The sequence below is a fragment of the Algibacter sp. AS12 genome (assembly GCF_046736315.1).
GTDB lineage: Bacteria > Bacteroidota > Bacteroidia > Flavobacteriales > Flavobacteriaceae > Algibacter_B > Algibacter_B amylolyticus.
Genome location: NZ_CP151841.1, coordinates 1,513,601 through 1,571,271, shown reverse-complemented (window position 1 = coordinate 1,571,271; position 57,671 = coordinate 1,513,601). Strand labels below are relative to the sequence as shown.

Here is a 57,671-nt window from a genome sequence, read left to right as displayed (position 1 = left end):
ACTCTTTATTCAAAATAATCAATTAACAAGTGTTGATGTTAGCTCGAATACTAATTTACAGATTTTATGGTGTTTTAATAACCAACTATCTAATCTTAATGTTTCGCAAAACCCTAAATTAATTTCTTTACGCTGCGAAGATAATCTACTAACAAGTTTAGATACTTTAAACAATATTAACTTAAATGTATTGATTTGCGAACGTAATAATTTATCGACCTTAAATGTTTCAAATAATACGGGTTTAAGCAGGTTGCAATATGGTAGTAATAACTTAACTAATTTAGATGTTAGAAACAATACAAATTTATCGTATTTATCGTGCCAGCAGAATAATATAACTACTTTAAACGTTGAAAATAACAGTAAATTAACGACATTACTATGTTTTGAAAATATAATTTCGGCTCTAAATCTTTCAAATAATTTTAATTTAACCGAAATAGATTGCAGTAATAATACGCTGTGCAGTTTAAATTTAAATAACGGGAATAACACTAACATTACATCAATTAATTTTGAATTTAATCCAGATTTAAATTGTGTTGTGGTAGATAATCCTGATACCGACCATACAACTTGGCAACCCTCAAATTTTGCTAATTATGTAAATTCTAATGAAGCCTGCAGCGATTTTATTCCTGTTGATAATTTAGATACGGTTTTTGTAACAAGTTATACCTTACCAACACTAAATAATGGAAATTACTTTACCGGGCCTAATGGCATGGGAACAGCCTTAAATGCAGGAAGTATTATTAACGGTACCCAAACTATTTTTATATACAACCAAACGTCTTGTTATAGCAATCAAACTAGTTTTTCTGTAATTATAAATAATGAAGATTACTTTATTCCTAAATACTTTACACCCAATAATGATGGTATAAACGATGTTTGGCAAGTTTACGATCGTTTAAACCTAGTTAATAACATTTCAATTTATAACCGATACGGAAAATTATTAAAATTTTTACCTAATACCACAATAGGATGGGATGGTACCTATAATGGTCAAATTTTAAACAGTGATAGCTATTGGTACGAGATTATTTTAAACTCTAAAGAAGTGTTACGCGGCTATTTTACTTTAAAACGCTAGAAAATCAACTTTTTATCATAGCAATATGAGGTATATTGTCTTCCAAATACTCCTCGCCTGTTTCTTTAAATCCTAAATTATTATAGAATTTTAATAAATATACTTGTGCCGATATTTTAATAGTAGTCTCATTAAAATAAGTTTTTATCGCTTCCGCGGAAGCGTTCATAATATCGTAACCATATTTATACTGTCTTTCATTTTTAGCAACCACTACCCTACCAATGCTTGCTAATTCAAAATAATCTCCAGGTTTAAAAATTCTTGTATAAGCCACAATTTTATCATTTTTAACACCTAATACATGAAGGGATTTTTGATCTTTTCCATCAATATCTTGGTAAACGCAATCTTGCTCTACTACAAATACTTCACTACGTAATTGCAATAAGTAATACAATTCGGGTGTGGTAAGTTCTTTAAAAGATTTTACTTTAATATCTAGCATGATAATCGGTTATTAAGGACTTTAGTAACAAGTAGTAGAATTCATTATAATTGAGGGTTAATCTATAATTTTTAAAAAATATGAAGCAGATTACAGTCTAGTCAAAAATTTAATCTTGCACAATTATATCCTTGGCATCATTTTTACCAAATTCTGGTTGAATATTTACATGATTAATATCGTATTTATCGAATACCAAATCTTCAATTTGATGTAAAATGGTATCAAATTGAGATAAGGTAATATCTTGATTAAAATCGATATGAGCTTCTAAATGAACTTCGTCTTCATTAAGTTGCCAAACATGCACATGATGAATACTTTTAACAGTTTCAAAAGCATTTATTTCATCAACAATTTGTTTTATAGGAATGGTATCTGGTGTGAACAACATAAGTACCTTGGTTGAATCTTTTAATAAATCGAACCCCATCCAAACTAAATAAATTGCTATTGCAAAGGTTAAAACACTATCTACCCACAACAGTTGATAATACTTCATTAAAAGGCCGCCAATTAAAACGGCTACACTAGCCATCATATCTGTTAATAAATGCAGGTAGGCACTTTTCATGTTCATATTAGAATCAGCATCTTTTTTAAGTAAAAGCACACTAAAACCGTTTCCTAAAATAGCCACTAAAGACAGCCATATTACTAAACCAGAATCAATTTTTTGAGGATCTTGAAATCGTTTTACAGCTTCAATAATTAATAAAATAGCTACTACAATTAAAGTGGCTGCATTAATAAAAGCGGCTAAAATTTCGGCGCGTTTATAACCGAAAGTTTTTTGAAAAGACGCCTTCTTTTTAGTTAAATTATTTGCTACGTAACTAATAATTAAAGAAATAACATCGCTAAAATTATGCAATGCGTCACTTAGTAAAGCTAAACTCCCAGAAATTAAACCACCAACAACCTGAGCTGCAGTAATAATAATATTTAAAAAAATAGATATGAGAAGGTTACGACCTTTTAAGTCGCTATGAACATGCGCGTGATTATGAGCATGATGGTGCTCCATTTAGCAAGACAATGGAATTTTATCTATTCTGTTTTGGTGTCTGCCGCCTTCAAATTCAGTACTTAAAAAAGTTTCTACCATTTTTAATACTTGAGGAATAGCAGTAAACCTAGCAGGAATACACAATACATTAGCGTTGTTATGCTGTCTAATTAATTCTACTATTTCGTTAGTCCAACAAATACCAGCGCGAATTTTTTGGTGTTTATTAGCCGTCATAGCAACACCATTAGCACTACCACAAATTAAAATACCAAAATCTGCTTTATTAGTTTCAACATCATTAGCAACTGGGTGTACAAAATCTGCGTAATCTACACTATCAAAAACATCGGTGCCATGGTTAATTACATTATAACCTTTAGTTTTTAAAAGTTCTATTATTGCAAATTTATAATCGGTACCTGCGTGATCGTTTCCTATAGAAATAGTCATTATTATGTATATTGATTTTTATAATTACAAAGGTAGTAAATTATGGATTTAGATTGCCTTTTTACTTAACCTGTGTTATATAAACAATTTACTTTTTAGTATAATTATAAAAGTGTAAAACCTAATGTATAAAATTAAAGCGTACTAATTAGAGTTATAAACAATGTGTAGTATTATGTGCATGACATGTTAATAACTGTTGATTAGTTTTTAAAAGAAAAACATTGAATATCCAATAAATTTTACAATCCATAACCTTTAGTTAACATGCAAATAAGTTAATGTAAATTTATAGTTAAGTTATAAGTCTTATTTATGTAGTTGTGAGTCAAAAAGTTTATAATACTTATTAAAAATTGTTGTTAATAGTTGTTATTAACAATTGTTAATAGTAATTATAAATCACTTTAAATTAAACGAGTTAAGTGTTTTAAAATTGTTCATTTAGTATCAACAAGATTCTATAAGATATATATCAAAGAAAATATTAAAAAAGTTATACCGCTATTAACAGACTATAATAAGCACCATTTATTTTTTTAAATTTTAAAAGAAAAATGATTATATATATATATATGTGGATAACTATCATTTTAAACTAAAATTGAAAAAAAATAGTATTAAAAATTAATATTATTTTGTCTATAATTCTTTTATTTGCAAATAGTTAATTAATTAATATAAGAATTTAAAATGAAAAAAAATTTACTTTATTTATTATTCGTTCCCTTATTCTCTTTCTCTCAAGAACAAATAGGCTCGGATATTAATGGAGAAGCAGGTAATGATAAATCTGGCACTTCAGTTAGTTTATCTGCAGATGGTAGCATCGTAGCTATTGGTGCACCTGATAACCAAAGTGGTTTAAATGCCCATTCAGGTCATGTAAGGGTATTTAAAAATGTATCTTATAGTTGGAAGCAGCTGGGTAAAGATATTGATGGTATAGGTAATACTGATTTTTTTGGGAAATCTGTTAGTTTATCTGCAAATGGAAATATAGTTGCTATTGGTGCAAACGGAAATAGAGATAATGGATGGGCTTCTGGCCACGTGCGTGTTTTTGCAAATAAAGATAATGTTTGGACTCAAATAGGTAATAATATTATAGGAGAGAATGATAATGATCAGTCTGGAATTTCTATTAGTTTATCCGCAGATGGAAATATAGTAGCTATAGGAGCTCATTTAAATGATGGAAATGGAACAGATTCTGGACATGTAAGAGTTTATCAAAATATCTCGGATAAATGGATACAAATAGGAAATGATATTGATGGTGAATCTGAAGGTGATCAATCAGGTTCTGCTATATCTTTGTCTTCAAATGGAAAAGTATTAGCTATTGGTTCTATTTTAAATAACGGTAACGGTCCAGAATCTGGTCATGTTCGTATTTTTAAATATGATTCAGGAAGTTGGAAACAGATAGGTAGCGATATAGATGGTGAGGCTGCTTATGATAGTTTTGGTAGTGCAATTAGTTTATCTGCAGAAGGGAATATAGTTGCCATTGGAGCTATTAATAATTATGGCAGCGGCGAAAAGTCTGGACATGTACGGGTTTTTGAAAATAATTCAGGAAGTTGGAAACAAATTGGAAGCGATATCAATGGAGAAAAAGCATTTAATAGATTTGGTTCTTCGGTTAGTCTTTCTGAAACGGGTAATATAGTTGCTATTGGTGCAATAAAAAATGGAGAAAATGGTACTAATTCAGGACATGTTCGTATTTATAAAAATATTTCTGGTAGTTGGATTCAATTTGGAAACGATATGGATGGTGAAAATTCTCAAGATAGCTCTGGTAGATCTATAAGTTTATCATCCGATGGAAACATTGTAGCTATTGGAGCGCCTTTAAACGATGCCAGAGGAGAAAATTCAGGTCATGTTCGGGTCTATGATGTAAATTTAGATACTTTATCATCTACAAGCTTAAATCAGGATTATTTTTCATATTATCCAAATCCTGTAAAAAATGAGTTAAACCTTCATTTAAATAGTGGGTTAGAATTAAAACAAGTTAATATTTACAACATACAAAGTCAGTATTTATTTTCTGTAAAGGCATCTAAAATAGATGTTACAAATTTAGCAACTGGAATGTATTTTTTCGAAGTTGAAACCAATCAAGGTAAATCGGCTAAAAAAATAGTTATTGAGTAAATAAAATATACATTGAAAATACTTTAGGCTCACATTAATTTGTGAGCCTTTTTTTATAAACTAATATTAAAAAAATGATTTACAAAAGGCAAAACCGTAGTAAAATGAGCATATAATTACAGGTTTTAATCAGTAAGTTATATTTAATTCCTTTTCAAGGATCTAAATTAGATTACTTTTTAAAATGATATATAATGAATCAAAAAATTACTAAACTATCTTTATTTCTATTTATCAGTTTGATGTTTGCACAATATATAAGTGCACAAAATTTTGTACATCCTGGTTTACCATTTACAATAAATGACTTAGAAAGGATGAAGGCAAATCGAACAGATGTAGAACCTTGGAAAGAGTCATGGGACATGATTTTAGGTTTTCAGCAATCGTCTCTTGATTATCAAATGCAAGGTCCCGCAATAGAGGTTGTAAACAAAGGGAATGATGATCTTTTCATAAATGATGTGAATGCTGCACTTTATCATGCACTACAATGGTATTTTACAAAAGATTCGTCTCATGCTGAATTAGCGATGTCTATTATTGAACCCTGGGCTACCACTCATAAATCATGGGGTGGAACCTCAGCACATCTTGGTGCTGCGTGGAGAGGTGGTACTCTTGTACAAGCTTGTGAAATTTTAAGATATACGTATCCAGGATGGACAGATGAACTTACGGCAAAAACAGAAGATTATTTTCTAGATGTTTATTGGCCACTATTTAGGCTGCCAAATCCTTTACGTGCTGCTAATCAAGGTGCAAATAATCTTATGGGAGCTATGTATGTTGCTGTATATATTAACGATCAAGAAAAGTTTGATATGTGTATTGATGCTTATTTAAATGATCAATGTGGAGGTATTTCTAATACATTACCGAATGGAGAAAATGGAGATACAGGTAGAGATCAAGGACATGCTATGGGTATGATTGGAAACCTTGCTACTTGTGCAGAGATTGGATGGGCTCAAGGCATTGATTTATATGGTGTATTAGATAATAGATTACTTGCAGTGCATGAGTATTGGACTAAGTATAATTTAGGAAATGATGTACCTTGGATTGATTTTGGTACATGTTATAATTATTTTACATCTATTGGTGCTGATGGTAGAAATGCAGCTTCTTCAGATGCTATTCCTGTAACGGAATTAACTTACGGAGCATATGTAGTTCGTAAAGGTCTTTCAGCACCCTATATAACACAATATCGTGAAGCAATGGGAGTTGATGAAAACACGTTTATTTTTGCTAAGGACGAAACATTTATGACTACTGCACCTTTTACTTCTGCATCGGATCCAGAATTTACTTTAAGTGAAGTCACTAATTTATCAGGTGCAAATATTGGTTCTGTTGGAGTTAACGGTAGTAGAACTTATAATAATGGAACTTGGACTATAGAAGGAGCAGGATTAGATGTTTATCGTTTTGGTAGTGATTCTTTTCATTATGCATATAAACAAATAACAGGTGATGCAGTATTAATAGCAAAGGTAAATTCAATTGAAAATACAAATAGTAATGCTAAAGCGGCAGTAGTAATTAGAGAAAGTCTAGCTGCAAATGCAAAAACAGCAACTATGTCTTTAACGTATTCATCAGGTTGTGTTTATAATTCACGTGGTTTTTATGCTGCGGATGGTTCGGGTTCTCTTTCTGATCCAGAGCCGGTTGCTCCATTTTGGATAAAGATTGAACGTAGAGGAGATAATATTGTTGGTTTTGTAAGTCCTGATGGCGTAAGTTGGTCTGCTCAACAAAATACGATGTTTAGCATGGCTGAAGATTATTATATAGGTTTAGGAGTTTCATCTACAAATAGTAATGTGCTTTGTACTTCTATTTTTACAGATGTTAAAATTGGTTTTGTAGACGGAGATACCGAAGATTTAGGAGTTTATGCACAAATTGAAGCCGAAGATTATTCAGCAATGTCAGGTATCTCTACTGAAAACACTACGGATGTTTCAGGAAATGAGCAAGTGACTTCAGTAGATACTGGTGATTGGACGGAATATGAAATTACTGTGCCATTTTCGGGTACTTATTTAATGGATTATCGTGTAGCAAGTGCTGTTAGTGGTGATTTAACACTATTTTCTGGAGCCACTTCTTTGGAACAAGTTACATTTACAGAAACTGGTGGGGATAGTAATTGGACTACCATACAATCTGCTTCACAGTTTTATTTAACAAAAGGCACACAAACTATAAAAGTATTATCTAATTCTAATGGTTTTAAATTAAACTGGATGAGGTTATTACTGCAATGTAAAGATGTACCTGTTATACCTTATGTAGAATCCTTTAATACTTCGGGTTTGTCTTTAGGTAAACGTCAAACTTCAGAAATTACAATCTTACCTGGAAACAAAGCGATTTTACAACCATTAGAACAAGAAGGTGGTTCATGGATTTGGGCAGATGAAAATAATAATATTATTGCTACCCAAAGAGTGTTGGTTTTTGATAATATACAGAAAAGTCAATCTGGTAATTATCAAGTTACCTATATAGCTGATTGTGGAAGACCAAATAAATTAACATTTACTATTAATGTTACGGACTCCGTTTATATTGAAGCTGAAGATTATACAGCCATGAATGGTGTAAGCGTTCAAGCTACTAGCGATACAAGTGGTACTTCTGAAGTTACTAATATTGCTTCTGGAGATTGGTTAGAATATCAAATAGATGTACCATTTAGAGCTATATATTCAATCGATTATAGAGTAGCAAGTGCAACAAATCCAATTAATTTCGATGTAAATATTAATGGTTCCTTAACGAGTCAAGTTAGTTTTAATGCAACTGGAGGCGCTGAAACATGGGAAACCAAAACTCAAGCTTCCATATATCTTGAAGAAGGTTTACAAACCCTAAGAATACTTCCAAGCACAAATAATTGGAAAATCAATTGGTTGCAATTAAATTTCGTAGAACTTATTGACGCATGTAGTTTACCTTATGAAAATACTGGATTTACTTTACAAAATACAGTTACAAATTGGACAACAGGACTCATAAATATTACATGTGAAGCTGAAGTTGATGTATTAATAAAGTACGATGAAATAGGTACTTTAACTGCATCTGACGATTTTAAGGTATTTTATAAGCTTGATGGCGGTGCTAAAACAGAAATAACAAATGTATTAGAGTCTGGAGACGATAGATTTGCTTATAAGGATAACTTATCGGGCAGTTCATTAGAGCTTATTATTGAATCGCAGTCATCAAGTGTAAGTGGATATTATAATGTTTCAGAAGTTAATATTTATACAGGTCATAATGAATCAGATATCATTCAAGCAGAAAATTTTGATGATGTTAATGGTTCTAACTCCGAAACATGCAGAGATACTGGAGGTGGATTAAATATGGCTGGAATTAGAAATGATGCCTATTTAATGTATTCCAACATAAATTTAACAGGAGTAGAAACTATTAATGCTCGTTTTGCAACAAGAACTATTGGAGGAATTTTAGAAGTAAGAATAGATTCTCCAACTGGCGAATTATTAGGTACCGTTGATTTACCAGGCACAGGTAATTGGCAAAGTTGGACAACTGTGTCAGGAGCATTATCCAGTAAAGTAGGGTTTTATGATGTTTACCTAGTATTTAAAACAGAAGGAACAGGTTATGTAGGTAATATTAACTGGTTTGAGTTAATAGGTACATTAAGTGCAACGAATATTGATTTAGAAAATCGTATTAAAATTTATCCAAATCCAGTTAAAGATATGGTTCACATCAACATAGATAATTCTATGAAACTAGAACAAGTAAAACTTTACAACCTTCAAGGTCAATTATTAAAGCAAGAAAAAAGTAAAGACTTTAAGGTATCAGGATTAAATTCAGGTATTTATCTATTAGAAATCCAGACAGACAAAGGTAAATCAACCAAAAAAATAGTTATTGAGTAAAAAAATATTTACTTTAAAACACAAAAAGACTCACAAATTAATGTGAGTCTTTTTGTGTTTTAAAAATTATTATTATATTAGTCATCTATAAATCAACTGATTATATTTCCTCTAGAACTTTTTTGTGGTAGTTATAAATATATTAACTAAAATCACATAAAATGAAGCAGTTCCATTCTAAATCAAAAATTGTAAGAAGCCTAAATTTTTTATTTTTAATAATTCCTTTATTAACTTTTTCACAAGTTCAAATTGGTGAAGATATTCTTGGAGAAGGATTTGCTGATTTTTCAGGATCTTGTGTTTCTATATCTGGCGATGGTACTATGGTTGCAATCGGAGCACCATTTAATTATGGAAGTAGTATTTATGCTGGTCAGGTACGTGTTTATGAAAATAAAAATAATGAGTGGATTCAAGTCGGTAGTGATATAGATGGTAAGGATTTTCATGAACACTTAGGATCTTATGTAAGTTTATCAAATGACGGAAGTGTAGTTGCAATTAGTGCCCCTGATAGTGATAAGAATGGCACAGATTCTGGAAACGTAAGTATATATAAAAACATTAATGATGAATGGACTCAAGTAGGAAATGATATTCTAGGTAAGAATAGATATGAATTATTAGGTACCAGTCTTAGTATATCAAATGATGGTAGTATTGTTGCGATAGGAGCTCCTGAAAGTCATGTTATAGAACATAGTCCTGGTCTTGTAAGAGTGTATAAATATATAGGTAATAATTGGATTCAAATAGGTAGTGATATTTATGGTGAAGATGATAATGACGAGTCAGGCTTAAGTGTAAGTTTATCTGGAGAAGGTAATATAGTAGCTATCGGTGCTCCTCATAACGCTGAGGTTAACAATGCTAGTCAAATTTTAAATATTGGTCATGTACGTGTATTTAAAAATATCAATGATGAATGGATTCAACTAGGTGATGATATTGATGGTGAAGAATATGGGCAATTTGGTTATAGTGTAAGTTTATCAAATGATGGTAATATTTTAGCTATAGGAGGAATTTATAATGATGGTATTACAATTAATGATGGACAAAATGAAGGTCATGTACGTGTATATAAATATTTTAATAATAGTTGGATTCAAGTAGGTGATGATATTGACGGAGAGGATGCAGAAGATAAATCAGGTTGGTCGGTGAGTTTATCAAATGATGGTAGTATAGTTGCTATTGGTGCACCTGATAATGATGGTAATGGTGATGGATCTGGTCACGTTCGGGTATATCAAAACTTAAGTAATCATTGGTCACAAATTGGAAGCGATATAAATGGTGTAAATAGTAATGATGAAGCAGGTTTTTCAACTAGTATATCTTCTGATGGGACTATTTTAGCTGTAGGATCAAGATTCTATGGTGAAGGAGGTTTTTCTCAAGGTCACGTTAGAGTTTACGACTTAACCACAGTATTATCAGCAGAAAGTTTTAAACATAACTTCTTTTCATATTATCCAAATCCTGTAAAAAATGAATTAAATATTAACTTAATTACTGGATTAAAGCTAAAACAAATCAATATTTATAATATCCAAAGCCAATATTTGTATTCAGTAAGAACATCAAAAATAGATGTTACCAATTTATCGAGTGGTATGTACTTTTTAGAAGTTGAAACAAATCAAGGTAAATCGGCTAAAAAAATACTCATAGAATAGTAATAATTTCTTCAATATTTAAAAAAGGCTCTCATTAATTTGAAAGCCTTTTTTCATAAATTAACTATAACAAAACACCCATTTAATATTAAAACCGTAGCTTTGTAAAAAGAAATAGCAAATTCTTCACATTAATAATGCTATTTAATAACAAAATTTCCAATATCTTATGGAAATATAATGATTACAATAATTAAATGAGTAAAAAAAGAAAAGGGAAATCCAAAAAGAATGGTATTTCCAACCTAACAAGTACAATCTTAAGTATTTTAAAAAAAGAAAGAAATCAAAGTTTTAACTACAAACAAATTGCTGCTAAACTTGGTGTTAACGATGCTAGTAGCAGAAATCAAATTATAAAAACATTAGCCAAACTAACTGCTCAGCAAGAGATAGAAGAGGTAGAACGCGGTAAGTTTAAAGCAGTCGTAAATGCAGAATACCATATAGGAAAACTAGATTTAGGCGCTAAAGGAAATGGTTATGTTATTTCCGACGATTTTGAGGACGATGTCTTTATAGCATCCAACAATATTAACAAAGCATTACATGGCGACGAAGTAGAATTCTACGCTTATAAACGCAAAAACCGAGGAAAGAAAGAAGGCGAAATTACCAATATTATAAAACGTGCAAAATCAGAGTATGTAGGCGTTATTCAAATACACGAAAAAAAGAATTTTGCTTTTGTAGTAGTAGATAGTAATAAAATGTACAAAGATATTTTTGTACCAATTAATAAAATTAATAAGGCCGAAGATGGCGATAAGGTATTAGTATTACTTGAGGAGTGGCCAGAAAAAGCAGATTCACCAAACGGTAAAGTACTTAAAGTATTAGGTAAACCAGGAGAACACAATACCGAAATTCATGCTATTCTAGCCGAATACGGATTACCATTAGAATTCCCACACGAGGTTGAAGAATTTGCAAATAACATAGATACTTCAATCACCGAAAAAGAAATAGCAAACCGTCGAGATATGCGTAAAGATTTAACCTTTACCATAGACCCTAAAGATGCTAAAGATTTTGATGATGCTTTATCCTTTGAGGTTCTAGATAACGGACTCTACGAAATTGGAATTCATATTGCCGATGTATCACATTATTTACAAGAAGGCACTGTGCTGGACGATGAAGCTTACGAGCGTGCAACCTCTGTATATTTAGTAGATCGTGTGGTACCAATGCTTCCAGAAGTATTATCAAACAATGCCTGTTCATTACGTCCGCATGAGGAGAAATATACCTTTTCGGCAGTTTTTCAAATCAATGATAAAGCCGAAATTAAAAACCAATGGTTTGGTAGAACAGTAACGTATAGCGATGCTCGATATGCTTACGAGGAAGCTCAAGCTGTTATAGAATCTAAAACAAATGCCATTCCTGCCGAAGTTTCATTAACAGGAAAAACATATCAAACCGATCAAAAATTAGCGGATGCCATCTTAAAAATGGACGAACTAGCTAAAATTATGAGAGGCAGACGCATGCGCGATGGCGCAATATCTTTCGATAAGGTAGAAGTAAAATTCAATTTAGATGAGCAAGCAAATCCGGTAGGTGTATTCTTTAAAACAAGTAAAGATGCTAATAAACTTATCGAGGAGTTTATGCTTTTAGCTAACAGAAAAGTATCAGAATTTGTTGGTAAACAAGATCCTAAAAAAACCTTTGTATACCGTGTTCACGATGAGCCGGACGATAGTAAATTAGCTTCATTACAAAATGTAGTGGGCCGTTTTGGTTACAAACTTAATTTTAAAGATCGTAAGAGCACAACCGCTTCTTTAAACAATTTATTAAAAGAAGTAAACGGTAAAAAAGAACAAAATCTAGTCGATACTTTAACTATTCGTAGTATGAGCAAAGCCGAATATACCACCCATAACATTGGGCATTACGGTTTAGCATTCAATTATTATAGTCACTTTACATCACCAATACGTCGTTATCCAGATGTTATGGCGCACAGGTTATTACAACACTATTTAGATGGCGGAAAATCGGCTAGCGAAGAGGTTTACGAAGAGAAATGTAACCACTCCAGCAATATGGAAGGTTTAGCAACCAGAGCCGAACGTGACTCTATTAAATACATGCAAATTCGTTTTATGGAAGATCATAAAGACGAAGATTTTGTGGGTGTAATAACAGGCGTTACCGATTGGGGAATCTATGTAGAAATTATAAGCAACAAATGCGAAGGTATGGTAAGCGTTCGCGACATGAAGGACGATCATTACGCCTTCGATCAAGATCTATACGCTATGGTGGGTAAAAACAACGGTTTGGTCTATCAACTAGGCGACGAGGTAGTCGTAAAAGTTAAAAACACCGATTTAGTTAAAAAACACCTCGATTTTAACCTATTAGGAAAACCACAGTAATAACATATTTATAACAATTTGGGCGTTACCACAAGGGTCGGGCTTTCGGCAGTCGCTTTTTTGTGTTGCATAAGTGCAACAACACAAAAAGAGCTTCAACAAAGCCTCAATCCCTAACGCAAGCAACGTGTTTAAACAAAATAAAAATCATGATATTAACAACAACACATTCAATAGAAGGTTTTAAAATTAACGATTACTTAGGCATCGTAACTGGTGTATCAAGTGTTATTAAAACATCCTTTTCATTTAAAACCGAAAAAAACAATGCTTTAATTGCAGAGGTTATAAATAAAGCAAAAGAAGAAGCGTTTCAAAATTTAAAAGAGAATGCAGCTAAATTAAAAGCCAATGCGGTTGTAGGTATTCAATTAGATATGGAAACCGAAGCCGGATCCTATTATTTTATATCTGTTACGGGAACCGCAGTTAACGTTTTATAAAATTTTTAGTTACATCTAGGTTTTGTTTTTAATTCTAAAAGCGAAGCAACCTTAATACTTTAATTATAAAGTTTTCATAAAGTAAATAGCTTATGGAATAAATCTTGATAGTTTTGCGTTAAACAAAAAACAAAAACATTCATGAAAACCTTAATTAAAGTAGTTGTACTGTTTGTAACAACGGTGTGTTTAGCACAAAACCCTATTGAAAAAACCGTTGGAGAGTTTAGCGAATTAAAAGTTTACGATTTAATAGAAGTAGAACTTATTAAATCAGATATCGATAAAGTTTCGGTTACCGGAAAAAATGCTGCCGATGTTTTAGTAAATAATAAAAACGGTACCTTAAAAATTAAAATGAAGCTTGAAGAAGCTTTTGATGGTAATAACACTAAAGTAAAATTATATTATACCAATGTAGATGTTATCGATGTTAATGAAGGTGCAAAAGTACATTCCAATGATGTTATCGAGCAATTCGAAATAGATTTAAACGCCCAAGAAGGTGCAAGTATCGATGTAAAAGTCGCTGTTAAATACACAAATGTGCGTGCCGTTACTGGAGGTTCTGTTAAAGCATCTGGTAAATCAAATAACCAAGATATTTCAATTTATACAGGAGGTATTTACAACGGTAAAGATTTAAGTACTAAAGCTACCGAGGTTTCAATTAGAGCAGCTGGCGAAGCTCAAGTAAATGCAACCAAAAAAGTAATAGCTAAAGTAAGAGCTGGTGGTGAAATTTTAATTTACGGAAACCCAGAAGAAATTGAAGAAAGTAAAATTTTAGGTGGGCGTATTTCAAAAGCTAAAGAATAATTTATCCTAAAAACACAATAAAAAAATATACAAAAAACCTTCTATTTAGAAGGTTTTTTGCTTTTATAACATATTAATTTAACAATACATAAACTATACAGTGTTGGTTATACTTACTGTTTTTAGTACCTTGGTAACAAAACAAAACTAAACCTAGTGAAATATAGCAACTACGTAGTCTCTCTTTTATTGTGTTTATTTTTTCTTAATGCAATTGCACAAGAAAGACCACCTATAAATGTTTTTTATCCAGAAGATTATGGTGCAGAATCACAAAATTGGTCTATTTCTCAGGCTAATAGTCGGTTTATTTATATTGCAAATAATAAAGGCTTGTTGGAATATAATGGGGCTAAATGGACGTTGTACAATTCGCCAAACCAAACCAATATAAGGGCTGTTCAAGCTATAGATAATTTGGTTTACACGGGTAGTTATCATGATTTTGGTTTCTGGAAAAAAGATAATTATGGTATTTTAAATTACACATCACTTTCTAAAAATTTAAAAGTTGATTTATTGGAAGATGAAGAGTTTTGGAATATCATGGCTATTGATAATTCCATATTGTTTCAATCTCTAGATCGTATTATTATTTTTAATAAAGTAACAAGTAGTTATAATATTGTTAATTCCCCAACTAAAATTTCTAGGCTGTTTAAGGTAGATTCTAGTTTCTATTTTCAAAGTTTAAATAATGGATTGTATAAAATAGAAAATGGTAATAGTGTTTTAGTTTCTAGCGATGCTATTATTAAAAACAATGTTATTGTAAACATTTTTACTTCTAATGGAGTGCCTATCATTCTTACTCAAGACAATGGTTTTTTTCAACTAATAAATAATCAGTTAAAACCTTGGATAAGTTCTGCTTCGGCTGTTTTAAAAAACATAAGTGTATTTAGTAGTATTCAACTTAAAGATGGAAGCCTTGTACTTGGTACCATTTCTAACGGTCTAATTCATATTACCAAAAATGGCGATGTTAATTATAAAATTAACCAAACTAACGGATTAACTAACAATACTATTTTGGCTCTTTATGAGGATATCGATAATAATATTTGGTTAGGTTTGGATAACGGAATAAACTGTATAAATATTAAATCGCCATATCATATTTATTATGATTATAGTGGCATGATTGGTAGTGTTTACACCTCTAAAGTATATAACAACATGCTTTATTTAGGTACAAATCAAGGTCTTTTTTGTAAACCATTATACAGTAACGAAAAAGTGGAATTTTTAGAGGGAACACAAGGGCAAGTTTGGTGTTTAGATATTCTTGATAACACCCTGTTTTGTGGTCATAATTCTGGAACCTTTATAGTTAATAATAAACAGGCAACTAAAATAGCTAATGTTCAAGGTACTTGGCAAATAAAGCAAATTGCTAATCACAAAGATTTACTAATTCAAGGTAATTATAATGGCTTAAATATTCTAGAGAAAATTAATGGACAATGGCAGTTTAGAAATAAAATAAAAGGTTTCGATATTTCTAGTAGGTTCTTTGAGTTTATCGATAGTAATAGTGTTTACCTGGTTCATGAATACAAGGGTTCATTTAATATAAAAATTGATAAAGAATTTACTAAAACAGTACAAGTTAATCAAGATAACTCAATGCCTATTAAACTTAATTCTAGCTTAACTAAACATTATAGCGATATACTATATTCAAACAATAAGGGTGTTTTTAAGTATCAAAAGGCTTCTAATAAATTTATAAAAGATAGTGTATTAAGTGAGTTAATTGATCAAGATAATTTTACTTCGGGTATTATTGTTTCCGATAGTTTAACTAATACATTATGGGGCTTTTCTTCTCGAGGAATTAAATATACTACATGGTCTAGCTTAAGTGGCGAAAACAGTATTAAAAGTATCTCTTTTTCCGAAGATTTAAGAAAAGATGTGTTAGATTTTGAAAGTGTGACACATTTAGATGATCAAAAGTATTTATTTGGATCTACAACAGGATATATTGTTTTGGATTTAGATAAACTTGGTAGAAAAAATCATGAGATAACCTTAAATCAAATTAAAGTAAGTACCTCTAAAGTAAACGATAGTATAAAATATGTTGATATAACTGCTAGTCCCGAATTTAAAAACAAGGAAAATAATATTCAATTTTCTTATAGTATTTCAGAGTTTTCTAAAATACTAAAACCAGAATATCAATATAAGCTAGATGGTATTTATAATAAATGGAGCGATTGGTCTAGTAATGGTACTGTTTTATTTGAAAACCTTCCTTTTGGAGAATATACTTTTAGTGTAAGAGGTCGAGTGGGCTACCAGGTTACGGAAGGTAATAAAACATATACTTTCCATATTCAAAGACCATGGTATTTATCAAACCTGGCTATTGCGCTTTATGTGCTTGCATTATTATTATTTTCCCTGTTAATGCATAATATTTATAAACGGTATTATAGAAAACAACGTGAAAGACTCATGTTAAAAACAACAAGGGAACTAAGTCTTAAAGAATTAGAGAATAGACAACAATTATTGCGCTTTAAAAACGAAAAATTAAGAGAAAATATTGATTCAAAAAATAGAGAGTTGGGTATTTCTACAATGAATCTTATAAAGAAAAATGAATTCTTAAATACTATTAAAAAAGAATTAGAAAATTCTGAAGACAAAAACCTTAGTAAGGTTATAAAAATTATTGATAAAAATCTTAATAATTCAGATGATTGGAATCTGTTTCAAGAGGCCTTTAATAATGCTGATAAAGATTTTCTAAAAAAGATTAAAAGTTTACATCCAAGTTTAACGGCAAATGATTTACGTCTTTGTGCCTATTTACGTTTAAATTTATCTTCAAAAGAAATAGCTCCCTTATTAAATATTTCTTCCCGTAGTGTAGAAGTGAAACGATACAGGTTAAGAAAGAAAATGGATTTAGCTCACGAATCTAGCCTTACTAATTATATATTGGAAGTTTAATTTCCACAACAATACAATCTTTTACCTATACAATACCACAACATTGCGTGTTTTTTAACTTTCTTACTTTTTTTATTACAAAGTTTAATTTGATAATAAAAGCCTATAATTATTAGGATATTATTATATTTTAACACCTTTTTTTATAATGTATATTTTTTGTTGGGGTGGTTTTTATTAATAATACCTCAATACCTTCTTAATTTTACCTCAAACAAAAACTAACATATTTATGAGACACACGCTATTACAAGTTTTAGCTTTATTCTTTATAACCTTCGTAGGTGCGCAGAATATTGATATAAGCGGAAACGTTCAGGATGAAACAGGTTTTCCTATTCCTGGGGCGAACATTATTGTTAAGAACACCTCTAAAGGAACCACAACAGATTTTGATGGTAACTTTATCTTAACTGGAGTGGAAAAAGGATCTACTATTATGGTTACTTACATTGGTTATGTAACTAAAGAAATAGTAATATCTAATAACAACAAATTAACAATTCAACTACAAGAAGATTTAGCTCAGCTAGATGAGGTTGTAGTAGTAGGTTACGGAACTCAGAAAAAGAAAGACGTAACAGGAGCAGTATCAATAGTAAGTGCTGCAACACTAGAAGATTTAAGACCTGTAGATGCGGCTCAAGCATTACAAGGCACATCGGCTGGAGTTTCTGTTACTGCGCCATCAGGATCTCCTGGTGGAGGATTTAATATTTTAATTCGTGGTGTAAGTTCTAACGGAGATAACGGTCCATTAATAATTATTGATGGATATAAAGGCGATTTAAACTCTATTAATCCTAGCGATATTGAAACCTTTTCTATTCTAAAAGATGCACAAGCAGCCATTTATGGTATTGAAGGTGCAAACGGTGTTGTATTAGTAACTACAAAAACAGGTAAGAAAAACTCAAAAGCTAAAATTAGTTATAATGGGTATACAGGTATTCAAGAAACTACTCGTGAGTTACCTTATTTAAACGCTACCGAATATGCTTTAATTTTAAACGAAAGCTATGCTGCAAATGGTCAAACATTACCATTCCCAAACGTTAGTGGTTTAGGTACAGGAAACGATTGGCAAAAGCAATTGTTCGATACAGCGCCAATTACTAATCATAGTTTATCGGTGACAGGTGGTGGCGAAAAAAGCACGTATTACTTTGGTGGTTCTGTTTTAGAGCAGAAAGGTATTGTTGCTAGCGATAAATCTGATTTTCAAAGAGCAAATGCTAAAATTAAATTAACCTTCGAGCTTTCTGATAAATTAAAGTTTACTACATCGGCTAATTATTTTAATAATAATAGAAAAACTATAGGCGAAAATGCTCTAGGAACGCCATTATTTAATGCATTAAACTATGCACCTACTTACAACCTAGATCAACAAGATACATCTGGCTTTTTAGGAAACGAAGTGGTTAACCCTATTTCTCAAATAGCAAATACATATAATAAATATTCAGGTAATGCTATTGAAGGTACTTTTCAATTAGAATACGAAGCTTTCGAGGGTTTTAAAATTACATCACGTATAGGTTTGAAAGCTTATAATGATGATAAAAAAGAATTTTCTCCTAGTGTGAATTATGGTTCTGGTAAAGTTTTTAATAATGATAGGAGTAGTGTTACCCAAACAAAAAACACAAATAACACCTATACTTGGGATACTTTTGCAACTTATAATAAAGTGTTTGCAGAAAACCACAATACCACATTCACTTTAGGTACAAGTGCACAACGTGCATGGGGCGATAATCTTCAAGCAACTGGTTTTGATGTGCCAAACAACTCTTGGGAATTTGCTGATATTTCTTTAGCAAATGGATTGAGTGAAGCAAAATCAACCAGTTCATATATTTATGATACTAGGTTATCTTCATTTTTTGGTAGAATTCAATATGATTTTAAAAGCAAATATTTACTATCTGCAATGATTCGTAGAGATGGTGCTTCAGATTTTGCACCAGAGAATAGAATAGATTATTTCTCATCTGCTACTGCAGGTTGGAAAATTTCAGATGAAGATTTTTTACAAGATTCTGAAACGATAAACTTCTTGAAACTTAGAGCCAGTTACGGTACTTTAGGAAATAATGTTGGAGATGATTTATATAGAGCTTTATTAAGCGGAGAAGCAACTTATGTTATTGATGGCGCATTAGTAACAGGAACAGCAAATGGCAGAATTCCAAATCCGGATGCACAATGGGAAACTGCCGAAAAATTGGATATAGGTTTAGATATGAATCTATTTAATAATAAGCTTGAAATAGTTGCTGATTATTTTGTTGAAGACAGAAATGATTTATTGATTGAAAGTTTTCCTGTTTCAGGAATTATAGGTGCCGGTGCTCCTGGTGCCGGTTTACCAACAGTAAATGCAGGTACAACAAGAAATAAAGGTATTGAGCTTTTTCTAAATTATAAAGAAACACTTTCAGATAAATTTTCTTTTGGCGTAAGCTATAACGTAACCAAAATTGATGGTGAGGTTACCGATATTAACGGAGGCGTTATTCCAGAAGGCGGTTCATTCAGTGTAGGGCAGCCGGCGATTTCTAGAATGGAAATAGGTCAACCTATTGGATATTTCTACGGTCTTAAAACGGATGGAATTTTCCAAAATCAAGCAGAGGTTAATGCACATCCATCACAAACCAGTCTTGGGGCTGACGCTGCACCAGGCGATATTCGTTTTGTAGATACAAATAACGATGGTGAAATCACTATTGCAGATAGAACATATCTAGGTAAACCTCAAGCCGATTATATTATGGGTCTAAATTTAAATTTCGATTATAAAAATTTCGATTTTGGTGCCTATATGTATGCCGAATTAGGAAAAGAAACGGTACGTAACTACGAACGTGATCAACCTAATGTAAACCGATTAAATTTATATTTAGATAGATGGACAGGTGAAGGAACAAGCAACACGGTTCCTAGAACAACTTTGGGTGTTACAAACAATAAATTGTTTTCAGATTTTTATGTTGAAGACTCTTCGTTCTTAAGAATTCAGAACATTCAGTTAGGTTATTCTTTGCCACCAGCTGTTATTGAAAAACTAGGAATTAGTAAATTCCGTTTGTATGCTTCAGTAAATAATGCTTTTACATTTACTAAATATAATGGTTACGACCCAGCTGCAACTAATGGCGATGCTATTGGTGGAGGAATAGATTATGGTTTTTACCCAATTTCAAGACAGTTTATTTTAGGCTTAAACCTTTCAATATAAAATATTTTACAGATGAAAAGATATATAAACAAAATAACAACAAGTTTAATTGCCTGCTTATGCGTATTTGCAATTTTTTCTTGTAGCGACAATTATTTAGAAGAAGTAGATAGATACAGTATTGATTCTGAGAGCTATTTCAATTCTGAAACTGATTATTATAATGCCTTAATTGGTGCTTATGATTTACTACAATCTACCTATTTAAATGTTATTATGGGCGAAATAGCCTCAGATAACACATTGGCGGGAGGCGAGAGCGCAACAGATGTAGTAAGCTGGCAACAAATTGATGATATGATTCACACACCTGTAAATGGTGAGTTAAGAAAATTATGGGATTGGATGTATGCTGGTGTTAATAGAGCTAATTTTATTTTAGAATTTCAAGATAAAACAGACTTTGAGGGTAAAGAAATTATTCTTGGTGAAGCTCATTTTTTAAGAGCATATTACTACTTTGAATTAGTAAAATGGTTTGGTCCTATTCCATTAAAAGAAACGCGTTTTCAATTAGGAGACGAGACGTCTATTCCTCGTTCTCCAGTAGCAGATGTTTATGCTTTAATTGAAACCGATTTAAAATATGCGGTAGCTAATTTAAACTATACAGCGCCTCAAATAGGTAGAGCAACTAAAGGGTCTGCGCAAGCACTTTTAGGAAAAGCATACTTATATCAAAATAAATTTGCACTTGCTGCTACTGTTCTTGATGATTTAATAGTAAAAGGTCCTTATGATTTGGTAGATGATTACAATACTATTTTCGAAAATGCAGGTGAAAATAATATAGAATCTGTTTTTGAGGTACAATATTCTGATGCGGAAGGCGCTGGTTTCGATTGTTTACAGTGTAGTGAAGGTAATGTAGCTGTTGGTTTTAATGGTATAAGAAATTATTCAGGACCATTCTTCGATTCTGGTTTTAGTTTTAACGTACCAACACAAGAAGTGGTTGATGAGTTTGAAACTGGAGATTCACGTAAAAGTGTCGCTATTCTAGATATTGAAGCTTGGGCAGCAACAAATGATGCTACTTATGGCGAAGGTAATGAGCACACGGGATATTTCAACAGAAAATATATTGCTAGAAAAGGCGATTTAAATACAGGAGATCCAAACTTAACAAATCCAAATAACTACAGAGCTATTCGTTTTGCTGATGTCTTATTAATGGCAGCAGAAGCGTATAACCGTGGTGATATTGATGATTCTAAAGCACAAGGTTATTTAAATAGAGTTAGAGCTAGAGCTTTTGGAGAACCTAATGAGGTAACCTCTACAGGTGCTGTACTTACTGATGCTATTGCTCATGAAAGACGTGTAGAACTAGTTGGTGAAGGTCATCGTTTTTTCGACTTAGTAAGAACTGGTAGAGGAACAGAAATAGATGGGTTTACTACAGGTAAAAATGAAGTATTTCCAATTCCAATTGAAGAAGTTCAATTTTCAAACGGAAACTGGGAGCAAAACCCTAATTATTAATAAAAAGATAAGATGATGAAAATTATAAAATATGTATTCAATTTATGTCTTGTTGCGCTAATTGTTATTAGCTGTGTAGAAGATGATAATACCGATTATGTAGATGCTATTGCTGCACCTGCAAATGTTTCTGCTAAAATAAGTGTTACACAAGATAATACGGGATTAGTTACTATTACACCCTTAGCAGAAGGCGCTGTAAGTTATAACGTTAGTTTTGGTGATGGTTCTGAGATTGAAGAAGGTATCACTCCAGGAAATGGTGTAGATCACATTTACGAAGAAGGAACTTATGAAGCTACCATTACAGCTGTAGGACTAAACGGATTAACTACAGCAGCGACACAAAATGTTGTGGTATCGTTTAAAGCTCCAGAAAATTTAATGGTAACTATTGAAAATGATGCAGCCATTTCAAAACAAGTAAACGTTTCAGCAACGGCTGATTTTGTAACGTCTTTTGAGGTGTATTTTGGTGAAGTAGGAAAAACAGATCCTGTTGTAATGAATATAGACGAAACCATTTCGTATCTGTATGAAGAAGCCGGTACATACACGATTAGGGTAGTAGCTATGAGTGCTGCCATTGAAACAGTGGAATATTCAGAGGAGTTTATTGTTACAGCAATTTTACAACCATTAACCGCCGCTCCAACACCAAATAGAGCACAAAGCGATGTGATTTCTATTTATAGCGATTCTTATGTAAACCCAGACCCAATAGATTATTATCCTAACTGGGGACAAACAACTACGTACACTCAAATTGAAGTCGCTGGAAATAGTGTTATACAATATGGCGATTTAACCTATCAAGGAATCGATTTTAATACGGTTGCAGTAGATGCTTCTGCTATGGAATTTATACATATTGATGTTTGGACTGCCGATGCTAATTTTAATGCTAAACTTTCACCAATAAGTTCTGGTCCAAATGAAGCGGCTTACGATTTAGCGCTAATTCAAGATCAATGGACATCTTTCGATATTCCTATTTCATTTTTTACAGACGCTAATCCTGCTTTAAATTTTGGTGATATCATTCAATTTAAGTTTGATGGTGTGCCATCTGGAGGTGGAACTATTTTTGTAGATAACCTATATTTCTATAAACCTGGAACAACGGCACCAGTTAATTTGTTAACCAATGGCGATTTTGAAAACGGTAGTGATTCATGGCTTATTGGAGTTGATGACAACTCTTCAGCGCCAGTAACTACCGAAGGCGATAATACGTTTTACTCGGTTAATGTAGCGAGTGCAGGAAACCCGTTTGATGTTAATGTGAGTCAAAAAGTAGAAATTACACAAGGCGAAACATATACCTTAACTTTTGATGCTTGGTCAGACGGAAATAGATCTATACTTGCAGGAATAGGTCTTAGTGCAGATCCTTGGACAAATACTACTGAAAATGTAAATATCACTACAACACCGACCACATATTCATATACGTTTACAGCAACAGATTTTGGTGCTGCTAATGCACGAGTAATATTTGATTTAGGAGCCGAAGTTGGCATTGTGAATATAGATAACGTGATTTTAAGTGGTGGTGAAGGTGTCGTTGTTAATCTATTAGCTAATCCAGATTTCGAAAATGGAAGTGATTCATGGTTAATTGGTGTTGATGATAACTCTTCAGCTCCAGTTGTTACCGAAGGCGATAACACGTATTATTCTGTTAATGTTGCAAGTGCAGGAAACCCGTTTGATGTTAATTTAAGTCAAAAAGTAGAAATTATTCAAGGTGAAACGTATACGCTAACTTTTGATGCGTGGTCAGATGTCAATAGATTAATAATTGCAGGAATAGGCCTTAGTGCAGACCCTTGGACAAATACTACTGAAAATGTTAGTATAACAACAACAAGAGCAACATATTCGTATAGCTTCACAGCAACCGAATTTGGTGATGCTAATGCACGAGTAATATTTGATTTAGGAGCCGAAGTTGGTATGGTTAATATTGATGATGTATCGTTGGTTTTAGAATAAAAAGTGAGTCATGAAAGAATTAAAAACAAAAAAAATGAAAAACTTTAAATATTATATTGGATTGTTATTGGCACTTACTCTAGTGTTTACTAGCTGTCAAGAGGATGATGCATCAATAGGTGACATTATCACACCATCAAACGTTACTATTAGTGCTGAAGTTGTTGGTTTAGATGCTGATAACCCTTACGGTGATGGAAGTGGATTTGTTAATTTTACAGCTACTGCAAACGATGAAATAACATATCAATTTAACTTTGGCGACGGAAAAACAGGCGTAGCACCTTCTGGCGCAATTCAACATCGATTTACTGTAACAGGAGTAAATACATATACAGTAGTTGTTAGTGCTGTTGGCAGCGGTGGCGTTACTTCAAGTACATCTATGGAGGTTGAAGTTTTTAGTTCATTCTCAGATGTTGAGGTTGAAAACTTTTTAGCGGGTGAATTGGTTAACGATTCTAAAAAATGGTATTGGGCAGCTAACATACCTCTTCATGTAGGTTTAGGACCTGTAGAAGATGATTATGGTAATGGTGAATTTGCTTATGAAGCTTGGTGGAATGCTATTCAGCCTTGGGATGAAGAAAAATCTTGTATGTATGATAATGAGTTTGTTTTTACACGTACTGAAAAAGGATTAACATTCGAGCAAACAGTTGGTCCTGCTTTTGTTCCTGGTACTTATGCAGGAACCATTGGTGTGGATGGCGATACGTGTCATGATGAAACTGTGGCAACTACAATGTTCGGTGTTAAAAACGTATCCTTTTTTCCGTCTTCTTCAAAAGCGGCCACAGAAGGATCTTATAATGAAAAGCCATATAGAGGAACAACCTTCGAAATTTCTGATGGTGGTTTTATGGGTTGGTATGTTGGCGCAAGCACTTATGATATTATATCAATTTCTGAAGATAAGTTACATGTTAGAATAATTGAAAAAGGAGGTGGTGCTGCTTGGTATCAAGTATTTACTTCAAGTAAACCAACAGAAGGAGAGGTGTTCGAATCTGTCTTTAATAGTTTAGTTTGGTCTGACGAATTCGATACTAACGGAGCGCCAGATGCCACAAAATGGACCTATGATATAGGTGCTGGTGGATGGGGAAACCAAGAGTTACAAACCTATACCAATAGTACGGATAATGCTGTTGTAGAAGACGGCTTTCTTAAAATTACAGCAAGAGCAGAAAATGGAGGTTATACATCTGCAAGATTAAAATCTGAAAACTTATATGAGTTTACTTATGGTCGTGTTGAGGTTAGAGCGAAATTACCAAATGCTCAAGGTACTTGGCCAGCAATTTGGATGCTAGGTGCTAATTTTGATATAGTAGATTGGCCTGCTTGTGGCGAAATTGACATTATGGAACAGAATGGTCAAGATAAAGCAACAACTTATGGCGCTTTACATCGACCTGGTAATTTTGGTGGAGATGCCGATATAGGTAGCATCCCAAATGCTACATCCACAACAGAATTTCATAATTATACCGTGGAGTGGACTACAAGTGAAATTAAACTGTTAGTTGACGATACTGTGTTTTTATCGTTTGCTAATTCACCAGATACACCGTATAACTTAGATTTCTTTATGATATTAAATATCGCTATGGGTGGTGCTTTAGGTGGAGATATAGATCCAGCATTTACTGAGGATACTATGGAAATTGACTACGTGAGAGTTTATCAATAGTCAACAATAATTTAAACATAACAAAAAGGTCGGTTATGTTAGCATAACCGTCCTTTTTTCTTTTTACTATAAAACTTTAATCTTTTTAAAGTACCTGAATTAATATAATTGGAATTAATGAGCACTACCACTTACACAGAAAATAATAGTCACTTTTCTTCAGAAAAAGAAAAGATAGCTTCAGAAATAGTAACCCTTAATGGCGAAACTTTTTTCAAGATTTCTAATAGCGATAGCATGCGTCCATTTTTTATGAGCATTGTTAGCGATTCAAACCATTGGATGTTTATTTCAAGTAACGGAGGTTTAACGGCAGGAAGAAAAAATGCAGAATACGCATTATTTCCGTATTACACAGACGATAAAATTACCGAATTAGCAGATATTACTGGAAGTAAATCCATTTTTCAAATTCATATTAAAGGAAAATCCTATATATGGGAGCCATTTTCTGAAAGACAAACAGGATTATATAATATAAAAAGAAACCTGTATAAGAGCAGTTATGGTAATAAAGTTATTTTTGAAGAAATTAATAAAGATTTACAACTTACGTTTCGTTACCAATGGAGTTCTAGTAATCAATATGGTTTTGTAAAAGAATCTACGTTAATAAATAAAACAGGTAAAAATATTAGTTTAACCGTTTTAGATGGTTTACAAAATATTATTCCAAGCAATGTTTCTTCAGAATTACAAAATAGCAGAAGTAACTTAGTTGACGCCTACAAAAAAAGTGAATTGCAAAAAGGTTCTGGTCTTGGTATTTTTGCATTAAGTGCCGTAATTGTTGATAAAGCAGAACCTAGCGAAGCTTTAAAGGCGAATACCGTTTGGTCATTTGGGTTAGATAATCCTAAACATCTTTTATCATCATTACAACTTAATAATTTTAGAAAAAGTCAACCAATTCAAGAAGAAGTTGATATTAAAGCAGAAAAAGGCGCTTATTTTATTTCTTCAAAAATTGACTTAGAAGCAAATGCTGAAAAAAGCTGGATGTTTGTTGCTAATGTTAATCAATCTATTACTAATGTCATTCAAATTTCCGAAAGTATTAAATCAGATAAAAACATTGCAGAACGTGTAAAAAAGGATATTGAATTAGGTACAGAAAACCTTATTAAAATTACAGGAAATGCAGACGGTTTACAACTTACCGCAGATCAGCTTACAAACACAAGACACTTTTCAAATACCCTATTTAATATTATGCGTGGTGGTATTTTCGATGATGATTATCAAATAGAAAAAACCGATTTTGTAAAGTATATAAATAAGGCAAATAAGGACGTTTTTAGTAAAAAAGAAAACACTTTAAAGGCTTTGCCAAACTTGTTTTCTTTAAACGATATAAAAAGTTTTTCTGAAAGGAGTACAAACAGCGATTTTAAAAGATTGTGTTTAGAGTATTTACCTTTAAAATTTAGTAGAAGACATGGCGACCCTAGTAGACCTTGGAATAAATTTTCTATTAATACACAGAATGAAGTTGATGGTTCTAAAATATTAGATTATGAGGGGAACTGGCGAGATATTTTCCAAAACTGGGAAGCGCTTGCACATTCTTATCCAGAGTTTATAGAAGGTATGATTCATAAGTTTTTAAACGCTACAACTTTTGAAGGATACAATCCTTACCGAGTTACTAAAGGTGGTTTTGATTGGGAAGTAATTGAAGAGCACGATCCGTGGTCTTACATTGGTTATTGGGGCGATCATCAAATAATTTACCTTTTAAAGTTCTTAGAGTTTATTGAGGATTATTATCCGAATCAATTAGAAAAACGTTTCTCAGAAAATATTTTCGTGTACGCTAATGTACCATACATTATAAAAAGTTACGATGATACCTTAAAAAACCCGAAGGATACTATTGATTTTGATTACGATTTAAATCGCGAAATTGATAATAGACGTGAGGTTTTAGGTGCCGATGGTGCGCTATTAAAAGATAAAAATGCAACTATTTATCACGTTAATTTAATCGAAAAATTATTAGCTACAGTTTTGGCAAAAATGTCAAACTTTATACCAGAAGGTGGTATATGGTTAAATACGCAACGCCCAGAATGGAATGACGCAAATAACGCATTAGTAGGAAATGGCGTGTCTATGGTAACGCTAAATTACTTATATAGGTTTTTAAGCTTCTTTGATAAGATAGTTTCTAAATCTGAGGTTAAACAAGTAGAGATTTCTCAAGAACTAAATGTATTTTTCACTAGAGTTGTTAAAACGCTTCAAGAAAACGCCAATATTTTAGGTGGAAAAATTTCGGATAAAGACAGAAAGACGATTCTTGATGGTTTAGGAAAAGCAGGTAGTAATTATAGAGAATTAATTTATAAGGCAGGGTTTTCAAACCAAAAAATCGAATTAAAACTAGAGGATGTTTCTAGTTTTATTGAAGTAACAAAAGCATATTTAGAACATAGTATAAATGCCAATAAGCGAGATGATAATATGTATCATGCTTATAATCTGATGACTATTGAAAACGATACCGAGGTGTCAATTTCTTATCTATCAGAAATGTTGGAAGGTCAAGTAGCTGCATTAAGTTCGGGTTACCTCTCTCCTATTCAAGCTTTAAATTTATTAGATGGTTTGAAAAATAGCGCATTGTTTAGAGAGGATCAATACAGCTATATTTTATACCCAAATAAAGAGTTACCAAGGTTTGATAAGAAAAATAATATTCCTTCAAATAAAGTAGAGCAATTGCCTTTATTAATGCAATTGGTAGCCGATGGAAACAGACAAATTATCGAGCAAGATATTTTAGGAAATTACCATTTTAATAGCAATTTTAACAATGCAAACAGCTTAAAAGAGGCATTAAATAATTTAGATTGTTCTTATAAATCGTTAATTGATAGCGATACGGAACAATTATTACAAACGTTCGAATCTGTTTTCGATCATAAATCATTTACTGGCCGTTCAGGAACATTTTTTGGTTATGAAGGATTGGGTTCTATTTATTGGCATATGGTTTCTAAACTATCATTAGCTGTTCAAGAAAATTGTTTGTTAGCAATTCGCACTAGTACTGACGATGCTGTGATTGGTAGGTTATTAGATCACTATTATGAAATAAACGCAGGTATTGGGGTGCATAAGTCGCCTGAATTATATGGTGCTTTTCCAACCGATCCATATTCGCATACACCAGCAACTAAAGGAGCGCAACAACCAGGAATGACTGGGCAAGTTAAAGAGGATGTCTTAACTAGATTTGGTGAACTTGGAATTTATGTTGAGAAAGGAAAAGTTGTATTTAATCCTAAGTTATTACAAACAAAAGAATTTTTAAGTGCAGCATCAACCTTCCGTTTTACTAATGTAAACAAGGAAGAACAAGAACTAAATATAGAATCAAATTCTCTTTGTTTTACATACTGTAAAGTCCCAGTTATATATAAACTTTCAAACGAAACGGGCATTAAAGTTATTTACAATAATGGTAAAACTATCGAATTAGAAGGTATGAACCTAGATGTGGGAACATCAGAATCATTATTTCAAAGAAAAGGAGAGGTGAACCATATTGTAGTTTTAATAAGTAAATAGCCGCTAAAGCCATGCTTAGGTTTAAAAAGAATTTATCAATTTTAATAGTATTAATGATGTTAGGATGTAATGAAAACCCAAAAGTAAAACAGCAGTTAACAGCCGCTGATATTTTAGGTACTCCAGAATACCTAGCAATCTCCTATGGTGGATATCGTAAAAACACAAGAGATATTCAACCTACAATACCAGAATTGAAAGAAGATATGAAGTTGTTGTTTGTTATGGGGGTAAAAATATTACGAACCTATAATGTGCAATTACAACAAGTACCAAACTTATTAAAAGCTATAACTGAATTAAAGGAAGAGGATTCAAATTTTGAAATGTACGTTATGTTGGGCGTCTGGATAGATTGCGAAAATGCTTGGACAGATAAAACGCCAAACCACGATGTTGAAGATTTAGAAAGAAATCAAGCAGAAATAAACAGGGCAGTAAAACTTGCAAAGCAATATCCAAATATTATTAAAGTAATTGCGGTAGGTAACGAAGCTATGGTAAAATGGGCAACGAGTTATTATGTTCAACCTGGTGTTATTTTAAAATGGGTAAATCATTTGCAAAACTTAAAATCTTCTGGTGAATTATCAAAGGATTTGTGGATTACAAGTTCCGATAATTTCGCCTCTTGGGGCGGAGGAGGTAGCGAGTATCATGTAAAGGATTTGGAAAAATTAGTTCATGCTGTCGATTATATATCAATGCACACCTACCCTATGCACGATACGCATTATAACCCAGTTTTTTGGGGTGTAGAGGATAAAGATTCTACGTTAACAGATTTAGAAAAGCTAGATGTGGTTATGTTAAGAGCTAAATCTTATGCCGTTTCGCAATACAATAGTGTGGTTAATTATATGAAAAGTATAGGCGCTAATAAACCAATACACATTGGGGAAACAGGTTGGGCAAGTCATTCAAACGAGCTTTATGGCAGTCACGGTTCTAGAGCTACAGACGAGTATAAACAAGCATTGTATTTCAATCACATGCGCGAATGGACAAACAGTTCGAATATGTCTTGTTTTTATTTTGAAGCTTTCGATGAAAGCTGGAAAGATGCTAAAAACCCGCAAGGTTCAGAAAATCATTTTGGTTTATTTACTATCGATGGCAAAGCAAAATATGCCCTTTGGGATGCTGTAGATTCAGGAGTTTTTGAAGGTTTAACAAGAAACGGTAATCCAATTACCAAAACCTACAATGGTAATAAAAAAGCATTAATGCCTTATGTATTAATTCCAGGTGAAAATAAATTAATAACACATTAATAATTACGCTTAAATCGATGAAAAAGTTTGTTTTTACATGTTTAATTCTTTGTTTTTGTTTGTCTTGTAAAAAGGATAAAACAACAACTACTGTTTCAGATTCAAAAAGATATATTTATGTAAATAACAAGCCTTATTATATTAAAGGTATATGCTATCATCCTGTTACTAAAGGTAGTACAAAAAGAGATTTTTTAAATCTATCTCAAGACCTTGCTCTTATGAAAGAAGCAGGTATTAATACTATTCGTGTTTATGAGCCTATTGATGATAAAGCAGTTTTAGATGAAATTGATGCTGTTGGAATAAAAGTAATTATGGGTTTTGGATACAATGATGCAAACGATAAGTTTAACATAGTTTCTGGAAACTACCTTAATTATGTCAATACATATAAAAACCATAACGCCATTTTAATGTGGGAATTGGGGAATGAATATAATTATCATCCGGAATGGTTTAAAGACGATATTAAAAACTGGTATACTGCATTAAATACTGCGGCAATAAGTATTCATCAAATCGATAAAACACATCTTATTTCATCTGCTCATGGCGAGTTACCAAACGATTTAGCGCTTTCCTCCTGCCCTAATATTGATGTTTGGGGTATGAATGTGTACCGTTGGGATAACCCAGAAGACATCTTTTCGCAATGGGAAGCGGTAAGCACAAAACCCATGTATATATCTGAATCAGGGGGCGATAGTTATATGACGATAACTAAAGAAGGTTTTGAAAAAGGAGAAAATCAAAAAGCACAGGCTCAGGCAAATGCAAAAATCATAGATAAAATATTTGAAAACCAAGACATTTGTTCGGGAGTTACCATGTTTTCATTTACAGATGGCTGGTGGAAAGCAGGAAACCCAGAAAAGCAAGACATAGGTGGATGGGCACCAAATAGCACAGGCATTCCTTATGATGGCGCACCAAATGAAGAATTTTGGGGTATAGTTGATATAGATAGAAATAAAAAAGAAACATTCGATATTATTAAAAATAAATACAACCAGATAAAACCTTAAAGGAATGAAAAATCTTAATTACATAGTCGTTTTATTAACTGCATTGTTAATATCAAGTTGTAATAATAAAGTTGAAAAGATGAATTTTGAAGTATTTGAAACATCAGAAAGTGGAAACAAATTAACCAAGATTACCGAGTTTAAAACACATGATAGCGTAGCAAATATAACATTAAAACCAGCAGAAACACTTCAAACGATTTCTGGTTTTGGTGGTGCTTTTACAGAGTCTTCCGCGTATTTGTTAAATAAATTAAGTAAGAAAAATAGAGATACTATTATTCAGGCTTATTTCGCTAAAAATGGTGCTAATTACTCGCTTACCAGAACGCACATGAATTCTTGTGATTTTTCATTAACCAATTATTCTTATTCACCTGTTGAAGGCGATAAAAATTTGGAACACTTCACCGTTGAGGAAGATAAAGATGATTTAATTCCTATGATTAAAGATGCTTTAGCGGTTTCAGAAGATGGGTTTAATATTTTCGCTTCGCCATGGACAGCAGCACCTTGGATGAAGGATAACAATAACTGGGTTGGCGGTAAATTACTAACAGAATATTATGATACTTGGGCACTATTTTTTTCTAAATATTTGGACGCCTACAAAGCCGAAGGAATTGAAATTTGGGGTTTTACAGTAGAAAACGAACCTCATGGGAATGGCAATAACTGGGAAAGTATGCATTTTTCACCCAAGGAAATGACCGATTTTGTAGAGTTTCATTTAGGTCCAAAACTAGAAGAAGATGGCTATGGTGATAAAATTATTTTAGGCTACGATCAAAATAGAGCAGGTTTAAAAGAATGGGTGGATGAAATGTATAGAGATGAAGCATCATCTAAATATTTTCATGGTACAGCAATCCATTGGTATGAAAGTACCTATGATTATTTCCCAGAAGCGCTACAATATGCCCATAATAAGGCGCCTAATAAATACTTAATTGAAACCGAGGGCTGTATAGACTCTCAAGTTCCTGTGTGGCAAGATGATGCTTGGTATTGGAAAAAAGAAGCTACCGATTGGGGATGGGATTGGGCACCAGAAGAACAAAAACATTTACACCCAAAATATGCTCCAGTAAATCGTTATGCTAGAGATATTATTGGCTGCTTAAACAATTGGGTTGATGGCTGGGTAGATTGGAATATGGTTTTAGACAAACAAGGTGGTCCAAATTGGTTTAAAAACTGGTGTGTTGCCCCGGTAATTGTCGACCCAGAAAAAGACGAGGTTTACTTTACACCATTGTATTACACCATGGCACATTTTAGTAAGTATATAAGACCAAATGCTAAGGTGATTGCTCATGATAATTCTGATGATACGCTTATGGTAACTGCGGCTCAGAATCCGGATGGCTCTATAGCGGTTGTCCTTTTTAACGAATTTGAAACACCAAAATCTATAAGCTTAACGGTTAATGAAAAAATAGTTTCGTTCTCTATTGATGCGCAAGCGTTACAAACGGTTTTAATACCTAGTAAACAGTAAAATATTGCCTAACTAAACTAAACCGAAATAATATTAACCATTAAAACTAAATATATGTCTGCAGAAAACAACACGGTTCCTATGGGGCAAAAAATAGCTTTCGGGCTAGGTATGTTTGCTAACCAAATGTTTCCTGCTGCAATGGGAATATTTATGGTTGTTTTGGTTCAGGATTTAGGGTTTCCTGGTTGGATGTGGGGAATCATTTTCTTTATGCCTAGGATTTTTGATTCGATTACAGATCCAATAATGGGATTTATTTCAGATAATACGAAATCAAAATGGGGAAGGCGTAGGCAATACGTATTATTAGGAGCTTTAATAATGGGTGTTTCATTTTCAATTTTATGGCAATTACATAGAGATAATGGTATAGATTATAATTTTACTTATTTCATGATATGGTCTTTTGTGTTTTATTTAGGCTTAACCATATTTAGTGTGCCTTATGTTGCCATGGGGTACGAGATGAGTGACGATTTTCACGAACGCACTAATATTATGGCTGTCGCTCAATGGATTGGTCAATGGGCATGGGTAATAGCACCATGGTTTTGGGTTATTATGTACGATCAAGGCTGGTTTGAATCTGCAGATGTTGCCACAAGAACCATAGCAGTTTGGGTAGGTGTAATTTGTATGATTTTTGCCATGGTTCCTGCTATTTTTATTGAAAGTAAACCGACTGTAAACGAAAATTATAAACCCTTGAATGCTAAAAACATAGGAAGTAGTTTTACCGAAATTATTAGTGGTTTTGTACAAGCTTTTAAAAATAAACCTTTTAGAAAATTATGTATTGCAACATTTTTGGTTTTTAATGCGTTTAATACCGTTGCGGCTTTTACTTTTTTTATTATCGTTTATTATTTGTTTAGTGGCGACGCCGGAGCAGCGGGAATTTGGCCTACGCTGTTTGGTAGTTTAGGAGCATTAGCAACAACTTTTGTTGTTATTCCAATTGTGGCTAGAATGTCTAAGACTATGGGTAAGAAAAGAGCTTTTTTAGTCTCTCAAAGCATATCCATTCTTGGGTACGTTTTATTGTGGTTTTTATTTGTTCCTGGAAAGCCTTACTTATTTATTTTTGCGCTTCCTTTTTTCTCGTTCGGTATAGGAAGTTTATTTATGCTTATGATGTCTATGACAGCAGACGTCATTGATCTTGATGAATTAAATACAGGATTACGTAGAGAAGGTATTTTCGGAGCTATTTACTGGTGGATGGTAAAATTTGGTTTTGCCATTGCGGGATTACTTAGCGGACTTATTTTATCAATGATTGGGTTTGATGCTACAGCTGAATCGCAATCGGAAAATGCCATTGTAGGATTACGATTTTTCTTTTCAGGACTGCCAATTTTAGGAACGTTAATTGCGATTTTAGTAATGCGTAAATATGATTTAACTGAAGAAAAATCTAATGAAATTCGTGAACAGTTAGAATTAAGAAAAAATAAAGTATAACTTATAAACACAATACGATGTCTTTCAAGAAAGAAAACCTAATGTCACTTTCGGGTGGTTTAGAAAATAAAACGACTAAAGGCCTACAAAACACTTTTAATAGAGTTTTTAATACTGGCATGCACGGAATTTGTTTTAGTGCTTATGAAGAGGGACAAAAAACAGGCGACCAATTAACAGAGAAACAGATTAGACGTCGCATGAAAATTATAAAACCCTATACCAAATGGGTTCGTACATTTTCTTGTACCGATGGTAATGAGCTTATTCCAATAATAGCAAAGGAATTTGGTATTAAAACTTTAGTTGGAGCTTGGTTAGGTAATGATGCTGAAATAAATAAAAAGGAAATTGCAGGTCTGTTAAAGCTTGCTAAAGACGGTTATGTGGATATCGCAGCAGTGGGTAACGAAGTCATGTATAGAGGTGATTTACCCGAAGAAGAATTAATAGACTTCATGCAACAAGTAAAACGAGAAATTCCTGAGATTCCAATGGGTTATGTTGATGCCTATTATGAATTTGCCAAACGTCCAAAAATTACTGAAGCCTGCGACGTTATTTTAGCTAATTGTTACCCATATTGGGAAGGCTGTAGTTTAGAATATTCTTTACTTTACATGAAAGATATGTTTAATAGAGCAGTTAAAGCTGGTAACGGTAAAAAGGTAATTATTACCGAAACAGGATGGCCTAGTCAAGGCTTAGGATTGTTAGGGGCCAAACCTTCAAATGAAAATGCCATGAAGTATTTTATTAATACACAAGAATGGTCAGTAGAAGATAATATAGAAATGTTCTATTTCTCATCTTTTGACGAATCTTGGAAAGTTGATACTGAAGGAGATGTTGGTGCATATTGGGGCCTATGGGATAAAGACGAAAAGCCAAAATTTCACGCTAAATCATTATTCTTTAAAGTACGAAATAAAGGTGTAATTGGTTAATTTGTAAAATTTTATATAATGTTTAAAGCCTGCTTTTTAAGTAGGCTTTTTTAGTTTTATATACTTTTTTTATCTTCATTTAGTGTATTATAATTTAAAAAAAGGGAGGTTTTATTTAAAAGTCAAATAAATGACCTTTTTTTAACCACAACATTACCACAACATCTCCTTTTTTACCAAAATTTAAAGCAATTGTAAGAGGTCTTTAAAGCCTTATTTTATTGATGTTTTGCGAAATCAATAAAGTTTTTGTATTTATTTTGAGGATGTATGATTTTTGTAGGGGTTTTTTATTAGACTTCGCAATTGTTTATGGGTAAATTTATATTATCAAAAACTAAATATTAACTAAAACTAAATTATTATGAAAAAAATTACTTTGTTATTTTGCCTATTAACTGTATCATTTGGGTTTTCTCAAGCTTTACATACAGTTGATTTTGAACCAGCAGGAACAGGAAATGATTGGAGTTGGACAATATCTGATGTAGCTCCCTCACTTCAATTAATAGCAAATCCTGTAAGTGGAGGTATAAACACCTCTGCTACAGTTGTAGAGTTTATAGCGTATACAACAGACCAAAACTGGGCCTTGGCCTTTACTAGTGATGATGGACAGTTTGTATTCGATGCTACAAACAGTACGGTTAAAATTATGGTTTATAAACCAACAATTAGTAATGTTGGAATTAAATTTGAAGGACTTAGTTCGCCTATAGAATTAAAGGTTGCTAATACCGTAATTAATCAATGGGAAGAATTAACGTTTGATTTTTCGGCACAAATAGGAAACACATACGATAAACTTGTTATTATTCCTGATTTTGTAGAACCTTATGTAAACGGCAAAGATAGAACTACTGATAACACTCTTTATTTTGATAATATTCAAATGCCTAATGGAGAATTAACAGGGCCACTTCCGGAGCCTTCAACTACCGCTACAGCACCTGGTCATGACGAAGTAAATAATCAAGTTATTTCTATTTTTAGTGACACTTATTCTAATGTAACGGGAACAAATTATGATCCAAGTTGGGGGCAATCAACCGATGCCACTATAGAAATGGTAGCCGGTGAGGAAGTGTTGAAGTATGCTGGTTTAAATTACCAAGGTACAGAATATACCTCTCAAGATGTTTCTGGTCTTGATAAACTCCATGTTGATTATTGGACAGCTAATGGAACAACTCTAGATTTTTATTTAATCAGTGCTGGTAACGAAACAGCTGTATCTTTACCAATTTCAAGTTCAGAAACTTGGTTAAGTATTGATATTGATTTATCTAGTTATACACCTCCTGTTGTGTTGACTGAAGTTGTTCAGTTTAAAGTTGTAGGTAATGGTACGGTTTGGTTAGACAATCTTTATTTCTATAATAGTGTTTCATTAGGGGTTAATGATATTGAAGTATCTGAATTTAGTATATACCCAAACCCAACACAAGATTCTTGGACAGTAACATCTCAAAATCAAAACATAACATCTATTCAAGTGTTTGATGTTTTAGGGAAACAAGTTGTGTCATATTCTCTTAATAATAGTGAAGTAACAATTGATGGTGCTAGTTTAAAGTCTGGGCTATATTTTGCACAAATAAAAACTAGTAATAGTTTAGAAAGCATCAAATTAATTAAGAAATAAAGATTATTAAGCATATTCATTTTTATCAATGGTGCTTTTAATTTAAAAGCACCATTTTTTTTCTAAAAACACTCATTATGAAAATAGGTTACTTACTTATATTTAAGCAGTTTTTATTCATCCTTTTTGGATTTACAATAGCTGTGAATGCTCAGACTACAAACGTAGGCAGTGGCAGTTACACAAATTCGTTTCCTGGAACAGATGAAGCTGGTAGAAATGGGTTTCCACCGGGAACACCTCAAGTTAGTGGTGTTGCGGTAGGTAAGCCAATACCAACAAACGATTGGTGGTCTAAATTATTGAAAGAGAATCATGCAGATAATCTTTTTAATTATCCAATGACCATGAAAACTACAAATCAGGGACTTATTGTTACCTACATACCTTTTGGCGTTATTGGGGACTCTGCTCCTATTGAAATTGGACTTTCTGGTTTAAACACATCAAATACAACGGTTTCAGATTATTCAGATTGGACAGTTACAATGAATTGGAAGGATGCCAGCCACGAGTTAAAAGCAACTTCTGGAATAGGGATGCCTTTTCTTTATTTTGAAAAAGAAAGTGATGATATTTTAGAAATTAAAGTGAATTCAGGAACGGCTACTATATCTTCTGAATTATTAATAATTGAAAATGCTAGTAGCGGTGCGGATTTTGTTTTTTATGCGCCTGTTGGTAGTACATGGAGTAATACAGGTAATATATACACATCTACTTTAAATAGTAAAGATTATTTGTCTATGGTTATGCTACCACAAAACGCATCTAATATTAATATCGTAGCCAACGAATATAAAAAATACGCTTATGTGTTTCCTACCAATACAATGGCAAACTGGTCATACAACCCAAGTAATGGTATTGTCCAAACAAATTTTACGGTTACTACAGAAACAAAAGAGGGTATAGAAACTAATATTTTACAAGGTTTATTGCCACATCAATGGGATAATTTAGCTTCTGGTTCTGCAAGCCCAAATGGTTACAGTTATGATGGAGTTAGAGGAGAAATAAAAACCTTGGATGGGAATACTTTTACCGTTGAAAACACGTATAAAGGAATTCTTCCTACTATGCCTTATTTAGCAAATTATAGTGTAGGTTTTAGTCCTTCGGAATTAGAATCAAAAATTTCTCAAATTGAAAATGACGGTTTAGCTACTTGGACAGATTCATACAATGAAGGTCAAGTTATGAATCGTTTAATTCAAACGGCTAGAATTGCTGACCAAACAGGTAACCTTTCTGCTAGAAATAAAATGATTGCAACCATAAAAGAGCGATTAGAAGATTGGTTAATGTATAAATCTGGAGAAAAGGCTTTTTTGTTTTATTATAATAGTGCATGGACAACAATGTTAGGCTACCCAGCAGGACACGGGCAAGACACCAATATTAACGACCATCATTTTCATTGGGGATATTTTATTCACGCCGCATCTTTTATGGAACAGTTTGAGCCTGGTTGGGCTGCTCAATGGGGCGATATGATTAACTTATTAATACGTGATGCCGCATCTTTTGATAGAAACGATACGCAATTTCCGTTTTTAAGAAATTTTAGCCCATACGGAGGACATTGTTGGGCTAATGGTACAGCTTCTTTCCCGCAAGGAAACGATCAAGAATCAACTTCAGAAAGTATGCAATTTAATTCATCTTTAATTCATTGGGGAACAATTACAGAAAATGACGCTATAAGAGATTTAGGAGTCTATTTGTATACTACCGAACAAACGGCGGTTGAAGAATATTGGTTTGATATGAATGAGCGTAATTTTCAACCTTCACAACAATATGCCTTAGTGTCTAGAGTTTGGGGAAACTCTTATGATAACGGAACCTTTTGGACTTCAGATATTACGGCGTCTTACGGTATAGAGCTTTATCCTATGCATGCGGGTTCTTTGTATCTAGGTCAAAATTTAACTTACGTTCAAAAAATATGGGACGAATTAAAAACAAACACCGGTATTTTAAGTGATAGTGATACTAATCCAAACTTATGGCATGATACCATTTGGAAATATTTATCATTTTTAGATCCTGCAAAAGCTATCGAATTATATGACGCCTACCCAGACCGCAATTTAAAGTTTGGAATATCAGATGTACAAACATACCATTGGCTTCACGCTATGAATGCTTTGGGTAATTTAGAAGCTACAATTACTGCAGATTATCCAATTGCAGCTGTTTTTAATAATGGTGGAGATAAAACGTATGTGGCTCATAACTATTCAGATGGTCCTATAACGGTTACGTTTTCAGATGGTTTTATGCTAGATGTGCCTGCAAACCAAATGACAACTAGTAAGGATGTTAATGTTTCTGGAGTTTTATTAACAGATTTTACTCAGGCTTTTCCTAACGGAAGTATAAATCTTTCTGCTAATACTACAGGAAGTGGTATTACAAAAGTTGAATTTTATGATGGAACAACATTGATAGGTGAAGATATAACGGCGCCTTATGAATTTAAAGCTACAAATTTAACAACGGGTATCCATGGAATGTATGCGAAGGTTTATGTTAGTTCTAGTTTTAATGTTACCAATATTGTAACAGTGCAAGTTGGTGAGCAACTACCCTATTCTGGTACTTCAATTAGTATTCCAGGAGTTATTGAGGCAGGACATTATGATTTTTTTGAAGGTGGTGTTGGGCAGAATATTGCTTATGTTGATACTTCAATAAACAATGAAGGCGATTTTAGAACAGATGAATATGTAGATACTTTTTCTGATGCTTCAGAAGGTGCAACAGTAGGTTATATATCTCCTGGTGAATGGATGGAATATACTATAGATGTTCAAACAGCAGGGGTTTACGATTTAAGTTTAAGATATGCTTCTGGTAACGCTAGTGGCGGCGGACCTTTTTATTTCGAAATAGATGGGAATAAAATAAGTCCAGATATTACAATAACTAACTCTAGTGATTGGAACGCTTGGACCAATAAAGCAGTAAGCAATATTGAATTAAATGAAGGAGAACATGTGTTAAGGTTGGTGGTAACCAATGGAGAATTTAACTTAGGCAAAATGACTTTTACATATAATAGTCCGTTATCCTATAATCCTCCGGTAGCGCATGCAGGTGAGAATGTTTCAGTATTACTACCAACTACAACAGCCAATTTAGACGCTTCTTTAAGTACTGATTCAGATACACCAACTTTAAATTATAATTGGGAGCAAGTTTACGGGCCTTCTACCATTGCTTTTTCTAGTAATACAATCGAATCTCCAAGTATTTCTAATTTAGAAGAAGGTATTTACAAAGTGAAATTAACGGTTTATGATGGCACACATTCATCTACAGATACAGTCTTAGTAATTGTAAATCAAACTGGCAACACAAACCCTACAGTTTCAATTACGGCTCCTGCAAATAGCTCGACATTTAAAGAAGGAGAAGCTATTACTATTACAGCTTCTGCTTCAGATTTAGATGGCACAATTAGTTTAGTTGAGTTTTACGCTGGTGCTATTAAACTTGGAGAAGATGCAACAGAACCTTATAGTTATGTATGGAGTAATGCTAGTGTAGGATCACATCAAATATCAGCTAAAGCTATAGATAATGCTAATGGCGAAAGTACTTCCCAGGTTATTAATATTTCAGTAGATGAAGTTAAGATGTGTACTGAAGCTGGCACAACAGCTATTCAGGGTTCCTTTTCAACGGGTTATAAAAGTACATTTGAAACTATTGGAAGTACGGTTATTGTTACTTTTGAAATGTTAGATACCGATAAGTCATCTGGCAATGCCTATTTATGGCAAGAAACACCATTTGGTGAATCTCAAATGGACTTTGTTTCAACCAATAAATTTACCAAAACGTTAAGCGGATTATCTAATGGAACTACCCTTAGTTATGCATGTAAATTTGAGTTTACAGGAGGGTTGGCTGTTACAGAATACATAAGTTATGTAGTAGGTTCAGATTGTAGTGGAGGCACCGATTCTGAAGCTCCAGTTAATTTTACAGCTACTATTGGAACCATTACGTCAACCTCTATTGAATTGTTGTTGAATGGAACCGATAATTCTGGCACTATTGTTTATAATGCGTCTTATGATACAGGATCTAAAAACACGACAGCAACTTCGGGTGTTGAGGAGGCTTTAACTATTACGGCTTTAAACCCTAATACCTTATATACTTTCAATATTACAGCAACTGATTTAATTGGAAATACGGCTGTAAATAACCCTATAGTGTTACAAGCCACGACTTCGGAAGATAGCAATACAGAATGTTCCGGAGTTACTTCTGACGCTCAACAAGGTACATTTGATATTGGATACAATTATGATTTTTCAACTTCTGGTACTGATGTAACGTTTACTTTTGAATTACTTGATAATAAAGATGGTGTTATTGCCTTTTTATGGAGAGAAACACCTTTTGCTGAAACTCAAATGAGTAACGTATCTGGAAAAATTTTCACACATACTATCACCGGTCAAACACCAGGAGCAACCATTAGCTACGGTTGTAAATTTGCCTTTGCTGGCGGATTATCGGTTACTAAATATTTTTCTTATGTGGTTGGAAATTCTTGTTCTTTAAGTGTTAATGATTTAGGTGTCGTAAATCAACTAAGGGCATATCCAAATCCAACTCTAAATATTTGGAAGATTGTATCTAATCAACAAAATATGTTATCAATAACTGTGTTTAATATTTTAGGAGAACAAGTTTTTACGCTTGCTCCAAGAAATATTGAAGCAGTAATTGATGGTTCACACTTAAATTCAGGATTATATTTTGCTCAAATAAAAACAGAATTTGGTAATAGAATTATAAAACTTATAAAGAACTAGTTTAGTTTGTTTGTATTTGTTTAAAAGGAGTGGAGGTTACAAGCCCCACTCCTTTTTTTCGTTTAAAAATCAAGTAGAGTTCTAAGCTAATTAACCGCAATAGTTTTAAAATATTTCTTTACTTTGTGTAAAAGCTTCTTGTTTTTATGTTCGACGATATTTTAACAGCCATTCCTTTTGGTATAATACTAGCCTTTACCATTGGCCCAGTGTTTTTTGTACTATTAGAAACTAGTGCAACAAAAGGTTTTCGTAGTGCGCTAATATTTGATTTAGGCGTTATTCTTGCCGATATCATTTTCATTGTAATAGCATTTTACAGCACCAATAATCTAAGAGGGAAAATAGGTAACGACCCTAGTTTTTTAATCTTTGGTGGTGTTTTATTAATGGTATATGGTTTTATTTCATTTATAAAAACATCCAAATCATTTCGATCAATTGTTAAGGAATACCATAAAGTTGAAATAAAAAAAGGCTACGGTAAACTATTTATTAAGGGTTTCCTGTTAAACTTTATAAATATTGGTGTGTTGTTAGGCTGGCTTGGGTTTATCGTTTTAGGAGACTCCTTAACAACCTCGGAGCATGGCGATATTATTTTTATTGCTTCTATGTTAGCATCCTATTTTGTTGCAGATTTAGTTAAAATTGTAGTTGCCAAAAAACTTAAGGCAAAATTAACGCCTCGTCTTATTTTTAAAACCAAAAAAATTATTGCTATTGTAATACTTGGGTTTGGAATATTATTATTTGCGCAAGGTCTATTCCCAGAGGCTTATGAGAAAAATAAAGAGAAGTTAGAACAGATTAGCCCAATTAACAATAATTAATGTTTTACGAGATTTTTTAAACTGAAGCCCTCCTTTTTATTATTTAGAAGAATGTATTCAATGTTACCTCGTTTCATTTGAATTATTGATATAAAACATATCTTGGAGGTACAAGTCCGTTTAATCTCATATAAACAAGCATTTGTCCTCTGTGATGTGTTATATGATCGGCTAGCAATAGTAGAATTTGTCTTTTCGATCTATTTAAACCAAAATAATCTAACTCAGCATCTAATTGATTGGTGTCAAATGCTTTAATTAAGTTTATGGCTTCGTTAAAAGCATTGTTAACAGTAGCGATCATTTCTAGTTTAGATTTCTTGGCAACCTTAAAAAGGGTATCCGTTTTCCATTCTCTAGATTCTCGCCCTCCCAATAATGATTGACTATGCCAATCTATAGCATACCCAATATGCAAGAAGTTTTCAGCAAATGTCATAGATTCTGCTGTAGCTCTAAAAGTATAGTGTTCTTGGGGCATTGTTTCTGCAACTTGCATTAAATACTTCTGCGAATTTTCTAAACGTTCTAAATAATCTTTTATAAACTTATCTTTTTGTGCAAATAGAGAGGAAGTAAATGAGGTAATAAGTATAAAACCTGTTAGTATAAGTAGATTTTTCATGATGTTGAAATTTTAATTTATTAGCGATACTTTCTATGTATTATACATAAAATACAAGAATAAACTACCTTTTCAATAATTATATTTTTCTAGACAGTCATTGAATTAGAAAATAAAAGGTATTGTTTATAACACGAATTTAGTTGATTTTTTTTTCAATTAAACAAGGCATAAAAAAAAACCTCCAAGTAAAACTTAAAGGTTCTTGAGGCGTCGAGCGGATTCGAACCGCTGTACAAGGTTTTGCAGACCTCTGCCTAGCCACTCGGCCACGACGCCATTATATTTAAAATTTTTAGAAACATTTTTACTGCTTTGATTAAAGTAGTGTTTAACATTTCTGCAAAAATCTGATGCAAAAGTAAAAAAAAAAGTGAGTTTACAATAGTTAAAATGATATTTAACGTTTTTCTGACATTTTTATCGTCACTTTTGCTACATCTCCGCCAATAGGAGGGTTTAGTTTACTTACCCAAACAGTCGCTTTTTTAACAAGGCTATCTTCACTAAAGATACGATTTAATATTCGTTTAGCAACGGTTTCTAGAAGTTGAGACGGAATATCCATTTCTTCTTTAATAACGCGGTTTAAAAAAACATAGTCAACAGTATCACTAAGTTTGTCGGTTTTTGCAGATTCTTGTAAATTTGCTTTCACCTCCAAATCAACACGATAATCACTACCAATTTTGGTTTCTTCTTTTAAACAACCATGGTGGGCAAATACCCGAATATTTTCAACTTTTATAATTCCCATTGTCACACAATTTAAGTCGGCAAAATTACCTAATTTTGTACAATATTTTTGTTTAATGGGTTTGTTTTTATTAAGCTATACCTAAAGCGTAACATATTTTATGTCTGAAGAAAGAAAATCACTCAATTTTATTGAGCAAATTATAGAAGAAGATTTAGCCAACGGAATGCCTAAAAACAGTCTTCGTTTTCGTTTTCCGCCAGAGCCAAATGGGTATTTACATATTGGGCACACTAAAGCTATAGGTATTAGTTTTGGTTTGGGTGAGTACTATAACGCTCCGGTAAACCTTCGTTTTGACGATACTAATCCGGCTAAAGAAGAGCAGGAATATGTAGATGCTATAAAAGAAGATGTAGCTTGGTTAGGCTATAAGTGGGATAAGGAATTGTTTTCTTCCGATTATTTTCAACAATTATACGATTGGGCGGTTTATTTAATAAAAGAAGGTAAAGCCTATGTCGATTCGCAATCTAGCGAAGCTATGGCAGAACAAAAGGGTACGCCAACACAACCAGGTGTTGATGGTCCTTATAGAAATAGAACTGTTGCAGAAAATTTAGATTTGTTTGAACGTATGAGAGCTGGAGAATTTAATGAAGGCGAACATATTTTACGGGCAAAAATAGACATGCAACATGTTAATATGTTAATGCGCGATCCTATTATGTATCGTGTTTTAAAGAAACATCATCACAGAACGGCCAACGATTGGTGTATTTACCCAATGTACGATTGGACTCATGGAGAAAGTGATTATTTAGAGCAAATATCGCATTCGCTTTGTTCTTTAGAATTTAAGCCTCACAGAGAGCTTTACGATTGGTTTTTGGACCAAGTTGTCGAGGAAGATAAATTAAGGCCTAAACAACGCGAATTTGCCCGTTTAAATCTAAGTTATACCATAATGAGTAAACGTAAGTTGCTTAAATTGGTTGAAGATGGTGTTGTAAATGGTTGGGACGATCCTAGAATGCCAACTATTTCTGGTTTACGTCGTAGAGGTTACACACCAAATGCTATTAGAAAATTTGTGGAAACCGTTGGTGTTGCTAAACGCGAAAATATTATTGACGTGTCGCTTTTAGAGTTTTGTATTCGCGAAGATTTAAACAAAACGGCGCCGCGTGTTATGGCTGTTTTAAATCCTGTAAAATTGGTAATTACCAATTATCCTGAGGATAAAGTGGAGTGGTTTGATGCAGAAAATAATCAAGAAGATGAAAGTGCTGGCTTTAGAAAAGTACCGTTTTCTCGCGAGTTATATATTGAAAAAGAAGATTTTAAAGAAGAAGCCGGAAACAAATTTTTTAGATTAAAATTAGGAGGCGAAGTACGACTTAAAAACGCTTATATTATTAAGGCTGAAAGTGTTGTAAAAGATGCTAGTGGCGAGGTTACAGAGATACATTGTACCTATTCTGAAGATACCGAACGCAAAATAAAAGGCACATTACATTGGGTGTCTATAGCTCATGCTGTAAAAGCTGAGGTTAGAGAATATGACAGATTGTTTAGCGACGAGGCTCCAGATAGTCATGCCGACAAAGATTTTATGGATTTTATAAATCCTAATTCGTTAAAAATTATAGAAGCTTTTGTGGAACCCAGTTTAACAGAAGCTAAAGTAGGAGACAGGTTTCAGTTTCAACGTTTAGGATATTTTAATGTAGATGATGATTCAACTCCAGAACATTTAGTATTTAATAAAACAGTTGGTTTGCGCGATACTTGGGCTAAGGTTAAGCCTAAACAAAACACGAATCAAAATCAGCAAAAACAAACACAACAAAATAACAGATCAGCTATCGAGCAAATAAAATCTTATGGTAAAAAGTATGATAGATTACCAGAAGATAAACAGGCTAAAGCTAAAGCTGAAATTCAAGAATTAGCTAAAAAAGTGAGTTATGACGAGCTTGAACCATTGTTTAATACTTCTGTTAAAAAATCTGGAACACGTATAATAACCATGATTGCTTTAGGGGTTTTATTAGCAAACGGTTTAGATAAGAATGATGCTATAAATTCATTTATTGCTAAAGCTTTAGATGATAAGAATGCTTTGTTGGTTGAAGAAGCTAAGGCTATTTCTTAATAATAGTTAATTGGTTACACTATTTATTTTTTTGTACATTTAACTACTAACCAAACTTTTTTATTATGGATTTTTTAAATTTTCCTGCAATACTTGTTGCAGCAGTTTCAGCATTATTTGTTGGCTTTATTTGGTATAACCCAAAAGTATTTGGAAACGCATGGATGCAAGCGGCAGGTTTAACCGAAGACCAATTAAAAGGAGCTAATATGGCTAAGATCTTTATTCTAGCCTTTATTTTTGCCTTTTTATTAGCTATGACCATGATGCAAATGAGTATTCATCAAACTGGTGCTTTAAGCTTAATAGGTGGCGACGCTAGTAAAGCATTACCATCGTATGCCGCGTTTATGGCCGATTACGGCGATGCTTTTAGAACCTATAAACACGGGGCTTTACATGGTGTATTGGCAGGAGTTTTTGTGGCTTTACCTATAATTGGCACCAATGCATTATTTGAACGTAAAAGCGCTAAATACATTTTTATAAATAGTGGCTATTGGATTGTAACTTTAGGTGTAATGGGAGCTATTGTTTGCGGATGGAAATAATATTAATGTAATTTTTTAATACTTGTAAAGACTGAGGTAATTAACTTCGGTCTTTTTTAATTTTAGTTTGATATACCATAAAATATATAATCATGTTGATACTCTTCCCAAAGCTTGGGATGCGCTTGCTATTCCCGATATTTTTTTAAAAACAGATTTTTTAAAAGGCCTTGAAACCTCTATACCATCTAATATTACAGGATATTACGCTGGCATTTTTAAACATGATGAATTAGTGGGTATAGCTATTGTACAACGTGTGGAAATGTATGCCGATGATATTTTTAGAAAAAGCAGTTCAAACAAAATAAAAGAAATTGGTAAGCAATTGGTTTCTAAAATTGTAAAAGGAAATGCCTTAGTTGTTGGAAACCTTTTACACACGGGGCAACATGGTATTTATTTTAATCCGCTTAAAATTTCGCAAAGTGAATTTTTAACGGAATTAGAACAGGTTTTAGACGATTTAACGCTTGAAATTAAGACTAAATTCAATAAAAAAATAAGAATTATTGTTTTTAAAGATTATTTCGAGAATGATAAAATTCATGAAACCACTCACTTTTTTAAATCTAATAATTTATACAAAGTACAGGTACAACCAAACATGGTTTTTAAAAGTGAAACGTGGAAAACGACTAATGAATATATTTCTGCTTTTAATAAAAAATATAGAAGGCGTTTTAATACAGCTAGAAAAAAGGGAATTGACTTAGATTATAGAGAACTTGATAGTGATTATTTAAACACGAATTCTAAAGCTATATTTAGTTTATATGAAACGGTGTCGGATAATGCGGGCGTTAATTCGTTTAAGCTTCATGAAAATCATTTTTATCAATTAAAAGTACACCTGAAGGACCATTTTAAAGTTTTTGGGGTTTTCTTAAATGAAGAGTTAGTTGGTTTTTATTCGCTTATTCTTAACGATACTGTATTAGAAACCTATTTTTTAGGTTATAATAAAACGCTTCAGCGGACGTATCAAATGTATTTAAATATGCTGTTTAATATGGCTTTTTTCGGAATAGAAAAGCATTTTAAGAGTATTGTATATGCAAGGACAGCTATGGAAATTAAAAGTTCTATTGGTGCAAAACCACACAACATGCATATCTACTTAAATCACACCAATAGCTTTATAGCAAACACGGTTTTAAAATGTATTGTAAAGTATATGAATCCTATTCAAACATGGGAGGAAAGACACCCGTTTAAATAATTTAATACTTCCTTAAGAGAATAATTGTTTTCTTTTTATTATATTTTCGTAAGAAAAATATAACACTTATGAAAACTGAAAACACAAATATTCTTAGCGAAATATCAACACTTACTAGAGTTATTGAAGAGCAATATCCTGAGCTTCAAAAATATTTAGATGAAGGAAGAAGTACCTTGCCACAAGGCAATGTGGAAGCCTCGATTGATAATAAATCTTTAGAAAATTATAGAGATACTTTAAAAGAATTAATACAGAATTACGATAAAAATAAACACTAAATTAAAATATGGGTTCAGTTGAAATACTTAATTTTCAACTGAACCCTATTTTATAAACTTATTCTTTTTTCTTTAATTTAGATTGTTTCATAGCCTCACCAATTTGGTTACTTGCTGTAAAGCTAGCTACCATATCGTTTAGCATTTGACTACCTGCTTGAGGTGAATTAGGCAATAATATTAAGTTACTATTAGTTTCACTTCCAATAGCTTGTAATGTATCGTAATGTTGCGTTACTACTATAAGTGCAGAAGCTTCTTGACTATTAATACCAACCCGGTTTAAAACATCTACAGATTCTTCTAAACCACGAGCAATTTCACGACGTTGGTCTGCAATACCTTGTCCTTGTAAACGCTTACTTTCTGCTTCAGCTTTTGCTTTTTCAACAATTAAAATACGTTGTGCATCACCTTCGTATTGTGCCGCAGTTTTTTCTCTATCGGCAGCGTTAATTCTGTTCATAGCTTCTTTTACTTGAGCATCAGGATCAATATCGGTTACTAGTGTTTTTATAATATCAAAACCATAATCAGACATGGCGTCATTCAGTTCTGCTTTTACAGCTAAAGCGATATCGTCTTTTTTAACAAAAACATCATCTAACTTCATTTTTGGAACTTCGGCACGCACCACATCAAATACATAGCTTGTAATTTGATCGTGTGGGTAATCTAATTTGTAAAATGCATCGTATACTTTTTCGCTTATTACTTTGTACTGTACAGATACTTTTATACGAACAAAAACATCATCTAAAGTTTTGGTTTCTATAATAACATCTAATTGCTGAATTTTTAAACTTAATCGACCAGAAATTTTATCAATTAAAGGAATTTTAAGGTGTAATCCAGATTGGCGAATACTATGAAACTTACCAAAGCGTTCTACAATAGCCGCAGTTTGTTGTTTAACAACGAAAAAGGAGGAGATTAAAATGAATAATCCAATAACTACAAATGGGATAAATACGAAGCTCATAATGTTTTTATTAAAATGGTTAAAAAATAAGAATTACTAAATTAAGTTATATTTGTTCACTTAACCCTAAAATAGCATGAAAAAAATACAACTTTACCTATTAGTAGCATTATCTATATGTTTTGTTACAAAAAGTTTTTCTCAAAAAGGAAGTTATGATATTGTAAATGGTATTGGAATTTTTGGGGGAGTTACCAAAGTGAACTTTAATACAGATAATTTTACAACTAAAGAAGGCGATGGTTTTATAGGTGGTTTAAGTGCCACGGTTGATATTCCGGTTAAGTGGTATAACATGAGTTACGGTTTGCATTTTTCGGAAAGCACCATTAGTATTATGGGTAGACCAACGGCTTCTAGCACCACGAATGAATTTATAGACTATAAACTTTTCGCTGCACAATTAGCATTAATGATGCATGTAAAATTAGCGGGAAGTTATGTAACCCTTGATGTCGGGCCAATGTTACAATACAATAGCCGATTAGAATTTGAAGACAAAGCTCAAGAAGGCTATTTTATTAATAATTATGATAATTTATTAGCCGAAGATATTAGTAACATTTCGCAATTTAATTTGAATGGCGCAGTAGGTGTTACCGCAGGTTTTAAGTTTGTGAAGCTAAGAGCGCATTATATCTATGGTGCGACTAATATTTTAAAAAAGCTTGAAGGTGAAAATCTAGACACCACAGGTGGCGATTCTCGTTTTAAAGGGAATATGTCTATGTTGGTGTTTGGGGCTATGATTTCGTTTTAGGCCTATTCTTTAAATCCTAAATATTCATATAATTCGATGAAAAATCATGAAAAAAAATATAGTATTACATCTGTTCTTTTTATTTTTCATTGAAACTGTTCTTAGTCAAACGACTAACAATGGCGAGGTATATATAAGTCCAAATACCGATGTAAGCTTTGTAGATGATTTCAATAATACAATTACTGGTGAGTTTTGGAATAATGGTATTGTTTATTCTTATGGAAACTGGAATAATAACGGAATAGTTGATTTTTCGATATTTAATTTAGATTATGGTTTAATAGGTTTTGTTGGAACTGAGGCTCAAATTATTTCTGGAGATAATTTTAATTATTTTTATGACACCTTGTTTGATAATGCATTAGGGTTTAGTTTACTAAGTAATATTAGTATTTCGAACGTCTCTGATTTTGTATTTGGCATTGTAGATAATAAATTATCAAAAGGATTGTTTCTTTTTGAGCCAAACGCATATCAGGTTGGTGTAAGTAATGATAGTCATGTAAACGGTCAAGTTATAAAAATAGGAGATAATTCGTTTGATTACCCTATTGGCAATGGTAACTACTATAGAAGTGCCAGTGTTTCTGCCCCTTCATTAAGTGATGATGCTTTTACGGGAGAATATTTTTTTGAAGATACAAATATTAAATACCCTGTTAATAGTTTAGGTGCGAACTTGACTCTTGTGAATAATGCCGAACATTGGGTTATTGAGCAGCCTACTGGTGATAGTCAGGTTTTTTTAACGCTGTCATGGAGTAACGAAACCACGTCACATGAAATTTTAAAAGAGCCTTTAGAATCTATTCATATTGCTCGTTGGGATGATACAATGCAATTATGGGTTGATCAAGGTGGTGTTCAAGACATAAGTAACCAATCCGTAAGTGCTTTAGTGGAAAATTATGGTGTGTTTACTTTAGCGACTGTGAAACAGAATGCAGAAATCTTATTTCCTTTATTTTTTACTCCAAATAATGATGGATACCATGATACTTGGAATGTTAACCAATCTGAAAATACAGAAATCATTTCTATTCATATTTTTGATAGATATGGAAAGCTTTTAAAACAAATAGGACTAACCGGAAGTGGTTGGGATGGTACTTATAATGGAAAACTATTATCTAGTTCAGATTACTGGTTTATTGCTATTTATAAAGATTTAAAAGAGAGCACCATAAAACAGTTTAGATCTCATTTTTCTCTTAAATTTTAAAACTAGTTTTTGGTTGCTAAACGTCCCCTCTTTTAATATTGAAATACAGTAACTCTAAAAACTGCGCGAGGAGGGTTTGTCCTAGAGAACGGAGAAGCATTTATTCTAACACTTACTTCGTCTGGGGCGCTTACCCAGGCTGAATACATGGTGTAATTTCCCATAACGGCTCTAGGAAGGCCAAGGCAAACTACATCACCTACTTTAGCCCCATCTACAGCTATTGTTAAATCGAACTGATTAGTATTAGAATCAAATCGATCAGGGAAATCCAACAAGGCAGTTGCACTCAATGATCGTTTTATTGCTGTCCCGCCATCGCCAATAATTATATCACCTTTAACTTCAAGTGTGGCATTAGGTGTATCTGTGCCAATGCCCACATTTCCTAAAGTATAAATATCTTCTACATTATCTGTAGCAGGTCCATTATCATCTACTCCGTTCCAAGGCTCAACTGTTAAGCCTGTCGATGCTGAAATGGTAGTATTACGTCCTGCGGCGTCTGTAAACGTATAAGAACCGTCTCCATTATTAGTTAATGACCCAGAAGTTAAAGTCGTTTGCGTATTATCTTCAGATGTGTAAGTAAAGGTTCCATCTTTATTGTCAACCAATGTGGTAGTGGTCTCTGTTGCGGCACCAAAAGTAACTGATGTCCCAAAATCATCAGTAATAGTATATGTTCCATCAGTATTATCTACAACAGATGTTAACTTTGCATCAAAGGAAGTTGTTGTATTTGCCGCATTTGTGTAAGTAAACGTCCCATCATTATTATCTGTTAAATTTCCATCAGCATTAAATGTGGTTTGCGTGTTATCTTCAGATGTATAAGTAAATGTTCCATCATTATTGTCAATTAAAGTAGTTGTTGTTTCCGTTGTGCTATTAATAGTAATAGTAACTCCAAAATCATCAGTAATAGTATAAGTTCCATCTGTATTGTCCTCAACAGAAGTTAACTTAGCGTCAAATGTAGTTACTGTATTTGCAGCGTTTGTATAAGTAAATGTACCATTGTTATTATCAATTAAATTTCCATTTGCATTAAAGGTGGTTTGGGTATTATTTTCAGAAGTATAGGTAAATGTACCGTCAGTATTATCAATTAAAGTAGTGACTGCTTCTAATGAATCATCAGAAGTAATTAGTTTTAACCATTTTGAACCATTCCAATAGTGATAGCCTTCTATTAAATCACCAGAAGGAGTTGTATTATATACTAACAAGCTTAAAGGGTTGTCTAACAAGTTAGCGCTAATTGTGGCGGTATCAGTAGAATGTTGAAGCTTAACTCTAGGTATAAGGATTCCTTTGTCGCTTGAAACAACATCCAATTGCGCAGATTCATCAGGAAATGTTGTACCAACTCCCATCTGCGAGTAGCTAATTAAGGTCATTAATAAAGCTAATAAAATTGAACTATGTTTTTTCATATGCATTTTATAATGAATTTTTCAAATATATATAATTCTATTTCAATGACATTTACTGGTATTCAAACAAAAAGGTGCACAAATATTAGAACATTTTTTTAATATTTTAAAGACTTTACAACGTTCTCAATACGCTTAACAGTCTCCGCTTTTCCAATCATAAAAATAATATCAAACACATCGGGGCCTTGTAAGGCACCAACAAGAGCTAAACGTAAAGGCATCATAACTTTTCCGAAACCAATTTCGTTAGTTGTTATCCAGCCTTTTATTTCTGTAGTAAGCGTTTCTACAGTAAAATCGGTATTAGCGTTTAAAATGGCTATTAGCTGGTTCATTATATCGTCTGTACCTTCTTTTAAAGCTTTTTTAGAGGCTTTTTCATCGTACGTTGTTGGAGCAACAAAAAAGAAATGACTCAAATCCCAAAAATCTGAAATAAAGGTTGCGCGCTCTTTTATTAAAGCGACTACCATTTCAATGTAATTAATGTCGGTTTCGGCCAATTCAGAGTTATAATTTTTAAAAGCTTCAGCTAATTCATAATTATTCTGCTCCTGCATATAATGGTGGTTAAACCATTTTATTTTATCCGGATCGAAACGTGCACCAGACTTGTTTACTTTTTTCAAATCGAAGGCAGCAACCAATTCTTTTAGAGTAAAAATTTCTTGTTCTGTTCCAGGATTCCATCCTAAGAAAGCAAGGAAATTTACCATAGCGTCGGCAAAATAACCATCTTCTTTATAGCCTCTAGAAATATCGTTTGTTTTAGGGTCTGTCCATTGTAATGGAAACACAGGGAAACCTAATTTGTCGCCATCACGCTTGCTTAATTTTCCTTTTCCTGTAGGTTTTAAAATAAGCGGTAAATGGGCAAATTCTGGCGCGTTCCAACCAAAAGCTTTGTATAGTTGAAAATGTAGTGCCAAACTTGGTAACCATTCTTCACCACGAATAACATGCGAGATTTCCATTAAATGGTCGTCCACAATATTCGCTAAATGGTAAGTTGGCATACCATCACTTTTAAACAATACTTTATCATCTAGAATATTGGTGTCAATTTTAATATCGCCACGAATAATATCTGTTAAATGTAAGATTTCATCTTGCGGACTTTTAAAACGAATAACGTAGTCTTCACCAGCTTCTAATTTAGCTTTTACTTCTTCCGCGCTAAGCGATAAAGAATTGCTTAATTTTAGCCTGTTATGCCAATTGTAAATAAAGGTTTTTCCCTTAGCTTCATGGTCTTTTCTATGCGCATCTAGTGCTTCGGTAGTATCAAAAGCATAATATGCATTTCCTGAATCTATTAACTCTTCAGCGTAAGCTTTATAAAGTGGCTTACGCTCGCTTTGTCGGTATGGACCAAATTTTTCGTTGGTTCCTGGACCTTCATCAAAAGGCATTCCACACCAATTTAAGGCGTCAATAATGTATTGTTCTGCGCCTTCAACATATCTGTTTTGGTCGGTATCCTCAATTCTTAAAATAAAGGTTCCGTTATGTTTTTTGGCAAATAAATAATTGAATAATGCGGTACGAACTCCGCCTATATGTAATGGTCCTGTTGGGCTAGGTGCAAAACGCACACGAACGTTTTTGGTCATGTTTTGTAAATTTGTGGCAAAGATATGTATTAAGAAAGAAGACAGAAGCCCGAACACATAAGTTTTTTGTTTTTTTACCCAGAACCCCTTTATTAACACATAATTATAAATGCCGTAAAAAATAAAATTGTAGTTTAGTAAGTTGAAATACAATAATTGACAATGTTTTACCCCAAACCATGAGTAATTTTAATACCATACAAAATAAGCTAGAAGCCTTTATTAAGCGCTATTATATTAATGAATTGCTTAAAGGTGTCATTCTATTTTTTGCAATAGGTTTACTTTATTTTTTGTTTACGCTATTTCTTGAACATGTGTTATGGTTAAGTACTACGGCAAGAACATTTTTATTTTGGTTAATTATAGCCGTGGAATTTGGCTTACTTGTTAAGTTTATATTTATTCCGTTGGCAAAATTATTTAAATTGCAAAAGGGAATAGATTACCATGCGGCTTCCAAAATTATTGGTACACATTTTCCGGAGGTAAATGATAAATTATTAAATGTGCTACAACTTAATGGGGCCGATTCCAAATCGGAATTATTATTAGCAAGCATCGAGCAAAAAGCTTCCGAACTTAAACCAGTACCTTTTAAATTAGCCGTTAATTTTAAAAAGAATTTAGGGTATTTAAAATATGCTGCTATTCCGGTGGTTATTTTATTGCTCACTTTTTTTACAGGAAATTTTGATTGGTTTAGCGATAGTTATAATCGTGTGGTACATTACAAAACAGCTTACGAACAACCTGCGCCTTTTCAATTTTTTGTAGTTAATGAAAATTTACAGGCTATTGAAAATACCGATTTTAAATTACTAGTTAAAACTGTTGGCGATGTTACTCCAGAAAATGCTCAAATTAGTTACAACAATGAAACTTATTTTTTACAGCAAAAAGCTATTGGAGAATTCGAGTATGTGTTTACTCAGCCAAAGGAAACGATTACATTTCAATTAATGGCTAACGATGTTACCTCTAAGCTATATACCATGGATGTGGTTGAAACACCATCGCTTTTAAGTTTTAAAATGGTTTTGGATTATCCGAGTTATACCAAAAAGCAAGATGAGGTTTTAAAAAGCACGGGTAATGCTTTGGTTCCTGAAGGCACGCAAATAAAATGGCAGCTACAAACAAAATCTACCGATAACGTACAGTTGTTTGCCAAAGATACTACACAGTTTGTTTCAATATCTAAAGGGGTTTTTGAGGCTTCTAAGCGTTTATATTCTAATTTTGACTATACACTGAGCACTAGCAATAAAGACTTGCAGAATTACGAGAATTTAGCGTTTAATATTGATGTTGTTAAAGATGAATATCCAGAAATAGATATTAAGGTTGAAAAAGATAGTTTGGATTTGCAATCGTTGTATTTCTATGGGCAAATTAGTGACGATTATGGCTTTAGTAAATTGCAATTGGTTTATTACCCTGTAGAGAATGAAGCTAATAAACAAATGGAGACAATTCCTGTGTCTAGTTCAAATATTTCCGATTTTATTAGTGCATTCCCTAATAATTTGGAGATTTCTGAAGGTATAGTTTACGAATTATACTTTCAAGTCTTTGATAATGATAGGGTTAATAAATTTAAAAGCGTTAAAAGTAGTGTGTTTTCGTACCGTAAGCGTACCGAAGCTGAGGAAGCCGATAAGAATTTAAAGGAGCAAGGTGAAACTATTAAGGATTTAAATAAGTCCTTAACTAAGTTTGATGAACAAGAGAAAAAACTCGAAGAGTTAACCAATACCCAAAAAGAAAAATCTGAGTTAAATTTTAATGATAAAAAGAAATTAGAAAACTTTTTTAAGCGTCAGAAAGAGCAAGATCAAATGATGCAAAATTTTAACAAGAAGTTAAAAGATAATTTAGAGGAGTTTCAAAAAGATGAGCAAAAGGAAGATCAATTTAAAGAGGATTTAAAAGAACGCTTAAAGGAAAATGAAGAGAAGCTTAAGCAAGATGAAAAGTTACTTGATGAAATTGAAGAGCTTCACGAAAAAATTAACAATGAAGATTTAATTAAAAAGCTCGATGAGCTCGCAAAACAGAATAAAAATAAAAAGCGAAGTTTAGAGCAACTGTTAGAATTAACTAAACGTTTTTATGTTGAGAAGAAGTTAGAAAAACTTAATGACGATTTATTAAAGTTAGCAGAGGAGCAGGAGCAATTGTCTGAAAAAGCTGAAGAGGAAAATACTAAGGAAAAGCAAGACGAGTTAAATAAAAAGTTTGAGGATTATAAAAAAGAACTGGAAGATTTAGAAAAAGAATCTAAAGACTTGAAGAAGCCAATAGAGATTTCTAGAGATAAATTGGATGAACAAGAAGTTGAAGACGAACAACAAAAAGCTTCGGATGCTTTAGAGGAAAAAGAAGCTGATAAAAAAGAATCGGAACAAAAGAATAAAGACGGTTCAGAAGAAAAGAATGAGCCTTCAGAAAAGAAAGATTCAAATGCAGAAAAAGCTAAAAAAAGCCAGAAAAAGGCGGCTCAAAAAATGAAGCAAATGAGCCAGCAAATGCAAAGTGCCATGCAAGGTGGTAGTGACGATCAAATGCAGGAGGATGCCGAAATGCTTCGTCAGATTCTAGACAACTTAGTATTGTTCTCTTTCGATCAGGAAGCTGTTATGGATCAATTTAAAAGCATCGAATCTAACAATAACAAGTTTGCGTCTTATTTAAAAAAGCAGCAAAATTTAAGAGAACATTTTGAACATGTGGATGATAGTTTGTTTGCGTTATCGCTCCGTCAGCCAAAACTATCTGAGGAAGTAAATAAAGAAATTACTGAAGTGTATTATAACATTGATAAGGCTCTGGCATTATTGGCGGAAAACCAATTATATCAGGGCGTGTCTAATCAGCAATTTGTGGTTACGGCTGCTAATAATTTGGCAAATTTTTTAAGCGATGTTTTGGATAATATGGAGGAAAGCATGAGCATGTCTGCTGGAAAAGGAGGACAAGGTGATATGCAATTACCGGATATTATTATGAGTCAGGAAGAGCTTAATAAGATGATGGAAGAAGGAATGAAGAAAGGCGAAAAAGGTTCTCCAAAGGAAGGAGATGGTAAAAAGGATGGCGAAGGAGAAAAAAAGGGCGAAAAAGAAGGTGATAAAGAGGGCGACAAAAG

The 57,671-nt window shown here is 32.8% G+C and carries 36 protein-coding genes and 1 tRNA gene (2 of these 37 running past the window's edge); 28 read left to right on the top strand and 9 right to left on the bottom strand.

The genetic code is table 11. From position 1 onward, the window contains the following. Nucleotides 1–1,102, top strand: the 3' portion of a protein-coding gene (locus tag AAFN75_RS06585; RefSeq protein ID WP_411808803.1) for a T9SS type B sorting domain-containing protein. It extends 254 nt beyond the left edge of the window; the window shows 1,102 of its 1,356 coding nt (coding positions 255–1,356); its start codon lies off the left edge, out of view; its stop codon occupies nt 1,100–1,102. Nucleotides 1,103–1,106: 4 nt separating this feature from the next. On the opposite strand, the gene AAFN75_RS06580 is transcribed toward AAFN75_RS06585, so the two are convergent. The 3 genes from AAFN75_RS06580 to AAFN75_RS06570 form a co-directional block, all read right to left on the bottom strand. Next, the gene (locus AAFN75_RS06580) at nt 1,107–1,550 is read right to left on the bottom strand and encodes a GNAT family N-acetyltransferase (protein ID WP_411808801.1); all 444 of its coding nucleotides are present in this window, start codon (nt 1,548–1,550) and stop codon (nt 1,107–1,109) included. A 109-nt stretch (nt 1,551–1,659) separates the two neighbouring features. Then, nucleotides 1,660–2,577 carry a cation diffusion facilitator family transporter gene (locus AAFN75_RS06575; protein WP_411808800.1) on the bottom strand — a complete coding sequence of 306 codons (918 nt, stop codon included), beginning with the start codon at nt 2,575–2,577 and terminating at the stop codon, nt 1,660–1,662. Beyond that, nucleotides 2,578–3,012 carry an RpiB/LacA/LacB family sugar-phosphate isomerase gene (locus AAFN75_RS06570; protein ID WP_411808799.1) on the bottom strand — a complete coding sequence of 145 codons (435 nt, stop codon included), beginning with the start codon at nt 3,010–3,012 and terminating at the stop codon, nt 2,578–2,580. It lies immediately after the preceding gene. A gap of 693 nt (nt 3,013–3,705) precedes the next feature. Here AAFN75_RS06570 and AAFN75_RS06565 point away from each other — a divergent pair. The 20 genes from AAFN75_RS06565 (at nt 3,706) to AAFN75_RS06470 (ending at nt 42,964) form a co-directional block, all read left to right on the top strand. Beyond that, the gene (locus AAFN75_RS06565; RefSeq protein ID WP_411808798.1) at nt 3,706–5,181 is read left to right on the top strand and encodes a T9SS type A sorting domain-containing protein; all 1,476 of its coding nucleotides are present in this window, start codon (nt 3,706–3,708) and stop codon (nt 5,179–5,181) included. A 194-nt stretch (nt 5,182–5,375) separates the two neighbouring features. Continuing rightward, nucleotides 5,376–9,119 carry a carbohydrate-binding protein gene (locus AAFN75_RS06560; RefSeq protein ID WP_411808797.1) on the top strand — a complete coding sequence of 1,248 codons (3,744 nt, stop codon included), beginning with the start codon at nt 5,376–5,378 and terminating at the stop codon, nt 9,117–9,119. A 161-nt stretch (nt 9,120–9,280) separates the two neighbouring features. Then, a complete protein-coding gene (locus AAFN75_RS06555) occupies nt 9,281–10,804 on the top strand; it encodes a T9SS type A sorting domain-containing protein (RefSeq protein WP_411808796.1) in 1,524 nt (507 codons plus the stop codon). Nucleotides 10,805–11,001: 197 nt separating this feature from the next. Next, nucleotides 11,002–13,197: a ribonuclease R gene (rnr, locus tag AAFN75_RS06550; protein ID WP_411808795.1), complete on the top strand. Its 2,196-nt coding sequence runs from the start codon at nt 11,002–11,004 to the stop codon at nt 13,195–13,197. Nucleotides 13,198–13,346: 149 nt separating this feature from the next. Then, nucleotides 13,347–13,640 carry a YbjQ family protein gene (locus AAFN75_RS06545; protein ID WP_144114806.1) on the top strand — a complete coding sequence of 98 codons (294 nt, stop codon included), beginning with the start codon at nt 13,347–13,349 and terminating at the stop codon, nt 13,638–13,640. A 141-nt stretch (nt 13,641–13,781) separates the two neighbouring features. Further along, nucleotides 13,782–14,459 carry a head GIN domain-containing protein gene (locus AAFN75_RS06540; RefSeq protein ID WP_411808794.1) on the top strand — a complete coding sequence of 226 codons (678 nt, stop codon included), beginning with the start codon at nt 13,782–13,784 and terminating at the stop codon, nt 14,457–14,459. Nucleotides 14,460–14,615: 156 nt separating this feature from the next. Next, nucleotides 14,616–17,426, top strand: a complete 2,811-nt coding sequence (locus tag AAFN75_RS06535) for a triple tyrosine motif-containing protein (protein ID WP_411808793.1) — start codon at nt 14,616–14,618, stop codon at nt 17,424–17,426. A 232-nt stretch (nt 17,427–17,658) separates the two neighbouring features. Next, a complete protein-coding gene (locus AAFN75_RS06530; RefSeq protein WP_411808792.1) occupies nt 17,659–20,673 on the top strand; it encodes a SusC/RagA family TonB-linked outer membrane protein in 3,015 nt (1,004 codons plus the stop codon). A 12-nt stretch (nt 20,674–20,685) separates the two neighbouring features. Beyond that, entirely contained in the window at nt 20,686–22,158 is a 1,473-nt protein-coding gene (locus AAFN75_RS06525) for a RagB/SusD family nutrient uptake outer membrane protein (protein ID WP_411808791.1), read from the top strand. A 12-nt stretch (nt 22,159–22,170) separates the two neighbouring features. Continuing rightward, on the top strand, nt 22,171–24,156 hold the full coding sequence (locus AAFN75_RS06520; protein ID WP_411808790.1) for a carbohydrate binding domain-containing protein: 1,986 nt from the start codon (nt 22,171–22,173) through the stop codon (nt 24,154–24,156). 10 nt (nt 24,157–24,166) lie between these two features. Further along, nucleotides 24,167–25,852, top strand: a complete 1,686-nt coding sequence (locus AAFN75_RS06515; protein ID WP_411808789.1) for a family 16 glycosylhydrolase — start codon at nt 24,167–24,169, stop codon at nt 25,850–25,852. Nucleotides 25,853–25,969: 117 nt separating this feature from the next. Beyond that, nucleotides 25,970–29,428, top strand: coding sequence for a hypothetical protein (locus tag AAFN75_RS06510; protein ID WP_411808788.1), 3,459 nt, complete (start codon nt 25,970–25,972; stop codon nt 29,426–29,428). Between the two features lie 53 nt (nt 29,429–29,481). Beyond that, a complete protein-coding gene (locus tag AAFN75_RS06505) occupies nt 29,482–30,702 on the top strand; it encodes a glycosyl hydrolase family 17 protein (protein WP_411808787.1) in 1,221 nt (406 codons plus the stop codon). Nucleotides 30,703–30,761: 59 nt separating this feature from the next. Further along, nucleotides 30,762–31,730 (top strand): glycoside hydrolase family 2 TIM barrel-domain containing protein, encoded by a 969-nt coding sequence (locus AAFN75_RS06500; RefSeq protein WP_411808786.1) that lies wholly within the window; start codon nt 30,762–30,764, stop codon nt 31,728–31,730. A 4-nt stretch (nt 31,731–31,734) separates the two neighbouring features. Beyond that, complete coding sequence (locus tag AAFN75_RS06495) at nt 31,735–33,231, top strand: glycoside hydrolase family 30 protein (protein ID WP_411808785.1); 1,497 nt, start codon at nt 31,735–31,737, stop codon at nt 33,229–33,231. A 54-nt stretch (nt 33,232–33,285) separates the two neighbouring features. Beyond that, nucleotides 33,286–34,698, top strand: a complete 1,413-nt coding sequence (locus AAFN75_RS06490) for an MFS transporter (RefSeq protein WP_411808784.1) — start codon at nt 33,286–33,288, stop codon at nt 34,696–34,698. Nucleotides 34,699–34,715: 17 nt separating this feature from the next. Next, nucleotides 34,716–35,645, top strand: a complete 930-nt coding sequence (locus AAFN75_RS06485; RefSeq protein WP_411808783.1) for a glycosyl hydrolase family 17 protein — start codon at nt 34,716–34,718, stop codon at nt 35,643–35,645. Between the two features lie 364 nt (nt 35,646–36,009). Beyond that, a complete protein-coding gene (locus tag AAFN75_RS06480; protein ID WP_411808782.1) occupies nt 36,010–37,290 on the top strand; it encodes a T9SS type A sorting domain-containing protein in 1,281 nt (426 codons plus the stop codon). A 77-nt stretch (nt 37,291–37,367) separates the two neighbouring features. After that, nucleotides 37,368–42,131, top strand: coding sequence for a glycosyl hydrolase (locus AAFN75_RS06475; RefSeq protein WP_411808781.1), 4,764 nt, complete (start codon nt 37,368–37,370; stop codon nt 42,129–42,131). A gap of 146 nt (nt 42,132–42,277) precedes the next feature. Continuing rightward, a complete protein-coding gene (locus tag AAFN75_RS06470) occupies nt 42,278–42,964 on the top strand; it encodes a LysE family translocator (protein WP_411808780.1) in 687 nt (228 codons plus the stop codon). Between the two features lie 82 nt (nt 42,965–43,046). Here the strand turns inward: AAFN75_RS06470 and AAFN75_RS06465 are convergent, their stop codons facing one another. From AAFN75_RS06465 to folB, 3 genes are all read right to left on the bottom strand, one after another. Beyond that, nucleotides 43,047–43,589, bottom strand: a complete 543-nt coding sequence (locus AAFN75_RS06465; protein WP_411808779.1) for a DinB family protein — start codon at nt 43,587–43,589, stop codon at nt 43,047–43,049. A gap of 208 nt (nt 43,590–43,797) precedes the next feature. Next, a tRNA-Cys gene (locus AAFN75_RS06460) sits at nt 43,798–43,868 on the bottom strand. 121 nt (nt 43,869–43,989) lie between these two features. After that, a complete protein-coding gene (gene folB / locus AAFN75_RS06455; RefSeq protein WP_411808778.1) occupies nt 43,990–44,346 on the bottom strand; it encodes a dihydroneopterin aldolase in 357 nt (118 codons plus the stop codon). A 100-nt stretch (nt 44,347–44,446) separates the two neighbouring features. Between folB and AAFN75_RS06450 the strand changes: the two genes are divergently transcribed. The 4 genes from AAFN75_RS06450 (at nt 44,447) to AAFN75_RS06435 (ending at nt 48,498) form a co-directional block, all read left to right on the top strand. After that, nucleotides 44,447–46,444 (top strand): glutamine--tRNA ligase/YqeY domain fusion protein, encoded by a 1,998-nt coding sequence (locus AAFN75_RS06450; protein WP_411808777.1) that lies wholly within the window; start codon nt 44,447–44,449, stop codon nt 46,442–46,444. Between the two features lie 65 nt (nt 46,445–46,509). Then, nucleotides 46,510–46,995 (top strand): DUF1761 domain-containing protein, encoded by a 486-nt coding sequence (locus AAFN75_RS06445; RefSeq protein ID WP_411808776.1) that lies wholly within the window; start codon nt 46,510–46,512, stop codon nt 46,993–46,995. Between the two features lie 67 nt (nt 46,996–47,062). Further along, nucleotides 47,063–48,217 (top strand): GNAT family N-acetyltransferase, encoded by a 1,155-nt coding sequence (locus tag AAFN75_RS06440; RefSeq protein WP_411808775.1) that lies wholly within the window; start codon nt 47,063–47,065, stop codon nt 48,215–48,217. 68 nt (nt 48,218–48,285) lie between these two features. Beyond that, on the top strand, nt 48,286–48,498 hold the full coding sequence (locus AAFN75_RS06435) for a hypothetical protein (protein ID WP_411808774.1): 213 nt from the start codon (nt 48,286–48,288) through the stop codon (nt 48,496–48,498). A 58-nt stretch (nt 48,499–48,556) separates the two neighbouring features. Here the strand turns inward: AAFN75_RS06435 and AAFN75_RS06430 are convergent, their stop codons facing one another. Beyond that, nucleotides 48,557–49,480 (bottom strand): SPFH domain-containing protein, encoded by a 924-nt coding sequence (locus AAFN75_RS06430; RefSeq protein WP_411808773.1) that lies wholly within the window; start codon nt 49,478–49,480, stop codon nt 48,557–48,559. Nucleotides 49,481–49,556: 76 nt separating this feature from the next. On the opposite strand from AAFN75_RS06430, the gene AAFN75_RS06425 reads away from it, so the two are divergent. Both AAFN75_RS06425 and AAFN75_RS06420 read left to right on the top strand, forming a co-directional pair. Then, on the top strand, nt 49,557–50,240 hold the full coding sequence (locus tag AAFN75_RS06425; protein ID WP_411808772.1) for a hypothetical protein: 684 nt from the start codon (nt 49,557–49,559) through the stop codon (nt 50,238–50,240). 46 nt (nt 50,241–50,286) lie between these two features. Continuing rightward, nucleotides 50,287–51,465 carry a T9SS type B sorting domain-containing protein gene (locus tag AAFN75_RS06420; protein ID WP_411808771.1) on the top strand — a complete coding sequence of 393 codons (1,179 nt, stop codon included), beginning with the start codon at nt 50,287–50,289 and terminating at the stop codon, nt 51,463–51,465. A 32-nt stretch (nt 51,466–51,497) separates the two neighbouring features. Here AAFN75_RS06420 and AAFN75_RS06415 read toward each other — a convergent pair whose 3' ends face one another. Together AAFN75_RS06415 and gltX are read right to left on the bottom strand one after the other, a co-directional pair. After that, entirely contained in the window at nt 51,498–52,904 is a 1,407-nt protein-coding gene (locus tag AAFN75_RS06415; protein WP_411808770.1) for a hypothetical protein, read from the bottom strand. 98 nt (nt 52,905–53,002) lie between these two features. Then, nucleotides 53,003–54,520, bottom strand: a complete 1,518-nt coding sequence (gltX, locus tag AAFN75_RS06410; protein WP_411808769.1) for a glutamate--tRNA ligase — start codon at nt 54,518–54,520, stop codon at nt 53,003–53,005. A 179-nt stretch (nt 54,521–54,699) separates the two neighbouring features. Between gltX and AAFN75_RS06405 the strand changes: the two genes are divergently transcribed. Beyond that, on the top strand, nt 54,700–57,671 hold the 5' portion of the coding sequence (locus tag AAFN75_RS06405) for a DUF4175 family protein (protein ID WP_411808768.1). The gene runs 511 nt beyond the window's last position; the window shows 2,972 of its 3,483 coding nt (coding positions 1–2,972); it begins with the start codon at nt 54,700–54,702; the stop codon falls past the right edge of the window.

Excerpts from the sequence above, each read along its gene's own strand:
- AAFN75_RS06430 (WP_411808773.1), bottom strand. The coding sequence starts at position 49,480 with ATGAGCTTCGTATTTATCCCATTTGTAGTTATTGGATTATTCATTTTA.
- AAFN75_RS06530 (WP_411808792.1), top strand. The coding sequence starts at position 17,659 with ATGAGACACACGCTATTACAAGTTTTAGCTTTATTCTTTATAACCTTC.
- AAFN75_RS06555 (WP_411808796.1), top strand. The coding sequence starts at position 9,281 with ATGAAGCAGTTCCATTCTAAATCAAAAATTGTAAGAAGCCTAAATTTT.
- AAFN75_RS06485 (WP_411808783.1), top strand. The coding sequence starts at position 34,716 with ATGTCTTTCAAGAAAGAAAACCTAATGTCACTTTCGGGTGGTTTAGAA.
- AAFN75_RS06520 (WP_411808790.1), top strand. The coding sequence starts at position 22,171 with ATGATGAAAATTATAAAATATGTATTCAATTTATGTCTTGTTGCGCTA.
- AAFN75_RS06420 (WP_411808771.1), top strand. The coding sequence starts at position 50,287 with ATGAAAAAAAATATAGTATTACATCTGTTCTTTTTATTTTTCATTGAA.
- AAFN75_RS06505 (WP_411808787.1), top strand. The coding sequence starts at position 29,482 with ATGATGTTAGGATGTAATGAAAACCCAAAAGTAAAACAGCAGTTAACA.
- AAFN75_RS06580 (WP_411808801.1), bottom strand. The coding sequence starts at position 1,550 with ATGCTAGATATTAAAGTAAAATCTTTTAAAGAACTTACCACACCCGAA.
- AAFN75_RS06560 (WP_411808797.1), top strand. The coding sequence starts at position 5,376 with ATGAATCAAAAAATTACTAAACTATCTTTATTTCTATTTATCAGTTTG.
- AAFN75_RS06565 (WP_411808798.1), top strand. The coding sequence starts at position 3,706 with ATGAAAAAAAATTTACTTTATTTATTATTCGTTCCCTTATTCTCTTTC.
- rnr (WP_411808795.1), top strand. The coding sequence starts at position 11,002 with ATGAGTAAAAAAAGAAAAGGGAAATCCAAAAAGAATGGTATTTCCAAC.
- AAFN75_RS06575 (WP_411808800.1), bottom strand. The coding sequence starts at position 2,577 with ATGGAGCACCATCATGCTCATAATCACGCGCATGTTCATAGCGACTTA.
- AAFN75_RS06445 (WP_411808776.1), top strand. The coding sequence starts at position 46,510 with ATGGATTTTTTAAATTTTCCTGCAATACTTGTTGCAGCAGTTTCAGCA.
- AAFN75_RS06495 (WP_411808785.1), top strand. The coding sequence starts at position 31,735 with ATGAAAAATCTTAATTACATAGTCGTTTTATTAACTGCATTGTTAATA.
- AAFN75_RS06470 (WP_411808780.1), top strand. The coding sequence starts at position 42,278 with ATGTTCGACGATATTTTAACAGCCATTCCTTTTGGTATAATACTAGCC.
- AAFN75_RS06435 (WP_411808774.1), top strand. The coding sequence starts at position 48,286 with ATGAAAACTGAAAACACAAATATTCTTAGCGAAATATCAACACTTACT.
- AAFN75_RS06475 (WP_411808781.1), top strand. The coding sequence starts at position 37,368 with ATGAAAATAGGTTACTTACTTATATTTAAGCAGTTTTTATTCATCCTT.
- AAFN75_RS06425 (WP_411808772.1), top strand. The coding sequence starts at position 49,557 with ATGAAAAAAATACAACTTTACCTATTAGTAGCATTATCTATATGTTTT.
- AAFN75_RS06525 (WP_411808791.1), top strand. The coding sequence starts at position 20,686 with ATGAAAAGATATATAAACAAAATAACAACAAGTTTAATTGCCTGCTTA.
- AAFN75_RS06490 (WP_411808784.1), top strand. The coding sequence starts at position 33,286 with ATGTCTGCAGAAAACAACACGGTTCCTATGGGGCAAAAAATAGCTTTC.
- AAFN75_RS06570 (WP_411808799.1), bottom strand. The coding sequence starts at position 3,012 with ATGACTATTTCTATAGGAAACGATCACGCAGGTACCGATTATAAATTT.
- AAFN75_RS06465 (WP_411808779.1), bottom strand. The coding sequence starts at position 43,589 with ATGAAAAATCTACTTATACTAACAGGTTTTATACTTATTACCTCATTT.
- AAFN75_RS06515 (WP_411808789.1), top strand. The coding sequence starts at position 24,167 with ATGAAAGAATTAAAAACAAAAAAAATGAAAAACTTTAAATATTATATT.
- AAFN75_RS06540 (WP_411808794.1), top strand. The coding sequence starts at position 13,782 with ATGAAAACCTTAATTAAAGTAGTTGTACTGTTTGTAACAACGGTGTGT.
- gltX (WP_411808769.1), bottom strand. The coding sequence starts at position 54,520 with ATGACCAAAAACGTTCGTGTGCGTTTTGCACCTAGCCCAACAGGACCA.
- AAFN75_RS06545 (WP_144114806.1), top strand. The coding sequence starts at position 13,347 with ATGATATTAACAACAACACATTCAATAGAAGGTTTTAAAATTAACGAT.
- AAFN75_RS06480 (WP_411808782.1), top strand. The coding sequence starts at position 36,010 with ATGAAAAAAATTACTTTGTTATTTTGCCTATTAACTGTATCATTTGGG.
- folB (WP_411808778.1), bottom strand. The coding sequence starts at position 44,346 with ATGGGAATTATAAAAGTTGAAAATATTCGGGTATTTGCCCACCATGGT.
- AAFN75_RS06510 (WP_411808788.1), top strand. The coding sequence starts at position 25,970 with ATGAGCACTACCACTTACACAGAAAATAATAGTCACTTTTCTTCAGAA.
- AAFN75_RS06415 (WP_411808770.1), bottom strand. The coding sequence starts at position 52,904 with ATGAAAAAACATAGTTCAATTTTATTAGCTTTATTAATGACCTTAATT.
- AAFN75_RS06450 (WP_411808777.1), top strand. The coding sequence starts at position 44,447 with ATGTCTGAAGAAAGAAAATCACTCAATTTTATTGAGCAAATTATAGAA.